Below are 57,671 nucleotides of genomic sequence, written 5' to 3' on the forward strand. Positions count from 1 at the left end.
GTGGGTGGTGGCCGACCGAGGTTATGCCAGTCACGCCTTTCGTGAGCACATCTGGAGCCGGGGTGCACGGCCCGCGATCCCGTCAAAGCGCAACGAAGCCCCCGTCGCCTGCCCGGACTGGATCTACAACAACCGCAACTTCGTCGAGCGGCTCTGGGCGCGTTTGAAAGAATGGCGTGCCATCGCAACCCGCTACGAGAAGACAGCTTCAAGCTTCATGGGCGTTCTCTCGCTCGCAGCCGCTCTGGACTGGCTCAAGAGCTAACAGGCCGTAGATGGGTTCGCGATCCCGATCCCAGCGATCTCCGCCTTCAGGCCAATCAGCTCCTCCTCCCAGCTGTCGGCCTGCCTCGCCAGCTCGTCCCGATCCAGGGTGATGCCCGCCAGTTCCATGCGGACGACCGGAACAACGGCCTCGCACAGCCGGGACAGCGACTCTCGTCCTCGGGCGAGCGGACCAATCCGGGGTAGCAGGGCGTCAGCCAGCTTCAGCGCGAACACGGCGTCCAGGGCAGCGTAGGCCACCTGCTCATCGGTCAGGCGATCGCGCCACCAGGGCGAGACCTGCGATTCCTTCGGCAGCTCGATACCGAGCGCCTCATCGACCGCAGCCTTGAGTGATGCCCGGCGGGTGCCCTCGCGACGCCTGTCTGCAACGCCACGGAGAATGAGGCCGGACATGAGGATCGTGTCGAGTAGGTTGGCGCTATCGAGCGCGATGCCATTCGCCATCAGCATCTTGGCGTCAAAGCTCAGGTTGTGGCCGACGAGCGTGCATTTCCAGATCGGGGCAAGAGCATCACTGCCCAGCGGCACCCGGCGCAGGTCAATGACGAGAGCTACTGTTCGGCCCTCAATCTCTCCAGCGACCTGGAGCAGGCGGACCTCCGCCCGGAACGGGTCGAGAGCTGCTGATGTGTCCAGGGCTGGTTGCGTTTTGGCGGAGCGGCCGTCCTTCGTGATCGCGATCGGCCGGAGCACAGGCAGGAATTCGGGCCGAGGCGCCGTTTCGACATCGAGGCCGAGAGTGTCAGCGACTGCGCACAGGCGTCCGACCTCGCGGGCAGCCTGCTGCTCGTCGTCGATGAAGATCAACTCGACGCCGAGCCGCTCCAGCAATGCGACTGAGGCCGTGCTCCCGGCAGGCAGAAGGACGGAGCGGATGCTGCCGCGCTGGGCCTCCAGCGCTGCCCTGAGATCGAGGCAGAGATCTTCCGAGCCGTGCGCGATTAGTTCGCCGTCCGCCAAACGTTCGGAGAACGTCACGCCTGCGGCTTTCGCTACTGAGAGGATCTCAATGGTAGCCGACCCCTGGGCGCCGCTCACCGGTTCGCGGGCGACGAGCGATAGCGGTGGATCGTACGAAGGCATTTGGTCAGCAAGCATCGCGCCCGAGACCACGTCAGCCACAGGCTCTATCTCGAGGCCGGGTGCAGATGCATTGCTACCGGACGCAGCGATCCCGATCGCACGCAGCTGTTCTCGAATAGACTTCCACGTCATTACTCCCACGGTTTCAAACTCCTCAGATGCGCATCATCATGCGCAATTCCCATTGGCGAATTTCATGATGAGATCTGCGAAGGGTTACAGGTGGTACGGGCGGTACTGCAGAGGGCACCACCCTCGACGGCGAGCTGTCTTGCGGGGTACAGGGTGGGACTGGGATGGGATCGCGCACTACCAAGTACTGCCGGTCCCCCGCCTGTACCGCCCTGGTGAGCCCGGCCGCACTCTGTAGTACCACCTGTACCCCGGTCCCACCCTCGTGATGAGCGGGACCGGAATGATGTACAATATTGACGATACTACTGCGGCGACTCAGCCGGCCCTGTGCCAGCCGCCTCTTCGAGGATGCGCATGTCTACGACATAGAACCGCGCTTTGGTGGATAGGCCACCTCGGAGAACACGCTCTTGCTTCTGAAGCTTGCCCTCATCGGAATGCAGTAGGCCTTCATCTCGGAGATGCCGAGCTGTTGCGTCAGGGTTAAACCCGGCGCAGACCTCCGATCGCCAGGCAGTCGTCTCAATCAGAATGCGGTCATTCTTCACGTATCCAAGAGTGTCCCGCTTATTCTCGTCGGCAGAGCTTGTATAAGCGAGCTCCTTGTCATCGTTGATCCGCAGGTGGATGAACCGCCCATGGAGATTGGCTGCGAGAATGGCGCGGATCTGCTCCACGGCGTTCACCGTCTCACCGGAAAGGTCCAGCCGACCTTTCCGTCCAGCCGCCCAGCGGGCCATGCAAGCGGCGATGCCGAGGTCCGTGTCCTCAGAGGTCCACGGAAGCAGACCAGCCTCATGAGCCATCCGCAGCGCCGCGGCGATCAGAGCGAAGCGGTTGATCACGGACCGGACTTGCCCTGTGCCGGTAGCCCGCACTGCGGCAACCTCAGGAATAGCCAGCCAGTCCTCTCGATGCAGCGCAATCCGCCTCTGGATCTCCTCCGACCCGAGGTCCACGAGGTGCTGAAGCCACGCCCGGCCTACAGCACCATGGAAGCGTGTAGTGGCAGGGTAAAACTGCTTGCCCAACTCCTCGATCTGGTCCACCGGGCAGGTCTCAAAAGCGCTCCCGGGCTGAACCTCGGCCGGAACGTCGACGAGGCGCACAGACAACCCTGCAGGCACGGTCTCTCCGCCAGCGGAGAGGAAGGCCTGCATGGTCGGCTCGCCCGTCGAGATGCCGACGACACGAAAGCTCTCCATCGGCCGCAAGCTGATGTCTTGTGTGCCACGCAGCTTCGTGCTGCCATTGGCCAGCAGGTACACAGCAGCCCGGATGACCTTGGCATTGCCCTCGCCGATCTCGTCGAACGAGCCTCCGATGTCGGAGCGCAACAAGGCATACAGCTCAAGGCCAACCGCGGTTGCAGTCCAACTCGCGCCGAACGCGTCCGCCTCGCCAGGGATCTTGGGCCTGCCCCAGACCGTTTGGCCGATGGCAGCCGCCAGCGACTTGGCGATCTTGCTCGCACCCCAGACGTGAAAAAACCCGGGTGGCTCGTTGGCCCAGTAGAGCAGTGGGCCGGCAAAGGCGGTGCCGACGCACAGGTGCACGTTCGAGTTTCCACCCAGCGGGCGGGCGATCTGGTCGATCCACTCGGCGATGGTTCCCGAGGCACTGAGACCGTGCTGTGTCTGCAGGCTGGCGGTCTGCAAGACAGGGCGCGCGCCGTCAAAGCCGGTAGGAACCAGCGTTCCGTCGGGCAGAACGAAGACCCAGGCACCATCACTCTGATGCCACCCGATCTGTGGAACGGACGTGATGCGGGCATCAACCTCCGTTGTCAGGAACTGCACGATCGCCTGACGGGCGTCTTTGCCCGGGACGGTGCCGACGCCCAGTGATGCGAGCGTGGAGACGATCTCGCTCGACTTTTCGGCCGCGATCAGGGCATGCGGGATCGCGAGCGGCTTTGACCGGCCGTCGCGGTTCGTGACGATGACATACGCACCCCAGTTTTCGCCGCGAGCATCCCTCGTGAGCGCCTCAATCTTGATCTGAGTTGTGCAGATTACATCCCACGCTGGGGTCCCGTCCGAGCCTGTCCGTCGGACGAACACGCCCTTCTCAGAAGTCCTGAAGTCGGTTCCGTAATAGTGGAACCCGCTCTCCGGACCGCCGCTCGGGCGCTGCTGACGAGCCTTCTCACTCTTTCGCCCTTTAATTATCTTTACCAAAACGGATCGCGCCAGCCCAAAGCGCTTGGCTCCATCGAGCAGCTCCAACTCAAGCTCCGCTTCACCTAGGCTGCTGACTTGATCAGCCCACGCGAAAAGCTCCTCCTTCCGCCTCGTTTCGTCGGTCCGGAAGTCGTCGGCAAAGCCGGTAAATGGGTCACCGATTGGAGCCTGATGGTGCTCAGTCACAACCTCTTCGGCCGGACCGGAAGCATCGTCTGCTTCGTTCCCCACGCTCTCATCTGGGTTCAGCTCTTCGAATGTTTGGCTCTCGTCGGCGCTGAACGACTCCGGCCGCGGACTCAGATCAGTCCCACGCAGGCCTGAAAGGTCATCCTCACCATGAGTGGTCGCAGGCATATCTGCAAATAGCGCACCGGCCTCAGGAAGGCCATCATAATTTGATGAAAAGGAAATCGAGCTATTGCTGTCCACGTTCTTTACTCCTGAATGAGGTCGTTGAAATCGTTCTTGCCGCCGGCCGGAACTTTGATTTGTACATGAAGGCCCGCAGCGAGTGCCCGGGATAGCAGCCGTTCCGCGGCCCGTAGGCCGACTTCGTCGTCGTCGGCAGCAATCCACAGACGCCGCACTTGAGGGGGCCAGCGGAACGACCGCACCCCCGAAGCGCTAAGTGCAGCGACAGTCGGAAGCCCGGTCAACTGTCGAACCGACAGCGCGGTCTCGATGCCTTCAGCAACGGCGAGTTCTGCCCCGATCTCCTGAACCGGGGCGAGCCATACACCACCATGCCTCAGCTGCCCGAGACTGATCTTGTTGGTCTCGGTCGCAGCCTTCCGCACTCTGCCGTCCGCATCCGAAGCGTGGAGGAAGGTCAGATGCACACCGGAGGCGTGCAGCGGAGCTGCGCGAGGGTCGTCGCCACCCGGCACACGCTGAACCAGCGAGATCATTGCCGGATAGAGCTGGCCGTCGCTCGGGTTTCGCTGACCGGGAAGAAAGCGGATCGACGACGGCACGGGCTCAGTGATGCCGCGACCCCGCAGGTACATCTCGGCCAGCGTCCCGGAGGCCGGAACGCTTTTGTCCCAGAGCTGCAGAGCCCTAGCGACCTTCGATGGGTCTGCCTTAGGTAGCGTCAGCAGCTCCGACGGGATGCCCGCGATGGCTGCGATGCCAGCAGCATTGCCGCAAGCGACGCAGGAGATTGCGATGCCATCGGTCTGGACTGACAGCGCGACGGTTGGCTTCCCGTAGGCGCAGCACGGGCAGTTCCCACGCAGCACACCATCACGGCCGGCCTTCAAGTTCAGACGGGTGGCGGCCTCAGCCGCCACGATCGAAGCAGGGAGGGGGCTCATTTCGCGCCCTCCTGAATGACAGCCAAGATCTCGTCAGACTTCCAAGCCGTGATCTTGGGGCCGAGCTTGATCGGCTGAGGAAACCTTTTACTGCGTACCCCAGCCCACCAAGTACTGCGAGAAACTGGAACCAGCGATAGGACTTCTGTGAGTCTCAGAAGCCGGGGGATATTGTTAGATGTACTCAATTTCTTTTTAGATCCTCTTGTTAAAAGCCGTTCTGTCCCGGCCAAGAGGTTCTACTGAGGATGATCTCAAAGATAAAAAGTCTTTATCGGCCAGCTTCAGGTCATTTTAGGTCAGACCTTGGCCGACCCCTACGGCTCGGTCCGTACAGCTTGTTCCAGGCACGCTTGCAGGTGGATTCGCTGACGGTGTCCCTGTTGCGCTCCTTCAGCCAGGCGTTGACCTTGATGTAACCGTGGCCTTTGACCCCGTTGGGCTTCTCGTCGCGCCAGAGCGCACGCATGGCCTCCATCGCGGCTTGCACCGACGACCCTCCGGCAGTCATCGTGACGGTGGGCTCTGAGTCGGGCTTTAGCCCCGTGTCCGCTGTGACCGGGCTGGGATTCGCACGAACGCAGGCAGCCAACTCTGCTGGGATTGTCAGCCCGGACTGCTCCGCCCAGTTTACAAAGGCGGTCGGGGGCGCCGGGAACACGATGTCTCCAACCTTCAGGCGCTCTCTCGTGTGGGCGTAACGCCGAGCAAAGCTAGACACTTGCAGGTGCTCCTCAACCCGCTCCCACTTGACCACTGCCGGATCTCTCCAGAGGATTAAGGCCGTCGCCTGATCCAGCGTCCAACTCGGAAATAACGCCCAGACGGCAAAATCCGCCCGCGCACCAGGACGGTTGAAGAAGCGCTGCGCCTCCTCGTTCTCTTCACGATTGATTTGCGCCTGCTGCTGGACGCGAACCTCCTCTGCTTCAATGAGCAGGTCTAAGTCGTCTTCCGGCATGCGTTCCAGCTTCGACCGGTAAGCTTCGACTTCTAGCCGCAGCTCTCGGAGGACCGCCTCGTAGTCGTCATCCGCTCCTGACACTCTAAGAGCCTCGTCCGCGCCAGGAAATTTCAGCCTGACGAGGTGCTCTATCTTCCCCAAGACATCATCGTTCATGGCTGAGCTGCCGATAGTGCCGCTTTCTGCGCTAAGCTTTTATGCCCTCGTTCAGCACGCCGGATGCAAACCGATCCGCCAGCTCGTCTACGTAGTCGGCCCACCGCTGCATCATCTGCCGCCGATCATCGAGGTACTCGGCCCGGTGATAGGCAGCACGAACCTTGTTGCGTTCCTGATGAGCGAGCTGCCGCTCAATCACGTCCGGGTCGAAGCCCATCTCATTAAGCAGGGTCGATGCCGAGGAGCGGAAGCCGTGGCCCGTAGCTCGGCCGTGATACCCTAGCCGGTACAGGGCGTAGAGCACTGTGTTTTCCGACATGGGCTTGGTGAGCTTGCGCTCGTTCGGGAACACGAGAGGCGAGCGGCCGGTCAGCGCGCGCAAGTCCGACAGCAGGGCCAGAGCCTGACGAGAGAGCGGAACGATGTGCTCGTCGCCCATCTTCATTCGCTCGGCCGGGATCCGCCAGACAGCTCCATCTATGTCGAACTCGGACCATTGGGCCTCGCGCAGCTCGCCGGTCCGCACGAACGTGTACGCCATCAGCATCAGCGCCGACCGGGTCACGGGGCTACCGTCGTAAGTCTTGATGCGGGCGATCAGCTCCCCGAACTCCTGCGCCCTCGTCACGGCGGCAAAGTTCCGAGGCTTGTGAGCCTTGAACGTACCTCGCAGCGGAGCAGCCGGATCGCTGTCCGCTCGGCCCGTGGCCACGGCGTAACGGAAAACTTGAGAGGCCCACATCCTCACCTTACGCAGAGCCGACAGGGCACCCCGCCGCTCCATCAGCAGCAGGCTCTCGCGCAAGACCGGCACGGTGATGCTGCGAATTGAGCACCCCCCGATCTGGGGGTACAGGTTCGCCGCTAGGGCGGAATGAACCGCCTCACGATAGCTCGGCGACCACTCACCCGCTCGGGCTGCGAGCCACTCCTCGGCAATGACCTGGAAGGTGTCAGCCGCTGCAGCAGCTTCGCTGCGCTGGCGCTTGCGGTCGGCGACCGGATCCCCACCATCGCGAATCAGCCGCCGAGCCTGAGCCACTTTGTCGCGCGCCTCGGCGAGGCTGATTTCCGGGTAAACCCCGACGGCGAACAGCTTCTCCTTTCCCGCCACCCGGTACTTCAGGCGCCAGTAGCGGGCACCGTTCGGGTTGACGAGCAGGAAGAGCCCAGCGCCGTCCGACAGCTTGTACGGCTTAGGTCCGGGCTTGGCCTGACGAACCTTCGTGTCGGTGAGTCGATCTCGGGCCATGGGGTAGCTGCCAGTGCGATCTGGCCATTGTACCCCCGATCAGGCCATTAGTACCCCCGCCGCTACCCCCAGGGTCGCTGGATGTCAACGCATCCAGTCGGACTGGATCGGACAAAAAATCGAGCTATCTAGCTGAAATCATTCCGCAATCTGGACGACATTGGACGGTGTCGGATTGCGATATGGCGGAGACGGAGGGATTCGAACCCTCGATACCCCTTTCGGGGTATGCTCATTTAGCAAACGAGTGCCTTCAGCCGCTCGGCCACGTCTCCACGGCACTGGCTCTAGAATTTCGCGTTGGGCGGGTCAACCCGCTTCGCCTCGGCCGGCGGGGGGATTTCGCGGGCCGGCTGGAGGGCCTTGCGGCGCTCGTAATGCTTGGCGACGCGCAAGTGGCGGGAGATGGCGTAGTTCATCGCCGTGAGGAAGCCGTAGACGCCGCGCACGAAGTGGCGGCGGCCGACATACGCCTTGAGGAAATTGCCCGGCAGCTCGACGAAGACGCGCCAGCTGGGGATGGCGACGCCGCGGGCCGCGAGGTCGTCGGCCTGCTGGTCGGAATAGCGGTTGAGCTTGTCGAGCTGGTCGCCGAGCGAGCGCACCGAGAAGTGGTGGATCACGCCCCGGAGCCGCCCGGCCTCGACGCCCGGCTGCAGCTCGACGCGGTCGTGGACCGGGGAGGGGGAGTAACGCCCGCGGTCCCGGCGATAGAGCCGCACCGGCGTCAGCGTGTAGGCCCAGGGGTGCGGGCGGCGCTCGCCGGGGAAGATCTCGGCGATGCCGACGTGCCAGGCGGGCTTCTCCGGCTCGCCGGCCGCGAACAGGGCCCGGATCCGCCCCGCCAGGTCCGGCGGCACCACCTCGTCGGCGTCGACGTTGAGGAGCCAGGCGTGCCGGCACTGCTCCTCGGCGAAGCGCTTCTGCGGCCCGTAGCCCGGCCAGTCGTTGTGGATCACCCGGGCGCCGAGCGATTCGGCCAGCGCCTGCGTGCCGTCGGTCGAGCCCGAATCCACGACCACGAGGTCGTCCGTCAGGTCGCGCACCGCCCGGATCGTGGCCCCGATCCGGTCGGCCTCGTTCTTGGCGATGATGAAGACGGAGAGGGGCAGGGAGGGCATCGGGCGGCCGGGATCGCGGGGGCCGGGCCGCTCTAGCGGCCGCCGGGCCCCGGTACAAGCGATGCCTCCGCCAGGCGCTTGCGCTGGACCTTGCCGTTCGGCGTGCGGGGCAGCGCCGGCAGGAAGCGGATCTCGCGCGGGCACTTGTAGGAGGCGAGCCGCCCGCGGCACCATTCGAGGAGAGCCGGCGCGTCGGCCCCGGCCCCGGGCGCCAGCACCACGAAGGCGCAGATCACCCGCACGTCGGCCCGCACGGCAAGCTCGGCGACGCCCACCTCCGCCACGTCCGGATGCTCGGCGAGCACGCCCTCGACCTCGTTCGGCGAGACGCGGTAGCCCATCGCGTTCATCAGGTCGTCGTTGCGGCCGTGGAACCAGAGGTAGCCGTCGGCGTCGAGGCTCGCGAGGTCGCCGCCGGCGAACCACGCGCCCCGCATCACGGCGGCCTCCTCGTCGGGGCGGTTCCAGTAGCCGAGCATCAGGCCGGGCTCGGAGCGGTGCACGGCGAGCAATCCCGTCTCGCCCGCGGGCAGGGGCTCCGGCGCGCCCTCGACGGGCAGGATCGCCACGGGGCGCCCGGGCTGCGGCTTGCCCGGCGAGCCCGGCCGCACCGGCACGGTCGGGCCGCTCGACACGTAGGTCGAGATCTCGCTCATGCCGAGCGCCTCGTAGAGCGGCTTGCCGGTCGCCCGGGTCCAGGCGTCGAGCAGGTCGAGGGGCAGCGCCTCGCCCGCCGTGCAGCCGTGGCGCAGGCTCGGCAGGTCGAGCTCGCCCGGATCCGCATATTTGAGGATCTGCCGGTAGAGGCTCGGCACCGCGGCGAACAGCGTCGCCCGGTAGTCCCTGATCAGCCGCGGCCACACGGCCGGATCGCGCGGGCCGTTGTAGAGCACCGTGCCGGCACCGACCGCCCAGGGGTCGGAGATGCCGACGCCGAGCGTGTAGGTCCAGTTCATCGTGCCGGCATGCAGCATCACGTCCGACTCGGTGAGCCCGAGCCAGTGCGCGTACATCGGGCGGCGTCCGAAGATGGCGCGGTGGGCGTGCAGCACGCCCTTCGGCCGGCTCGTCGTGCCGGAGGTGTAGATCAGGGTCGCCGGATCGTCGGCGGCGGTGTCGGCGTAGTCGGGCAGCGGCGGCCCGGCCTTCATCGCGGCGATGTCGGCCGGCGCCAGCAGGATCCGGTCGCCGAGGGCGCCGCGCTCGACCGGGCAGCCCGCGCCGGCGACGATTGCGGCCGCGCCCGAATTCTCCATCAGGAAGGCCGCCTCGGCCGGCGTCAGAAGCGGCGAGGAGGGCAGGGCCACGAGCCCGGCCGCGAGGCAGCCGAAATAGACGAGCACGTAGTCGGTCTCGTTGCCCATGCGGATCATCACGCGGTCGCCGGGCCGGAGACCGAGCCCCAGCAGCCCCGCCGCGATCGCCCGCACGGCCCGGTCCGCCTCGCCGAAGGTCAGCCGCTCCGCCTCGCCCGCGCCGCCCACCATGACGAGGGCGGTCTTGCCGGCGCGCAGGCGCGCGTTCTCGGCGAGGCAGTAGCGGGCGCCGTTGAAGCGGGCAGGGGGCTGGCGGTCGTCGGACACGGGAAGCCTTGGCAGAATCGCGGTGCGAGGCCGGTCTCCCCCGCCGAGGCCGGTCGCGTCAACCGGCGAGCCCGCGCCGCCCCGCCCCTCCCGTGCGGGAGAGGTCGAGTCCGCGAAAGCCGACCGGGTGAGGGGTTTGCCGTCTCCGGAGAGGTCGCACCCCTCACCCTGTCCCTCTCCCGCACGGGAGAGGGGACCCGCGCCCGAGCGGGAAGCGCGCCCCGAGCCCTGCACCGACGTCCTCGTGAATACCGGCGGAGACAGCGCGCCGCCCCACCTCTCCCGTGCGGGAGAGGTCGAGTCCGCGTCAGCGGACCGGGTGAGGGGTGCGACTTCTCCCGAAAGACCTGACCCCTCAACCCGACCCTCTCCCGCACGGGAGAGGGGACCCGCGCCCGAGCGGGAAGCGCCACGGGGCGGCCTCAGCTGCGCCGCTGCGCCCGGGTCTCCTGCTCCTCGAAGCCCTTCAGCACCTTGTCGAGCGTCATCGGGTAGTCGCGGAGCCGCACGCCCGTGGCGTTGTGGATCGCGTTCGCCACGGCCGCACCGGCGCCGCAGATGCCGAGCTCGCCGAGCCCCTTGCTCTTCAGCGGGTTCGCCTTGTCGTCGAGTTCGGGCAGGAAGATCGCGTCGATCGCCGGAATGTCCGCGTGGACGGGCACGTGGTACTCGGCGAGGTCGCGGTTGACGAAGGAGCCGTAGCGGCCGTCGATCACGACCTCCTCGGTCAGCGCGGCGCCGACCCCGAAGGTCATGCCCCCGATCGCCTGGGAGCGAGCGGTCTTGGCGTTGAGGATGCGCCCGCCCGTGAAGACGCCGAGCATCCGGCGAAGCCGCACCTCGCCCGTATCGGCGTCGACGCCGACCTCCGCGAAATGCGCCCCGTAGGAATATTGCGAGAAGGCCTTGGTCAGCGCGCCCGGCTTGATCTCGCCCTCGGCCTCGACGCCCGCGCCCGCGAGGTCCCGGAGCGTCTCGGAGCGGTTGCCGGAGGTGACGCGGCCCTCGGCGAAGAGCGCGCCGTCCGGCGCCATCCCGGCCCCGGCGAGGAGCTTCAGGCGCAGCGCGTCGCAGGCGACGTAGAGCGCGGAGCCGGCGCTGCCGGCGCCCCAGGAGCCGCCGGAGCCGGCGGCCTTCGGGAGGCGCGTGTCGCCGAGCTCGATCCGGATCGCCTCGACCGGCAGCCCCATCATCTCGCCCGCGATCTGCGCCAGGATCGTGTAGGTGCCGGTGCCGATATCGGTCATTGCCATGCCGACGGTGAGCGTGCCGTCGGGCTCGAGCCGCACCCGGGCGGCGGAGGGCTGGAGCGGGTTGAGGCGGGCAGCCGCCGACATGCCGAGGCCGACGCGCCAGCGCCCGTCCCGGGTCTCGCCCGGCCGGCCGCGCCTGTCCCAGCCGAATAGGCGCGCGCCCTCGCGCATGCAGGGCACGAGCTGGCGCGTCGAGAACGGCACGTGCTTCTCGGGGTCCTGCTCGGGCTCGTTGCGCACCCTGAGCTCGATCGGGTCGAGGCCGAGCCGCTCGGCAAGCTCGTCCATGGCGCACTCGAGGGCCAGCATCCCGACCGCCTCGCCCGGCGCCCGCATGGCCGAGGAGAGCGGCAGGTTGAGGCTCGCCAGCCGGTGCCGGGTGATGCGGTTCGGCGCCGCGTAGAGCGAGCGGGTGACGTTGGCGGCCGTCTCGTAGAACTGGTCGCCCGGCGTCGTGTCGGACCAGGATTCGTGCCCGATCGCGGTGAGGCGCCCGTCGGCGCCGGCCCCGAGCCGGACCCGCTGGATCGTGTCCGAGCGCCGGGTCGAGCCGTGGAACTCCTGCTGGCGCGTCAGCGCCACCTTCACGGGACGGCCGATGCTCCGCGCGGCGAGCGCCGCGAAGACTGCGTCGGCCTGGGGCTGCAGCTTCGCGCCGAAGCCGCCGCCGATGTAGCGGCTCACGAGCCGCACGTTCTCGGTCGGCAGGCCGAGCACCGAGGCGAGCGAGATCTGGCCGCGGTTCAGCATCTGGTTCGACGTGTAGAGCGTGACGCGGTCGTCCTCCCAGCCCGCGATGGTGGCGTGGGGCTCCATCATGGCGTGGGTCTGGACGGGGGTCGTGTACTCGACGTCGAGCTGTACGGGCGCGGCTGCGAAGGCGCCCTCGAAATCGCCGAGGCTCGAATCGGGCGGGCTCGCCGCCTGCTTCGGCACGACGGAATCGGGGCGCGCGGCGCGCAGGTCGTAGCGGCCCGCCTCACGGTCATAGGCCACGCGGACAAGGGCCGCCGCCGCGCGCGCCTGCTCGAAGGTCTCGGCGACCACGAAGGCGACGGGCTGGCCGAAATGCACGATCTCGGTGCCCTTGAGGACGGGGCCGACCTGCTCCTTCTTCTCGCCCTGCGGCGGCACGTTCTCGTGCGTCATCACGTGGATGACGCCCGGCGCGGCGCTAGCGGCGGCGACGTCGATCGACCGGATCCGGCCCTTGGCGATTCCCGCCTCGACGAGAAAGCCGTAGGCCGGGTTCGCCAGCTCGCGGGTCTCGTAGGCGTAGGGCGCGCGCCCCGTCACCTTCAGGCGGCCCTCGATGCGGTCGATGCCGCGCCCGAGGAGGCCGTCCGGCTTGTCGTCGAGCGGCGTGCGGCCGATCGGCTGGCTCATGTCCATGGCGGCTGTCCTGTCTCTCAGGCCCGGGTCGCGTCGGCGACGACGGCCCGCAGCGTCCGGCGCGTGAGGGGAATCTTGAAGTCGTTGGCGCCCCGGCCCCTGGCGCCGGCGAGGACCGCCTCGGCGGCGGCCTCGGCCCGGCCCGTCGAGACGAGGGCCTGCTCGGCCGTCTCGACCCGCCACGGCTTGTGGGCGAGCCCGCCGAAGGCGAGGCGGGCGGAGCCGACCCGGTCGCCGTCCCGGCCGATCACCGCGGCCACCGAGACCAGCGCGAAGGCGTAGGAGGCCCGGTCGCGCACCTTCCGGTAGATGTGCGTGCCGGGCACGGGCCTCGGCAGGGTGACCGCCGTGATCAGCTCGCCCGGCCGGAGGCTCGTCTCGACCTCGGGCGTGTCGCCGGGCAGCCGGTGGAACTCCGCGATCGGGATGGCGCGCGTCGCGCCGTCGGCGGCCACCGTCTCGACGGTGGCGTCCAGCGCGCGCAGCGCGACGTTCATGTCGGACGGGTTCGTGGCGATGCAGCTCTCGCTCGCGCCGAGCACCGCGTGGATGCGGTTGAAGCCCCCGATCGCCGCGCAGCCCGAGCCCGGCTCGCGCTTGTTGCAGGGCTTCGTCGTGTCGTAGAAGTAGAAGCAGCGGGTGCGCTGCAGCAGGTTGCCGGCGGTGGTCGCCTTGTTGCGCAGCTGGCCCGAGGCGCCGGCCAGCAGCGCCTTGGCCAGCACCGCGTAGTCCCGCCGCACCCGGGGATGGGCCGCGAGATCCGCGTTGCGCACCAGTGCGCCGACGCGCAGGCCGCCCTCGGGCGTGTCCTCGATCCCCGCCAGCGGCAGGCGGTTGACGTCGATCAGGGTCGCGGGCGTCTCGACCTGCAGCTTCATCAGGTCGAGCAGGTTCGTGCCGCCCGCGATGAAGCGGGCGTTCGGCCGCTCGGAGGCGAGGCTCGCGGCCTGCGCGATGGTCGCCGGGCGCTCGTAGGTGAAGGCTTTCATCGGATCAGCCCCTCAGAGATCGGTGCCGGCGGCGTCGCGGATCGCCGCCACGATGTTCGGGTAGGCCGAGCAGCGGCAGAGGTTGCCGCTCATGCGCTCGCGGATCTCGGCATCGGTGAGGGCGGGCGCGGCGGTGAGGTCCTCGGTGACGTGGCTCGGCCAGCCGGCCCTGACCTCGCCGAGCATGCCGGCCGCCGAGCAGATCTGGCCCGGCGTGCAGTAGCCGCACTGGAAGCCGTCATGGTGCAGGAAGGCGGCCTGGAGCGGGTGGAGCGCGTCGCCCTCGGCCAGGCCCTCGATCGTCGTGACGGCGTCGCCCTCGTGCATGGCCGCGAGCGTCAGGCAGGCATTGCTGCGCCGTCCCTCGATCAGCACCGTGCAGGCGCCGCACTGGCCGTGGTCGCAGCCCTTCTTGGTACCGGTCAGGTCGAGGTGCTCGCGCAGCGCGTCGAGGAGCGTGGTGCGGGTGTCGAGGACGAGGTCGCGCGCCTGCCCGTTCACCGTGAGGCGCACCGGCATGGTCCGGGGCGGCGGATCGCCCGGCAGCGCCGGAGGCGGGGACGCGAAGGCGGCGGAGCCGAAGCCCCAGCCGCCCGCGCAGGCCGCGGCCGCGGCGGCGCAGCCCTCCATGACGGCGCGCCGCGTCGGTTGCTGTGTCGTGTCGGTCATGCCTGTTGTCCTGTGCCGCCGGGCATCCGCCCGTCGCCTGCGGCCCCGGCCACCTCGGGTCCGCACGGCGGGAAGTGCAGGTGGCTCAACGCGTCGCGTCCGGCTTCGATCCGGCGCCGCCCCGCGCCCCTCGGCCTGCGCCGCCCGCGCGGCGGGAATGGAGGCGTCCCGGCAGACGGCGAGATCGGCGGCGCGCGCCTAACATAGATCAAGCCGATCCCTGCCCGGACGGGCTATGCCTGCGTCGTCGGAGTCGGGGAGGGGACGATGGACGATCCGCTCGTCCGGACGCCCGAGCCCTTCGTGCGCGGCGCCGACCGACGGGTGGGCACGCCGAGGGTCGAGCCCGCCCGTGGGGCAGGCACGCGGCCCTCGACACCGGGAGGCCGATGGAGGCGCGTGACGACGGGACGAGCCAAACCCGCCAAGGCGGCCGCCGCGCCGGCCTGGCCCGCCGGCGGCGGCGCGGCCGGCGCGCTGCTGCGCGACCGCGACTGGTCCCGCTCCGCGCTCGGACCCAGCCGGGACTGGCCCGATCCCGTCCGGGTCGCGGTCGACATGGTGCTCGGCGCGCCCCTGCCGGCGGCCCTGCTATGGGACCGCGACGGGCTCGTCCTCTACAACGACGCCTTCGCCGAGGCGGTCGGCGCCCGGCACCCGGCCGCCTTCGGCGCGCCGGCGGCCGAGGGCCTGCCGGAGCTGTGGCTCTCGGCCGGTGAGATCCTGCGGGAGGCCCTCGACGGCGGCGTTCCGCCGGGCCGGATGCGCGCGGGTGACGGGGCGGAGCACGTCCTGGTCCCGGTCCGCGGCGCCGACGGCGCGGCGGCGGGGCTCCTCCTCATCGCCTGCCCGGACGCGGCGCGCGGGAACGAGGCCCGTCTCGAGGCGATCCTGTCCGAGCTGCATCACCGCGTCCGCAACAGCCTCGCGGTGATCCGCTCGATCGCCCGGCGCACCGCGGAGACGAGCCGCAGCGTCGAGGATTACGCCATGCATCTCGACGGCCGCCTCAACGCCTTCGCGCGGGTCCAGGGCGCGGTCACCCGCGACCCCGGCAGCGGGGTCGACCTCGAGGGACTCGTGGCCGACGAGCTCCTCGCCTACCAGATCCGCGAGGGCAGCCGCGCCCGCATCGGCGGCCCGCCCGTGCGGCTGACGCCGAGCGCGGCCGAGACGATCGGCCTCGCGATCCACGAGCTCGCCACCAACGCGGTCGAGCACGGCGCGCTCGCGGGGGAGCGGGGCCGCGTCGCGGTGACGTGGCGAGTCGAGGGCACGGCCGAGGCGGGCCGCCTCGCCTTCACCTGGTGCGAGCGGGGCGGCCGGCGGGCGCGCCCCCCGACCAGCAAGGGTTTCGGGCTGAACCTTCTCGAGCGCACGCTCGCCTACGACTTGAAGGGCCGCTGCCTGCTCGACTTCGCGCCCGAGGGGCTGACCTGCCGGATCGAGGTGCCGCTGACGCCGCGCATCGCCGCCTGCGGGCCGCCGCCCGTCGAGCGGCCTGCCCGGCCCCCTGGCAACGGTGCCGGCGATCCGGCCTGACCGCGCCGCGGCCGGGCGTCAGGCCTCGAGCACGGAGCGGTCGGCACCGATCGCCGACAGGGTGAATTGGTCCGCCCCGATCTCGGAGGCGGTGTATCCGAGGAGCAGCGCGAGCTGGTCGCGGGCGCGCCAGACCCGGCTCTTCACCGTGCCGATGCAGCAATTCATCACCGCGGCGGCCTCCTCGTAGGTCATGTCCTCGATGGTCACGAGGATCAGCGCCTCGCGCATCGGGGCGGGCAGCCGTGCCAGCGCCGCCTGGACGTCCTGCAGGTCGAGGTGGCCGCCCTGCGCCGGCACGGTCGCGAGGCGCCGGGCGTGGTCGCCCTCGCTGTCAGCGACCTCCCGGCTGAAGCGGCGGTGCTCGCTGTAGAGGGCGTTGCGCATGATGGTGAAGAGCCAGGCGCCGAGATTGGTGCCGGGCTCGAACCGCGCGCGGCTGCGCCAGGCCCGCAGCAGCGTGTCCTGCACGAGGTCGTCCGCGGCGGTGGGATTGCGGGTGAGCGAGACCGCGAAGCTCTGCAGGCTCGGCACCGCCTGCAGCAGCCCGTCGCGGAAGGCGCGCTCGTCGCACTCGTCCCTCTCGGCGAGCGCGCCCGCGAGCCGGGCGATCAGCTCGGCGAAGCGCTCCGGCGGCGCGGCCTCGCGCAAGCTCGCGTAGGCCGCCTTCAGGCTGAGGCCGAGATGCACCCGGATGTCCGCGGGCAGGGACGGTATCGATGCGGGGACGGACGGACGGACGCGGTGACTCTCTGGCTGAGACATCGTTCCCCGATCGGCTGAGGCGGGATGCGCGGCTGCGCAGGGGTGCCGCTGAGGGTTCCTGTTCTCGCAAAGCCGCGCCGGGGCTGCCTCCACATAGGTTACGCCCGAGACGATATCGGGCGGCCAGGCGGCGCGCCGCCCGACGTGCGCGGGCGCACTGGACGGCGGGCGCGGCCGGCCCAGGTGAGAGACAACCCCCGACAGAGGCACCCCAACCGGGAAGGGCATCCTCGCCCCGGAGGGCCTTCCCGTGCCTGCCGGCACCCGCGCGCCCGCCCGCCTGCGCGCCGCGCCGCCGGCACATTCCGACCGGAGACCGAACCCATGTCCGTCCGCATCCCGAACACGCGCCTCAACGACGGCCGCTCGATGCCGCAGCTCGGCTTCGGCGTCTATCAGCTCGAGGAGGCGCGCACCCCCGACATCGTCGGCCGCGCGATCCGGGCCGGCTACCGCTCGATCGACACCGCCGCGATCTACGGCAACGAGGCCGGCGTCGGCCGGGCGATCCGCGAGGCCGGGGTGGCGCGCGACGAAATGTTCGTCACCACGAAGCTCTGGAACGACGACCAGGGTCTCGACGCCACCCGCCGCGCCTTCGACGAGAGCCTGCGCAAGCTCGGCCTCGACCGGGTCGACCTCTACCTGATCCACTGGCCCTGCCCGGAGAAGGGCCTGTTCGTCGAGACTTGGAAGGAGCTGATCCGGTTCCGCGAGGACGGGCGCGCGGGCTCGATCGGCGTCTCGAACTTCACCCCGGCCCACCTGCAGCGGCTCGTCAGCGAGACGGGAATCGTGCCTGCGGTGAACCAGATCGAGCTGCACCCGCATTTCCAGCAGGCGGCGCTCCGCCAGGCCCATGCCCGCCACGGCATCGTCACGGAATCCTGGAGCCCGCTCGGCCAGGGCAGAGAACTCGCCGACCCGGTCCTCGTCGAGATCGGGCGGGCGCACGGCCGCAGCCCCGCCCAGGTGAGCCTGCGCTGGCACGTCCAGAACGGCCTCGTGGCGATCCCCAAGACCGCGACCCCGTCCCGCATCGCCGAGAACCTCGCCGTGTTCGACTTCGAGCTCGGCCCGGACGAGATGCGGCGGATCGCCGGCCTCGACCGCCCGGACGGCCGCATCGGCCCGGACCCGGACAGGTTCGCCTAGCGGTCGGAATCTGGCGCTCGGCACCCGTCGCCAGGGGCGGCTTTCGACCGATTGTGTTGAAAAACCCCGCGGCGGGGACTGGGGCCTCTATGGCTAGTGGCTGCCGCTGGTCGCAGCCCCAAATGTTGTAGCTTCATGCTCCCAGAAGAAGGTCGAACGGCGTTTTTCAACACAATCGACCCATAGCAGGCCCTGCGGAAGTCCGCTCCTAGGCGCTTGGTGAAGCAGAGCCGTACGACTGGTAAAGAGTGGAAAGCTGCCTATCCGCTTCGGAGCGCGGCCTGCACAAAACGGACACGACCATTACCAACGGGACGGCCTCTCCTCGGATGTTTCGCCCGAGCGCATTGGAGGCCTGATGATGGCAGGCGTTCAGCAGACATCGGTGTCCGATGCCTCATTGGACCGTGATGCTCCCACGGATAAGTTCATACAATTCCGGATCATTGATCCAAGAACGCTCAACCTGCTGTTCCAGGGCCGATCACTTCGACGATATGAGGTGAACTAACGAAATTTCGGTCCCGGTGGGAAACACGATATGGACGCCACCCGAGCTTCGCCTCACCAGCCTGTTGACGGGGCTGCGGTCATGCGGCGGGCGGGATGGCGGATCGTGCCGTTCCTGGTGCTCTGCTACTTCATCGCCTACGTCGACCGGGTGAATGCCGGCTTCGCCGCCCTCACGATGAACAAGGATCTCGGCCTCTCGCAGGCGATGTTCGGCATCGGTGGCGGGCTGTTCTTCGTCGCCTATGTGCTGTTCGAGGTGCCGAGCAACATCGCGATGGAGAAGGTCGGGGCGCGCCTGTGGATCGCGCGCATCATGATCACCTGGGGCCTCGTCGGCGTGGCGATGGCCTTCGTCGTCGGGCCCTACAGCTTCTACCTGTGCCGGTTCCTGCTGGGGGCGGCCGAGGCCGGGTTCTTCCCCGGCGTCATCCTCTATCTCACCTACTGGTTCCCCAAGGCGTATCGGGCCCGGATCGTCGCCATGTTCATGGTCGCGATCCCGATTTCCAGCTTCCTCGGATCACCGATCTCGGCATCCCTGCTGCAGCTTGAGGGCGCGTCCGGGCTGCACGGCTGGCAGTGGCTCTTCATCGTCGAGGCGGTCCCGGCCGTGCTGCTCGGGATCGCCGCCCTGTTCATGCTGCCAGGCCACCCTTCGGAGGCCAAGTGGCTCGCGCCTGAGGAGCGGGCGTGGCTGCAGGATCAACTGGCGGCGGATCGCTCCGGCGCCTCTCCGGTCGCGCACCACCTGCCGCTGCACAAGGTGCTGACGAACAAATACGTCTGGGCGCTAGCGCTGATCTACTCGGGCAGCTCGGCCACCAGCAATGCTCTGTCCCTGTGGCAGCCGCAGATCCTCAAGGCGTTCGGCCTGTCCAACCTGGAAACCGGCCTCCTGAACATGATCCCGTTCGGCATCGCCTCGGTGTTCATGATCCTCTGGGGCCTGCGCGCCGACCGGACGGGTGAACGGGTGTGGAGCACTGCCCTGCCTCTGGCGGCAACCTGCCTTTGCCTGTTCGCCACCAACCTCACCAGTTCTCTCACGGTGACAATGATCCTCCTGAGCCTCGTCCTGATGGGCAACTACGCCATCAAGGGGCCGTTCTGGGCGATGGCGACCGACTGGCTCTCGGCGGGTACGGCCGCAGCCGGGATTGCGGCGATCAACACGCTCTCACATCTCGGCACCGGGATTGCCTCGTGGCTCCTCGGTGTGATCAAGGACCAGACCGGCAGCTTCCCCCTCGCCCTGCTGCCGCTCGTGTTCCTGACCGGCTCGGGCGCGATCATGACCCTGATCCTGGGTCGCGGCACACGAGCACGCGCTGCCGCGCCCACGACTGCCGCCGAATGATTGTTCCTGGCCGACGAAGGGACCACGCCGGCCACGCCGAGGCGGTTCGCCGAGCCTGCCCCGGTGAATGCCCCGACCCGGAACTCGGCCCGGCACGAGACGGCGCGGCGACGCAGACACCTGAGGCAGGGAGGTGGCCATGATCACGCGACGCATGTTCCACGGCGCCATCGCGGGGTTCGCAGCCGCAGGGGGCTCGACGCATCGCGCGCGCGCGCAGGGCACCGCCATGACGGCGATCGACTCCCACGCCCACGTCTTCAGGCGCGGACTGCCGCTGGCCGCCAGCATCCGCTACGCGCCCGACTACGACGCGACGCCGGAGGATTACCTCAAGACCTTGGAGGCCAACGGCATTTCGAACGCCGTGCTGGTTCAGCCGAGCTTCCTCGGGACCGACAACAGCTACATGCTGGACGCCCTGAAACGCTATCCCGACCGCTTCCGCGGCATCGCGGTGGTGCAGCCCGATATCGCGCCGGACGCCCTGCGCGCGCTCGCTTCGGCCGGCGTGGCCGGCATCCGCCTCAACCTGATCGGCGCGCGGAACCCGCCGTTCGACACCGAGCCGTGGCCGACGCTCCTGAAGCGCTTGGCCGAACTCGGCTGGCAGGTCGAGGTCCAGGCTGAGGCCCGCCGCTGGCCGGAGTTGCTGCCCCTCCTGCTCAAGAGCGGCGTGACGATCGTCGCAGACCATTTTGGCAAGCCCGACCCCAAGCTCGGCGTCGATGATCCGGGCTTTCAGCACCTGCTGAAGTCGGGCGCCACCGGCCGTGTCTGGGTCAAGATCTCCGGCTCCTACCGCAACGGCGCTGGGTTACCCGCCGCTGCGATGCCGCTGTTGCGCGACAGCTTCGGTCTCGATCATCTCGTCTGGGGCAGCGACTGGCCCCACACGCAGTTCGAGAAGACGACGAGCTACACGGCCGCACGTCAGGAACTGGACATGTGGTTGTCAGACGCAGGTGATCGCGAGGTCGTCTTGCTCGATGCGCCACGCAAGCTGTTTTGGATGACGCGGAGTTGAGGACATCAAGGCTCCTCACGATCAGCCATTGAGGGACGGAGTCCGTCCAATTGCCCTGTTTCGAAGTTAATATTGTCGTCTAGAATATAGCGTAGCAAACATCCGCTTCGGGCCAAAGTGTCGAGGTCCGGCTTCCACCCGTTGCGGATTCCTGGTGGGTACCAAGCGCCAGATTTCGGCGAGGAGGCCGATCTCGAACGAACCCGGTCGGAAGCCGGCAGGGCCGCCCACCTCGCCCGTGCGCGTGAGGCGGGGCGCGCCCCGGCCGCGGCCGCGGGAAAGACCGAAGGTCGACGCCGTCCGGTGATGCCGTGGCCAACCGGCTCCCGCGTTGCACCCAAAACTTCGCACCGCAAAATCGATATGCTCAGTCTCAGCATATCTGGACAGGAGCGTCCGGCGCGCCTAATTTAGACGGCACAATGCTCAAACTGAGCATAATGGAGGACGCGATGGCGGCGACCAGTCTCCCGCTCGCACGTGAGCGCTTTCTGCCCGGGACCTCGCCCGAAGGCCTGCCCCTGCCGGACATCTACGCGCGGGTGAGCCGGCACGTCCCGGCGATCGAGTGGCCGGCACTGGCGCCCGACATCGAGGCGATCCTTAGGCTCAAGCGCGAGCGCAACGCCGTCATCCTCGCCCACAATTACCAGGCCCCCGAGATCTTCCACACCGTGGCCGACATCGTGGGCGACAGCCTCGCGCTCGCCCGCGAGGCCGTGAAGGTCGACGCCGACGTGATCGTGCTGGCGGGCGTGCACTTCATGGCCGAGACGGCCAAGCTCCTGAACCCGGGCAAGACGGTGCTGATCCCCGACACCCGGGCCGGCTGCTCGCTCGCCGACTCGATCACCCCCGAGGACGTGCGGGGCTTGCGCGCCCGCTATCCCGGCGTGCCGATCGTGACCTACGTCAACACCTCGGCGGCCGTGAAGGCGGAATCCGACCTCTGCTGCACCTCCGGCAACGCCGTCGAGGTCATCAGGTCTCTGAACGCCCCGCGCGTGCTCATGATCCCGGACGAGTTCCTGGCGCAGAACGTCCAGGCGGCGCTTCCCGAGATCGAGATCCTGACCTGGGCCGGCCATTGCGAGGTGCACGAGCGCTTCACCCCGGCCGACATCCGCGACGTGCGCGAGAGCTATCCCGGCGTCACGGTGATCGCGCATCCCGAATGCCCGCCCGACGTCGTGGCCGAATCCGACTTCTCGGGCTCGACCGCGCTGATGATGAACTACGTCGTCGAGAAGCGGCCCGCGCAGGTCGTCCTCGTGACCGAATGCTCGATGGCCGACAACATCGCGGCGGCCAACCCGGACATCGAGTTCATCAAGCCCTGCAACATGTGCCCGCACATGAAGCGCATGAGCCTGTCGAACATCCGCCACGCGCTCGAGACGATGACCCACGAGGTCACCGTCGAGCCGGCGCTCGCCGACCGGGCGCGGGCGGCGGTCGAGCGGATGCTCGCGGTCAAGGCCCGATGAACGCCCTCTCGCGCAATCCCGCCGACCGCGTGGTCGTGGTCGGGGCGGGGGTGGCGGGTCTCGCCGTCGCGCTCCGCCTCGCGCCGCGCCCCGTCACCCTGGTGACGGCCGAGCCCCTCGGGTTCGGCACCGCCACGGGCTGGGCGCAGGGCGGCATCGCCGCCGCGATCGGCCCCGACGACGCGCCCGCGCTCCACGCCGCCGACACCGTGGCCGCCGGCGCCGGCCTGACCGCGCCCGATGTCGCTCGCCGCGTGGCCGCGGCCGGTCCCGGCCTGATCGACTGGCTGGTGCGGCTCGGCGTGCCCTTCGACCGCGAGCCCGGCGGCGCGCCGGCGCTCGGCCTCGAGGCCGCCCATAGCCGCCGCCGCATCGTGCGGGCGGAGGGCGACTCGACTGGCCGCGTGGTCCTCGAAGGGCTCGTGCGGGCGGCTTCGCGCGCGCCCTCGATCGAGACCGTGGTCGCCAGCGCGCGCGACCTGATGCGCGACGAGACCGGCGCCGTCGCGGGAATCGTCTGCGAGCGCGACGGCGCCCGCTTCCGCATCCCGGCCCGCGCGGTGGTGCTGGCGACGGGCGGCGTCGGAGCGCTCTACGCCTCGACCACGAACCCGCGCGGCGCCACCGGCCGCGGCCTCGCGCTCGCGGCACGGGCCGGGGCGGTGCTGCGCGACCTCGAGTTCGTGCAGTTCCACCCGACCGCCATCGCGGCCGGCGCCGACCCGATGCCGCTTGCCACCGAGGCCCTGCGCGGTGAGGGCGCCAGCCTGATCGACGGGGCCGGCAACCGGGTGATGGCCGGGATCGCCGGGGGCGACCTCGCGCCCCGCGACGTCGTCGCCCGCGCCATCTTCCAGACGCTCGCCCGCGGACAGACCGTCTACCTCGACGCGCGCGGCGCGCTCGGCGCGCGGATGCCGGCCCGCTTCCCCACCGTGGCGGCGCTCTGCGCGCGGGCGGGCATCGACCCGGCCCGCGAGGCGATTCCCGTGCGGCCGGCCGCCCATTACCATATGGGCGGGGTCCTGGTGGACGCGCACGGGGCCAGCACGGTGCCGGGCCTCTACGCCTGCGGCGAGGTCGCGTCCACGGGCCTCCACGGCGCGAACCGGCTCGCCAGCAACTCGCTCCTCGAAGCGCTCGCCTATGCCGGCTGGATCGCCGACGGCCTCGACGCGCCGCCGCCCGGGCGGACCGTGCCCGGCGACGCCGCGTTCCGCCCCTCCTCCGACCCCTGCGCCGACCCGGCCGAGATCCGCGCGATCATGGAGCGGCATGTCGGCGTGGTGCGGGACGCCGAGGGCCTCGCCGAGGCGCTGTCCCGGCTCGGCCCCCTGGCGCGGGCCGGCAGCGACGCCGCCCTTGTCGGGCTGATGATCGCCGAGGGCGCGCTCGGCCGCCGGGAGAGCCGCGGCGCCCACTGGCGCGCCGACGCGCCCTGCGCCGCGCCCGCCCGCCACACCGAGACGGACCTCGCCGCGTCGCTGCGCGCCGCCGAGCGGGCCGAGCAGGCCGAGGGAGCCCTGAGCCCATGACCCCTGAGCCCATCACCGAGACGCTTCCCCCCCTGCCGCGGCTCCTCGTGGAGCCGATCGTGCGCGCCGCCCTGCTGGAGGATCTCGGCCGGGCCGGCGACATCACCACCGACGCGATCGTGCCGGCCTCGGCCCGGCTCGAGGGCGTCATCGCCGCCCGCCAGCCCGGCGTGATCGCGGGCGCGGACGCGGCCGTGATCGCCTTCGGGCTGATCGACCCCGCAGTCTCCGTCAGCGTGGAGCGGGGCGACGGCGCCCGCGTCGCCCCCGGCGACGTCGTGATCCGCCTGTCGGGCCCCGCCCGCGCCATCCTCACGGCCGAGCGGGTCGCGCTCAACTTGCTCTGCCGGATGTCCGGCGTCGCCACCGCCACCGCCTCGCTCGTCGAGGCGGCGCGGCCGCACGGCAAGGCCCGCATCGTCTGCACCCGCAAGACCACGCCGGGCCTGCGGGGGCTGGAGAAGCACGCGGTGCGCGCCGGCGGCGGCTCGAACCACCGCTTCGGCCTCGACGACGCGGTGCTGATCAAGGACAACCACGTCGCGGTCGCGGGCGGCATCGTCCCGGCGATCGAGCGGGCGCGGGCCGCGACCGGCCACCTCGTCAGGATCGAGGTCGAGGTCGACACCCTCACGCAGCTCGAGGAGGCGCTCTCGGTCGGCGCCGACGCGGTGCTCCTCGACAACATGAGTCCCGAGCAGTTGACGAGGGCCGTCGCCCTGATCGACGGCCGCGCCGTCAGCGAGGCCTCGGGCCGGATCACCCGGGAGACGGTCGGGGCGGTCGCGGCGTCCGGCGTCGACCTGATCTCCTGCGGCTGGATCACCCACAGCGCTGCGATCATCGACCTCGGCCTCGACGCGGCCTGATCGTCTCAACCGGAAATTGAAAAAGCGCGCCCTCGTCGGACGAGGAACGCGCTTCGCAAGGTGGCCCGCGGTCTCAGGCTACGGGCTGCCTCGTGGTCTAACGGCCAGCCACCGCGGCGGCAGCCGCGTCGCGGCCGGTTTCGTATACGAAATCGCCCCGTTGTCTCGCGCGGAGCGGATGAAAACGGCCGTTTCCGGCGCCGGGCCGCGAAACGGCACGGACGTACATGGTTTGTTCCGTAATCGCCCGCCCACCTGGCGCCTCATGAACGGCGCACTTATGGCCAAGCTGCCACAGTGTTGCCATCGAAGCACGCGCTGCCCCGAACGGCGGCCCGGGCCGGATTATGGCTTGGCTTTGGGCAGCCAGCGTTTACCCCTTGGCGACGCATGGCACGGCATCGTGCCCCAGTATTCAACCGTGTTTCCACAAACCTCAGCCTGCCCACGAGAGGCTTTGATGCGTCGTTTCGCCCCCGCCCTGATCGGGCTCGCCTGCGCGGCTGCCGCGTGGGCCTCGCCAGCCTTCGCCTACGAGATCGATCCCCTGACGCGCCAGCCGCTCGACAACGCCCTCAGCGTGCGCGTGCGCCCGCAGGCCGTGGCCCTCCCGACCGCCAACGCCTCGCTCAACGCCGCCGACCCGCTGGCCGCCTCCGCAGTGCCGCAGATGTCGGCGATCGCGCGCGAGACGGTGGCCTATAACGGCCCCTATGGCGCTGGCACGATTGTGGTTTCGACGGCCGAGCGGCGTCTGTACTACGTGCTCGGCGGCGGCCAGGCTCTGCGCTACGGCGTCGGCGTCGGCCGGCCCGGCTTCACCTGGGGCGGCGTGCAGACCATCACGATGAAGCGCGAATGGCCCGATTGGCGCCCGCCCGCCCAGATGCTGCGCCGCCGGCCCGACCTGCCGCGCTACATGAAGGGCGGCCTGGAGAACCCGCTCGGCGCGCGCGCCATGTATCTCGGCGGCTCGATCTACCGCATCCACGGCTCCAACGAGCCGGAGACGATCGGCACCGCCGTCTCGTCGGGCTGTATCCGCATGACCAACGAGGACGTCGCCGACCTCTACACGCGCGCGAAGGTCGGCACGAAGGTCATCGTGCAGCGCTGATTTCCTCAACGTTGCTCGAACCTTGAGGGGCTGGCAGGAATGCCGGCCCCATTCCCTTTTCAGTGGCAGCCGCAACCGCTGCCGCAGCTTCCGCCGCCCTGGGACCCGCCCGAGGCCTTGACTCCGTCGCGGTCGAGCCCGCGCTCGTCGAGTTCCGCGAGGTAGGTCGCCCAGCGCCGATCGTAGTCCCGGCCGAGCGCATGCAGGTAATCCCAGCCGAAGATGCCGGTGTCGTGCATGTCGTCGAAGCGCAGCTTGACCGCATAGTTGCCGATCGGCTCGACAGCCAGGATCATCACGTTGCGCTTGCCGCCGATCACCTTGCGCTCGGCCGGCGAATGCCCCTGTACCTCCGCGGAAGGACTGGACACGCGCAGGTATTCGGCCGGGAGCGCGAACCGGCTTCCGTTCTCGAAGGCGACGTTCAGAACCCGCCTGTCGCCTGCCAGTCGGATCTCGACCGGCCAGCACTCCTCGTTCATCTCAAGACTCCACGACCCGTAACCCTGCACTGCGCGCAGCGAGCTTGCTCGCCGGCGCACGAGACCTCATATGCCAATGCATGCTAGGTTCGTCACGAGACGGCAGGCCAGATTTCCCGTCACAGCAGAGCCCAGAGTCCCGCATGTGGGGTCCCCGCACCGATGAGCGCGAACCGGCCCCGGCCCTCGCGCCCCTGATCGACCCGTTCCAGCGTGCGATCACCTATCTGCGCATATCCGTGACCGACCGCTGCGATCTCCGCTGCGTCTACTGCATGGCCGAGGAGATGAACTTCCTGCCGAAGCGCGATCTCCTGACCCTTGAGGAGCTCGATCGTCTCTGCGCCGTCTTCATAGGCCGCGGCGTGCGCAAGCTGCGCATCACCGGCGGCGAGCCGCTGGTGCGGCGCGACATCATGCACCTGTTCCGTCGTCTCTCGCGCCATCTCGACACCGGCGCCCTCGAGGAGCTGACGCTCACGACGAACGGCACCCAGCTCGGCCGCTTTGCCCACGAACTCGCCGATCTCGGCGTCCGCCGGATCAACGTGTCGCTCGACACCCTCGATCCCGACACGTTCCGCGCCGTGACGCGGCGGGGCGACCTGAAGGTCGTGCTCGACGGCATTGAGACGGCGCGCCGGGCCGGCCTCAAGGTCAAGATCAACGCGGTGGCGCTCAAGGGCGTCAACGAGGACGCCTTGGCCGACATGATCGCCTGGGCCCACGGCGACGGCATGGACATGACGCTGATCGAGGTGATGCCGCTCGGCGAGGTCGAGGGCGATCGCACCGACCAGTTCCTGCCGCTCTCGGTCGTGCGGGCGCGGCTCGAGACGCGCTACACCCTGACGCCGCTCCCCGACCGCACGGGCGGTCCCGCGCGCTACGTGCGCGTTGCCGAGACGGGCGGTCGCCTCGGCTTCATCACGCCGCTCACGCACAATTTCTGCGAGAGCTGCAACCGGGTGCGCCTTACCTGCACGGGCAAGCTCTACATGTGCCTCGGCCAGGAGGATGCGGCGGATCTGCGCGCGGCTCTGCGTGCCTCGCCGGACGACGCAGGCGTCACGCAAGCGATCATCGAGGCGATCTCGCGCAAGCCCAAGGGCCACGACTTCGTCATCGAGCGCGCTCGTCCGGCCGCGGTCCCCCGGCATATGAGCGTGACGGGCGGCTGAGAATCCTAATCGGTCACGATCACGCGGTTCGGCAACTCGTCCACGGCGTTCGGGTCCGGCGGAAAGTCCGGAGCGAGGATCACGCCGACCTGTTCCACGGCCCTGATCAGGCCTGCCTCGATGTCCTCACGATGCAGGGCTGCCAGCAGGTCGGCCAACGTCGCGTTCCAGTGCTCCGCTCCTATGCGGCTCAGAATGCCATCGTCGGCCACGATCTCGGCATGGCGCTCGGCCAGCGCGAGATAGATGAGGATACCCGTTCGCCGCTGGGTCCGGCTCAGCCCCCGTGACCAGAAGGCGAGCCGTGCCGCATCACGGGCCCGCATGCGCCGCAGCCGCCGCGGCACGAGGGCGAGGCGCACCGCCTCGACCAGGGTGGCGGCCATCACGCCGAGCACGACGAGGGCCTGCGCCAGGGCGATCGCTGCCGCGCTCAGATCCGTGAACCAGATCAGCGGCCAGGGCAAAACCAGGCTCGTGATCAGGGCGGCGAGAAGTGCAACAGAGCGGTAGAGGCCCGCCCGTGCGCTCACCATCACGACGATCTCGCCCGACGTGCCGGCCTCGGCCAGCCGGACGGCCTCGGCGATCCGCGCCCGCGCCTCGCCGCCCAGGATCTGGCCACGCCTACCAGTCACCGGATGCTCCTCCGCCGCCGGACGATCCGCCGCCCCCGGAGAAGCCGCCGTCTCCGCCGAACCCGCCCGACACGCCGCCGCTCCATCCGCCGGGTGATGGGCCCGGCACGATGATGAGGCCGCCACCGCGCCGGCCGGCGTAGTGGGGCCCGCGGCTCATGCGCCAGAATGCGATCAGGATGACGACGAGGATGATGAGGAAGAGGACGGCCTGAACCGGATCGGTCTCGTCCTCCCGCACCTTTGCGCGCCGATGCCACTCGTCGGCATCGCCGGAGAGGATGGAGAGCATCGCGTCGACGCCGGCATTGATCCCGCCCGCGAAATCGCCGGACTTGAAGCGCGGCGTCACGGCTGTCGTGATGATCACCTTGGAGAGAGCGTCGGTCAGAGCGCCCTCGAGACCGTAGCCGACCTCGATCCGGACCTTGCGCTCGTTGGGCGCGACGAGGAGGAGGGCACCGTTGTTCGCCGTCTTCTGGCCGAGCGCCCAGGCGCGGAACAGCCTGTTGCCGTAATCCTCGATGCTCGCGCCCTGCAGGCTCGGGATCGTGGCGACCACCACCTGATCGGAGGTCTTGTCCTCGTAGGCCTTGAGTTTCGCGTCGAGCGTCGCCCGTTCCTCCGGCCCGAGGATGCCGGCCGCGTCGACCACCCGGCCGGAGAGGGGCGGGAAGGTAAGCTCGGCCGCGATTGCCGCCTGCCGGAGGCCGGCGACGAGCAGCAGGGCCAGGACAACGGCGAAGCGGACGCCGCGACCCGTCACGGCGCTCATCGCTAGAACTTGACGTTCGGCGGGCGCTCGGCGTTCGGCGTCGCCGTGAAAGTCTCCATCGGCTTCGCGTCCGGGTACAGCCACGCGGCGATCCAGCGGCCGGGAATCGTGCGAACCTCGGTATTGTAGGCCTGGACCGCCTGAATATAGTCACGCCGCGCCACCGTGATCCGGTTCTCCGTGCCCTCAAGCTGCGACTGCAGCGCCAGGAAGTTCTGGTTCGACTTCAGGTCCGGATAACGCTCCACGGTCACGAGGAGCCGCCCGAGTGCTCCCGACAACTGATTTTGGGCGTCCTGGAATTCCTTGAACATCTGCGGGTCGCTGACCGTGGATGCATCGACCTTGACGCTCGTCGCCTTGGCGCGCGCCTCGACGACGCTCGTCAGCACGTCCTTCTCCTGCTGGGCATAGCCCTTCACGGTCTCGACGAGGTTCGGGATCAGGTCTGCGCGACGCTGATACTGGTTCTGCACCTCGCTCCAGGCGGATTTCGCCTGCTCCTGCAGGGTGGGCACCTGATTGATGGCACCGCAGCCCGACAGGCAGAAGGCGAACAGGGCTGCGACGAGCGCACCGATGAGCCGGGCCAGAACGGGCGTGCGCGGCAGCGTGCTGGCAAGTGAGCCGGTCGGCATGGGATCCCTCGTCTGGCCACGGCGGTGGCGGAGCTTGGCCTTGTCTGCCCTGCGACAGATAGGCATCCGCTCGGGCACGAAAAGGTCGGCGCGCTTTCTGATCGCGCGCCGCGCGCCATATCGGACGCAATGCTGCGCAAGACCACCGCGATCATCCGCGTCATCGATCTCGAGACGACGGGCAGCCGGCCCGGCAGCGACGGCGTGGTCGAGATCGGCTGGCAGGACGTGGAATGCGTGGACGGAGCCTGGCGCGTCGGACCTGAGCGCGGTGCCCGCTACGTCAATCCCGAGTGCCCGATCCCGGCGCGCACGCAGGCCGTCCATCACATCGCGGATGAGGACGTGGCGGGCGCTCAGGTCTGGCTCGATGTGGCGCCCGCCATCCTGAAACCGGCCGGGCATGGGCTGATCGCGCTCGCGGCTCATCGCGCGGCCTTCGAGCGCCGCTGGTGCCGCAATGCCCTGACAGGGGGACGACCCTGGATCTGCACCTACAAATCGGCTCTCCGCCTGTGGCCGGAGGAGCCGTCGCACGCCAATCAGTCGCTGCGGTATGCGCGGCGGCCGGAGGGGCTCGATCGGGATGCCGGGCTGCCCGCCCATCGCGCCGGGCCGGATGCCTACGTCACCGCCCATCTCCTGCGCGAGATGCTGCGCGAGACCGGGCCCGAGGTGCTGATGGCCTGGACGCGCGAGCCCGCCCTCCTGCCGCGCGTGACCTTCGGCGAGAACAGGGGCCGGCGCTGGAGCACGATGAGCGACGACTTTCTCGATTGGGTACTCGGCCGCGGGGGCTTCGACGCGGATATCCGCTTCACCGCACGCCGCGAGCAGGCACTGAGAGCCGGCCGCGGCAACGGGTCCACGCCGGCTCCGGAGGGCCGACTCCTGTGACGCCCGGCCATGGGCCGGGGCGGTTGACAATGGCACGCCGTCAGTGCGCTGTGCGCTCCATGGACGGAACGCCCGAAGCTGCGGCGGGCAAGCCGCGGGTCGCCATAACCTACTGCACCCAGTGCAACTGGCTTTTGCGAGCAGCCTGGATGGCACAGGAACTCCTCTCCACCTTCCGCGACGATCTGGGCGAGGTCGCCCTGATCCCTGGCACGGGCGGCGCCTTCGCGATCGAGGTGGATGGCGCGGCGGTGTGGGAGCGCAAACGGGACGGCGGCTTCCCGGACGTCAAGACGCTGAAGCAACGCGTGCGGGATCGCCTCGACCCCGCACGGGATCTCGGCCATATCGACAGGCCATGATCCGCCCTTGCCCGATGATGCGACGGACAGCGGCCCGCTCCGAGTCATGCCGTATCCAGGACTGGACTCGACCGTGAGGCAGGATTCTGACCCGGTGGGGGCGGCGCCGCAATCGGCGCGTCGTGCGCCTGTCTCTGGGATCCGGCGCCGGCTGGACAACCTCGCCCAGCGCGGCTTCTCCACGCAGGTCTATCTCATCGCCCTCGTGGTCGCGCTCATCGGTCCGGGACTTCTGTTCACCGCGATCCTGCTGATGCGCTACGCGGCCGCCGAGCGGGCGCGCTTCGAGCAGGATGCACGCGAGAACGTCCGAGGAATCGCACTTTCGATCGACCGCGACACGGCCGGGCTGGTCTCCGTACTGCAGACGCTCGCGACCTCGCCGCGGCTGAAGGACGGAGAATTCGAGGCGTTCGACGCGCAGGCACGCCTCGTGCGCGACGCGATCAACCTCGAAATCGTGCTGCGCAAGCTCGACGGTCAGCAGGTGGTGAATACGGGCCTGAAGCGCGGCGCTATGCTCCCGACCTCGACGCTGCCCTTCGATCGGGAGATTTCCGCCGGGACGCAGCGCGCGATGGTCTCGGGCCTCATCGTCGGGGCGACGCCCGAGCAGGCGACCTACGCGGTCGCCGTTCCGGTGCAGGTCGAAGGCGACGTCGCCTACATCCTGAGCTTCAACGCGCCGGTCACCCGCCTCCAATCGATCCTGGCCCGCGAGGTCGTCGAAGGTTGGATGACCGGCATATCCGACCGCGACGGGACCGTGCTCGGGCGGATCCCCGACCCAGCCGCGGTCGTCGGCCAGCCGAGGCTCGGCACGCTGCGCCAGAGCCAGACCGACACGCCCGGCGTGTGGGAAGGCAAGGACCGGCTTCGCCGGCCCGTCATCGTCGTCGAGGCTCGCTCGCGGCTCACGGGCTGGACCGTGGCGGCGAGCATCCCGCAGGCCCTCGTCGACGCGCGCCTGCGCCGCTGGATCTGGGCGTTCGGCGGTTTCGGGCTCCTCGTCCTCGCCACTTCGTCGGCGCTCGCCGTGAATCTCTGGTCTCGGGTCTCCCGGCCGCTCCGCCAGCTCGCCGCGTCTGGGCCGGCGCTCGCACGGGGCGAGGCCATCCCGCGGATCAGCTCCCCCGTCCACGAGATCCGCAGGCTGGCCGACGTGCTGGCGGATGCGTCGCTTCGCCTGCGCACCCGGGAGGAGGAGCGCGACCGTGCGCTCGCCGAGACCCGCCACGGCCTCTCGGCCCTCCGAGAGAGCGAGGCGCGGTTCCGGCACATGGCGGACTCGGCGCCCGCCCTGATCTGGATGACCGACGAGGCCGCGAATGTGAGCTTCGCCAACATGCATTTCGACCACATGTTCGGCATGCCGGCCACCGACCTCGCCGATGAAGGCTGGCGGCGGATCGTCTATCCGCCGGACCTCGAGGCCTTCTCGGCGGATTTCAACGCAGCCTTCGAGGCACGCGCTCCCTTCCGGACAGAGGTTAGGGTCGTGGACAGCGAGGGGAATGTGCGGTGGCTGCGCTGCGAGGGCGTGCCGCGCCTGAACGACGCCGGCACCTTCCTCGGGTATACGGGCTGCAACGTCGACATCACGGATGCGAAGCTGGCCGAGGAACACCTGATCCTGCTCATTCACGAGCTGAATCACCGGGTCAAGAACACGCTCGCGACGGTGCAGTCGATCGCCGGCCAATCGCTGCGCCGCCTCGAAGGCGAAGAGGCGCACGCGGCGCGCGCAGCCTTCGAGGCGCGTCTCCTCGCGCTCGCCCGCGTGCACGACGTGCTCACGCGTGAGAGCTGGGAGGGTGCCGAACTCGGCACGGTCGTGGCCGACGCCACGCGGCCCCTCGACTCCGCGGACGGACAGCGATCGCGCTTCCATGTCTCGGGGCCCGCCCTCAGGCTGCCGCCGCGGCTCGCTCTCTCGATCGCGATGGCGTTGCACGAACTCGGCACCAACGCGGTGAAGTACGGCTCGCTCTCGCGCGAGGGAGGCGCCGTGAGCATCACATGGTCGGTGCAGCGCGAAGACGAGACGCGGTTGTTCCTGCGATGGAGCGAGAACGGCGGCCCGCGCGTCACGCCGCCGACGCGCACGGGGTTCGGCTCGCGCCTGATCGAGCGCAGCCTCGCCCGTGAACTCGCCGGCGAGGTGCAGCTCCTGTTCGCGCCGACTGGGGTCGTCTGCACCATCGAGGCCCCCGTCCCGCCGCCGGGACTTCTCGAACGGCGCAGCGGCTCGACGAGCGCGCGCCAGAGCGCCGCCGTCCCGGGCTGAGGCCTCGTCGCGATCAGCCTGGGCGCCGAGAGGGCGTCAGCCGGAGGCCCGGCGCTGGACGCTCGAGCAGCACCTCGCGCCGGAAGCGCACGAGACGCGCGGGCCGGCCCGCCGTGCCGCTCGTGATGCCGTCGGTTTCCTCGACAAGCCCCTGCTGCGCCACGAGGCGGCGGAAGTTCTGCTTGTGCAGCTCGGTGCCTGCCAGCGCCTCGACGGTCCGCTGAAGCTGGAACAGCGTGAAGGTCGGCGGCATCAGCTCGAAGACGACCGGCCGGTACTTGATCTTCCCCCGCATCCGCCCGATCGCCGTCGCAAGCACGCGGCGATGATCGAAGGCCATCGGCACCCCCGTGGGATCTCCCGCCGCCGCGGAGCCGGCATTGCCCCGCGCCTCCGGGATCAAGCCGGCTTCGAACAGCAATTCGTAGCGCTCCAGCACCCGCTCGTCGTTCCACGTGCCGCCGCCGAGACCGAAGGTGAGACCGAGCCTGTCCGCACGGAGGCGGCGCAGCTTCGGATCCGGGGGATCGGCCGCCCAGGCCCGGAGCTTCGGCTCGATCGCGTCGAGGGCGCCGGGCCGGCCCGATCGGAAATCCTCGTACGGGAGAAAGCGGTACCAGTTCTGCCAGCTCGCCTCGGCCAGGCCGCCAGTGCGGACCTCGCGCGCGAGCGCGAGGTAGGCCACCGAGAGCGTGTGCACACCGGCGCCACCGCCCTCGCGGTCGCGGTCGCCGAACGTGTAGAGCTGCTCGACGTAGCCGAGGCGCTGCTGCGTCTGCCGCTCCACCCAGGCTCGGAGGCCGCGCTCGAGCGTGGCGTGCTCCGGCACCAGCGGTCCGGCCGGCAATCCTTCGCCGCGGCTGCCTGCCTGATCCGGTACATGAACCGTGAGGATGCGCGGCTCGCCGTCCGTGGCCGCGACGATGACGGCAACGAGGCCCACGGCAGAGGGGTTGGCGACCTGTGGGCCGGCACCGCTCGAACGCGCCTCCACCTCCATCATTGCAGCCGGCATCCTCCACGCGGCGGTCGGGACCCGAGACCGGTTCGGCTGCGCCGCCCCGTCCGTTCGAAGTGCCCGAAACCGTTCACGACCTGACGTTGCTTTAGCCGCACTTCGCACCTCGCCGTCAACGCAAGTGCCTCCAAACGCCGGGGATTCGAGCCGGTTCGCGATGCGTGGGCGCGCTGCAAGACCATGCCTCGACCGCGTTCGGACGCGCGGAGGACGGTTCGCCTGGGCTCACCGTCACGCCGGGACACGGCGCGGAGCCGATCGTACCTCGGACCGGCGCGGCGCCGCTCGAGACGGGCAAAGCCTTGCCAATTGCCTCGCGAGGCGCCTAACCCCGTGCGGACGGGCGCAGGGATGCGCCCGGACAAGAGGCCAAGCGATGCCCGATCTCCTGATCCTGTCCTGCGGAGCCTCGCCGTGAGCGGCGGCGCCATGCCCCATCAGGGTGCGGTCGTCCCGGTCGACCTGCGCCTCTACGGCATCCTCGACGTCGGCGTGTGCGGCAACGATGCGGGCCGCCTCGCGACCATGGCGTCGGAGGCGGTCGCCGGCGGATGCACGCTGCTCCAGTATCGCGAGAAGGCCATAGCGGACGCACGCGCCGCCCTCGTCCGGATCCGCGCGATCCACGAGGCCGTGGCCGGCCGCGTCCCGGTCCTGATCAACGACAGGGTCGATCTCGCGCTCGCCGCCGGTGCGGAGGGAGTGCATCTCGGTCAGTCCGACATGCATCCCGCCGATGCCCGGCGTCTGCTCGGCAGCGGCGCCATCATCGGCCTGACGCTGAAGACCGGACCGCACGCCGACGAGCTCTATCGCTTGCCGGTCGATTACGGCTGCATCGGCGGCGTCTTCGCCACGACGAGCAAGGACAATCCGGACCCGCCGGTCGGCCTCGACGGCTTCGCGCGTATCGCCTTCCGGGCGCGCCTCGCTCGCGGTACAGGCCTGCCCATCGGAGCCATCGCGGGCATCAGTTCGAGCAATGCGGCCGCCATCGTCGCGGCCGGCGCCGACGGCGTCGCCGTGATCTCGGCATTGTTCGGCGCGGATTCCGTCGAGGCCCGCGCCCGCGACCTGCGTGACCGCGTCGACCTCGCCCTGCGCGACCGGGGAGTCGCCTGATGACCCCGATCGCCGTCACCGTCGCGGGCTCGGATTCGGGCGGCGGCGCGGGCATTCAGGCCGACCTCAAGACCTTCTCGGCGCTCGGCGTCTACGGCGCGAGCGTGATCACGGCGCTGACCGCGCAGAACACACTCGGCGTGCAGGCCATCCACGACATCCCGCCCGCCTTCGTCGCCGCCCAGATCGAGAGCGTCTTCTCGGACCTCTCGGTGACGGCGATCAAGATCGGGATGCTGTCCCAGGCCGGTGTGATCGAGACCGTGGCCGACGCGCTCGATCGTCACGCGACCGGCGTCCCGGTCGTGCTCGACCCCGTGATGGTCGCGACGAGCGGCGACCGGCTGATCTCGGACGACGCCGTGGATGCCCTGCGCCGCCGGCTGATGCCGCGCGCTGACGTGATCACCCCGAACCTCCCGGAGGCGGCGGCGCTCCTCGGGGAGCCGGTTGCGGAGAGCGAGAACGCGGCCGTCGCCCAGGCACGCCGCCTAGTGGCGCTCGGAGCCCGGGCGGTCCTCATCAAGGGCGGGCATGCGGAAGGCAGCGAGAGCGTCGACCACCTCGTAACGCGGGACGGCCATCTCCGGCGCTTCGCGACGTCCCGCATCGCGACCCGGAATACCCACGGCACCGGCTGCACGCTGTCCTCCGCCGTTGCGGCGGGTCTGGCACGCGGCCTTCCCTTGATGAAGGCGGTCGACGAAGCCAAGCACTACATCACCGCAGCCATCGCGGCGGCCAACAGGCTGCGCATCGGACAGGGGCACGGACCCGTGCACCATTTCCACGCCTCTTGGCTGTGAGTAGCCCTTTCGCGCCCCTCACGCAGACCGACTGCATCCCTCGCGCCACCTTGCATCCGGGGCCCGATTGCGTTTGAAGTAGCGCACGATCGTTCGGATAACGGAACGAGAGGGCGGACCCGAGGTCGATGCAGGATCAGGCGGAACGGCAGGCGGAGCGGTCCGAGCGCGGGCGGACCAGGGATCTTCTGAGCGGGGCCCAGGTGCTGTCCGGCCAGCTCGGAAAGACGATCCAGCGCCTGCGGAAGGCCTACAACCTCTCGCTCTCGGAATTGGCCGAGCAGTCGGGCGTGGCCAAGTCGATCATCAGCCAGATCGAGCGCAACGAGACCAACCCGACCCTGGCGACGATCTGGCGCCTCAGCCAGGCCCTCGACGTCTCGATCGAGCGCGTCCTCGCAACCGGCGACGAGGAGCCGTTCATCGAGAAATCGTCGCGCGCCGACACGCCGATCCTCGTCTCCGAGGATGGCAGGGTGAGGCTCGCGATCATCGGCTGGATCAAGACCGTCGAGTGGCTGCAATGGTACGACGTGTCGGCCGATCCCGGCGGCGTACTCGATTCCGATCCGCATCAGCGTGGGTCGGTGGAGTCGCTCTCGGTGAGCGAGGGCGTGTTCGAGGTCGACGTCGCAGGCGCCGTCCAGCGGGCCCGCGTGGGCGAAACCCTGCGCTATCGCTGCGACCGTCCGCACACTGTCCGATGCGTGAGCGAGGGACCGGGACGTGCCACCATGGTGGTGATCATGAAGGCGGCGGTGATGGAATAGGAGCGGTCAGCGCCCCGTATTCACCCAGCGCACCAAATCTCCCAGCACATTCGCCAGCGCACCGTCGAGCCCGGCAGCGGCGTTCGCGGCATCGACCTTGGCGATCGGGACCCTTGACCGGAACACGCGCGCCGCCGCGACCCGCCCGGTGCCTTCAGCGATGAGCTTTGCCGAGATATCGACCACCGCCTCGCCGGCGCCGGCTGCGATGTCGAAGGCGCGAATCTCGCTGATCAGCTGATAATCGCTCACGATCTTGTCGCCGGGGCGACTGACCGAGCGCAGCCGGCCGGAATTCTCCAGGCTCTGGATTATCCGGGTCTGGATCAGGCGCGGCAGGCGGTCGGCCCATTGACCGCCGCCGATGAACGAGAGAGCGCCGCCCGGCTCGCGCACGATGATGCGGTCGGCCTCGAGAGGCTGGATCCCGACAGGCTCCGCCACCACGATCGAGCGCGCGGCCGCCACGGGCCGGCTGGCCGGCGGAAGCGCCGCGAGATCGAATGTCAGGGGCGCAGCGCCGCCTCCGCATCCGCCGAGGGCGGTCGCGATCAGCAGGGCGGCGAGCGCCGGGGCGGGCAAGCGGAACGGCATCGGGTAGACCTGATCGTCTCCTGTCACCGCAGCGGGCGGCCGACCGGAAACTACGGCAAAGCTAGAAAAGTGCCGTGCGGACCGACACACGGATGGGAAACGGCTGGCGATCACCGCCCACCGTTGTATTCCGGCAACGATGGCTTGCCGCCGAAGATTACCTGGGACGGGTCGCGCTCCAGGCTCTTCACGGTGCGGTTCAGCGTGTTGAGCGTGCGTTGGCCGTCGGTCGACAGGGCCTCGACCTCGCGCCGGCCGGTGCCGCTGAGGCGGTTGAAGCTCGTGGCGATGTTCGCGGTGCGCTTGTCGAGGTTCTCGGACAGCGTCCGGAAGGCCCGGCCCGCGTCGCGGACGGAGATCGCGGCCTCGCGCACTTCCGCGAAGGTGCCGCTGCCGGCTTGCCCCGAAGCCGAGCCCAGGAAGCCTTCGGCACCCCTCAGCACGCCGTCGATCCGGTCTGCCGAGACGTTGAGCTTCGCGGCGAGCGTGCGCGCGTCGTGCAGGCCGGCCTCGATATCGGGACTCGCCGCGCTGAGCGCCGCCGAGAAGCGATCCGCGTTGTCGACGACACGGTTGAGCTTCTGCCCGTCGATCGCCTGAACGAGCGCGCTGACCGATGGGCCCGCATCGGCGAGCGTCTTGGAGAAGGCCTCGACGTTGGCGAGCGTGCGGTTGATCGCGCCCTCGTTGCCCGCCACCACCTTGTCGAGGCGCTGCAGCACGTCGTCGGCGCGCTGGGCGATCTGCTTGGCCGCCGCCAGCATGTCCTGGATGTCGGAGGAATCGGCGAAAATCGTCGGCATCTGATCGCCTGAACCCGGAGCCAGCGGCGGCGCGTCGGCATTGCCGCCGCTCAGGGCGATGACCGAAACCCCGGTCAGGAGAGCCGAATCGAGCCGCGCCCGGGTGTCGGCACGCAGCGGCGTCGAGGGCGCGACGTTGACCACCGCGATGACGCGGCGCGGATCCTGGGGCAACAGGCGCACATCCGTGACCTCGCCGACCTTGATCCCGTTGAAGGTGACGCTCGACCCCTTGGCGAGGCCGCCGACGCTGCCCGAGAACACGATGCGCACGGCCTGCGAGACCTGCCGCGACGAGCCCCCCTGCAGCCATAACACGAAGCCGAAACCGGCGACGATGACCGCGAGGGTGAAGGCGCCGATCAGCGCGTAATTCGCACGCGTTTCCATCGGATCATCGATGTCCCGGATCGTCGCAAGCTGAGCGGTGCGCCAGCGCACGCGGACGCCCGCCGTCCCCCATTACCGCGCGCGGCATGACGGCCTCGTGATCACGCATGGGTATGGCCCGGTGCGCCCGAGACGGCCCGGCCGCGCTTGCCGTGGAAGTAGGAGCGGACCCAGGGGTGGTCGGAGGCGAGCATCGCCTCGATCGGCCCCTCGGCGATGATCTGCCCGTCTCCGAGCGCGGCGATGCGGTCGCAGGCCGTGTAGAGGCTGTCGAGGTCGTGCGTCACCATGAATACGGTGAGCCCAAGCGTCTCCTTGAGGGTCGAGACGAGATCGTCGAACTCGCCGGCACCGATCGGGTCGAGACCCGAGGTCGGCTCGTCGAGGAAGAGGATTTCGGGATCGAGCGCGAGCGAGCGGGCCAGCGCCGCGCGCTTGATCATGCCGCCCGACAATTCCGAGGGCAGCTTGTCGGCGGCGTCGGGCTTCAACCCGACCATCTCGATCTTCAGCCGGGCGAACTCGTCGAGCAGGCGCTCGGACAGGTTCAGGTGCTCGCGCATCGGCATCTGGATGTTCTGCTTGACGGTGAGAGCCGAGAAGAGCGCGCCCTGCTGGAACAGGACGCCCCAGCGCTGCTCGATCAGGCGGCGGCGGGCGTGGCCGAGACCGTCCATATCCTCGCCGAACACCTCGATCGTCCCAGAGCGCTTGGGCACGAGGCCGAGGATTGTCCGCGTCAGGACGGACTTGCCCTGGCCGGAGGGCCCGACGAAGCCGAGGATCTCACCGCGGCGGATGTCGAGGTTCAGGCCTTTCAGGATCGTGCGGTCGCGAAAGCCCACGACGAGATCGCGTACGCGAATGATCGCGTCGCGGCGTCCGCCGATTGGGATGCGTTCGAGCTCTGACACGTGGTTTAGAAATCGATAGCCGCGAAGAACACAGCGAAGAGTCCATCAAGCACGATGACCATGAAGATTGACTTGACGACTGAGGCGGTGACGTGGCGGCCGAGAGACTCGGCCGAGCCTTCCACCTCGAACCCCTCGATCGTCGCGATGATGCCGATGATGAGCGCCATGAACGGAGCCTTGATCAGCCCCACCGCGACATGGTGCAGCGAGATTGCAGCCTGCAGACGCGACAGGAAGCCCTCCAGGGTCATGCCGCCGTAGAGCATCGCGGTGAGACCGCCTCCGGCGAGCGCCGCCATCGAGGCGATCAGCGTCAGGATCGGCAGGCCGATCACCAGCGCCAGGATGCGGGGCACGATCAGGATCTCGATCGGGTCGAGGCCCATCACCCGCAGGGCATCGACTTCCTCGCGCATGCGCATCGAGCCGATCTCGGCCGTGAAGGCGGAGCCGGAGCGGCCGGCCACCATGATCGAGGTGAGAAGGACGCCGAGCTCGCGCAGGATCAGGAGACCGATCAGGTTGACCACGAAGGTCTGCGCGCCGAAGCGCTGGAGCTGGAAGATGCCCTGCTGCGCCACGATCCCGCCGACGAGGAACGAGATCAGCACGATGATGGGCACGCCCCGAAAGGCGACCTGCTCGATCTGGTTGACGAGAGCGGTGCCCCGGAAGGTGCTCGGCCGGCTCGCGACCCGGATACAGGCGGTCACGACCTCGCCGAGGAAGGCGAGGCCGGTGACGAGATCCGTCTTGGCGCCGACGACCCGTCGCCCGACATCCTCCAGGAAGGCCACGAGGCGGCTCCGGCGCCGGGCGGCCGGAACCTCCGCACCCTTGAGTGCCATCTCGCTCAACAGGATGCGGTGCTCGGGCGCCGCACCCGCGTAGGCAAGACGGCCGCCCCCGGCCTCGATCTCCGCCCGCGTCCGCTCAAGGACCCAGGCACCAAGCGTGTCGAGGCGCAGGACACGGCTCAGATCGACAAGGATCGGCTGTGCGCCGGCCTGCGCGGCGATCCGCGCAGCAGCCGCCTCGATGGCGGACGCCTGATCGGCGGTCCAGCGGCCGTCGAGCGAAACGCGACCGCTGCCCGCCTCCACGGTCGCGGAGGCGGTCTCTGTCGTCAGCGTGCCGTCTACGGTCCGCACGAACCGGGTCTCCTGATCGCTGCCGTTATGATCTGATCAGGGTTACTATAGTGTCTCCGCCGCGCCCGTACCAAACGGCCGCGGTTCGGCCTCGCGCGCGGCTGCCACGACGAGACCCAGGCCGGCGAGCGCGAGCGGCGCCATCAGCGCGAAGGCGAGGGGGCCGCCGAGCCGATAGGCCGCGCCGGACATCAGGGTGGCGCTCGCGGATGCCAGCGCGTTGACGGCGCTGAGAGAACCCTGCGCCCGGCCGCGAGCCCCGTCCGGCGCAAAGGCCGAGACGGCCGCCATCGCGCCGAGCTGGGTCGCCCCGAAGGTAGCGCCGTGCAGGCATTGCAGTGCCATCACGGGCAGCAGCTGATCGCCGAGCAGCCACATTCCGACCGCACGCACGAGCGCCGCGACCGCGCCGAGACTCAACAGGCGGAACGGCGTGCGCCACCGCGCGGGCGTGTTGCCGATGAGGGCGAACAGCACGATCTCCGCTCCGACGCCGATCGCCCACAGCGTTCCGACCCAGGCCGTGGCGATCCCATGCGTCGTCCAGTGGATGCTGCCGAAGGCATAGATTGCGGCGTGGCTCGACTGGATCGCAGCCGCGGCCACGATGGCGAACCAGAGCTTGCGCGGCAGCCTGACCCGACCGGACGCCGTCGCGGCGACCGTGGCCGCGCCCTCGATGCCTCGGCTCGCATGCACCACGAGGCTCGCGATCACGGCGAGGCCTGTCAGCAGAAGGGGCACGGCAAGACTTTCGCCCATCGCCCCGAGAAGGAAGCCACCTCCGAGGTTCGCGGCAAGAAAGGCGATGGACCCGGACATGCGGATGCGGGCGTAATCGAGACGCGGGTCGCGGCGAACCGCCGCGAGCGTCAGGTAATCGATGCTCGGGACGAGCGGCGCTCCCGCGACCGCGTTGAGAACGATCACGAGAGCGAGCAGGGGCCAGCCGAGGGCCGCCCCCACCGGCATGGCCGCGTAAGTCAGCGCGAGCACGAGACTGCCGGCCAGCAGGAGCGTGCGCGCGCCGACACCCCGGTCGATCAGGCTGAGGAGCGGGGCGGTGGCCACGATACGGGTCGCGATCGGCAAGGCCACGAGCAGCCCGATGACCACGGCGTCGAGCCCGAGCGCGTTCAGCCAGACCGGCATGAACGGCATGGCGATGCCGATCTCGACGAAGACCACGGCATAGAGGAGCGCGAGGCGAAGAGAGCCGGAATCGGCGATCGGGGAAAGCAGGTGAGGCAATGGGAATGCGGGTTCGGTGGATGGGGGCGCCACGTAAGCGGCCGTTAAACCCGACCTGTCAATTTGTTGGCGCCTGGATGCGCAGTGGGCTTCGTGAGCCCCAAATGCCAAGGACGTTGTTGATGTCCGGTTCCCACTCGCTGACCGCGGTCGAACCATCGGAATACGACCTCATCGAAGCGGCGATGAGCGAGAGCGCACGGGGCCGCTGGTTCCTCGGCGAGTATGCCCGCCGCAACCGCAGCGCCGACACCGACATCCTGCTCGGGGCCATCCACCGCCTCGAGAACGCGGTCACCGCCGAGCGTGGCCCGGACGGTTTAGTGCGGTTGCGCGGCGACCTGATGGAGATGGCCAACGCCATCGCGCGGACCAAGGCGGAGATCGCCGCGATCAGCGCGCCCGAGCAGGACCAGACCCGCCTCAGCGTCGCCTCCGAAGCCCTCGACGCGATCGTGCGCGCCACCGAGCGCGCGACCTCCGATATCCTGGGGGCGGCCGAGGAGGTCCAGGAGGCGGCCTGGACCCTGCGCGAGCACGGCGCCGATCCCGCGATCTGCGACGAGCTCGACCGGCGTGCCACGCAGATCTACACCGCCTGCTCGTTCCAGGACCTCACGGCACAGAGGACGGGCCGGATCGTCCACACGCTGCGCTACCTCGAGGAGCGCCTCGTCGCGATGATCGCGATCTGGGGCGACGATTCCGACGAGATTCCACCGGCGCCCGGCGAGGAAGGGGCGCGCAGTCGGCCCGCCTCGGAGTCGAAGCTCGACGACCTCTGCCAGAGCGACGTCGACCGCTTCATCGACATGGATGCATCGGTCGAGATGCCGGCTGTCCGCGCCGCGGCGGTCAGCGCCGTGCCGCTGCACGAGGATCTGGCCTTCGTGCCGGCCGCGGTGACGATCCTCGACGACGGCCCGGCAGCGCGCATCGCCGTCCCGGTCGAGACGATCGTGGACGAGGCGTTCGAGGCGGACATCGGTTTCGCCGAGGCCGACCTGGAGTTTGGCCTCGCTTCCGCAAAAGCCGAGCCGATCACGGCCGAGGAGATCGCAGAAGCGATGGTTCTCACGGTGAGCGCCGCGACGTTCGACGCCGAAACGGCCGAGGATGAGCTCGACGGGTCGAAACAGGCCGGGACAGAGGCCGACAAAACGTCCGCCGCGACGGCCGCGTCCGCCGACAAGGCAATCGATTTCGCCGACCTCGATGCCCTGAGCATCGAGGAGAAACTCGCCCTCTTCTCCTGAACCGACCCGCGGCCGGACCATCGGTCGCGTGCGTCGACGATACCGGATGCTATAGAGCGGCGCGCGAACCTGTCCGCGCCGGCCGCCTTGGAGCACGATGCCTCGCGTGGTGGATCACACGAGGAAGTCCATGGTCCTCCACCTGATCAAGCTGAGCGTCGGTCCCGCATCGATCGACGACCTCGAGGCGCATCAAGCCTGGCAGCGGGCCGAGGCCGTGCGGGCCGGGCGCGACCCGGCCCCGTTCCACACGACGCGCATGCTGCCGAAGCGCCACGCCGAGATCGTGGGACGCGGCTCGATCTACTGGGTGATCAAGGGCACGCTGTCCTGCCGCCAAGCCGTCACGGCGATCGAGCCGTTCACGGCCTCGGACGGGGTGGGCCGCTGCCGGATCGTTCTCGACGCGCGCCTGGTGCCGGTGGCGCCGCGCTCCTACCGCCCTTTCCAGGGCTGGCGCTACCTCCAGGCGAAGGATGCCCCGCACGATCTCGATCGGAGCGCTGCCGGCGACCTTGCCGAGATGCCGGAGACACTCCGCCGGGAGCTCGTCAGCCTCGGCTTGCTCTGAGCGGCTCGCGGGCCCGCGAGCCGTTCCCCTCAGGACGGCACGCCGCGAATGAGTTCGGGATCGGGCGCAGGCTCACGCATCGACGCTCGCGCAGCACGCCGCGCCTCGAGGGGCGCGGCGTGCCCGTCACTCACGCGCCTTCGAAGCGGCCGCTCGCGTGGGCCAGCATGGTGTAGACCTTGCCCGTCTCGGAGGTGAGATAGGCATCGGCCCGCTTCGAGTCGGTGTCGTTCTTGGAGACGTCGCCGAGGAGCCGCTCGAACTCGTTCACGTAGCGGTCGACCGTGCGGCGGAAATCGCCTTCCCCGCGGTAGCGGCGCTGGATCTCCTCGAAGGTCTGCCGCCCCTGTGTCGTGTAGATCCGCGGGGTGAACAAGTTCGGCTCGCCGCGCCGGTAGCGCTCCCAGAGGTCGACCGCGACACGGTGCTCGATCATTCGGCCGATATCGGTCGAGATCGTGTCCAGGGTCGTGCGGCTGCGCTCGCTACCCCCCTTGGCGGCCACGGCCTGAACGTCCTGCGCCGGCGACACGTCGTCGTCGATCGATGCCCGCGTGAGCAGGTCCGAGAGCCAGCCGCGCTTGTCGCCGCCCTGTGCCGGCCGCGGCTGCGTGGCCGGACGCTGGGCCGGCGGCTCGATGCGCACCGGAGCCGGACGGGCAGGGGCCGCCTGCGGCGAGACGGAGGCCGGCGTCGCCGCCTTTGCCGGTGCGGCCGTGGCGGGCCGCGTTGCCGGCGTGGACAGGCGGCCCGCCTCCGCGACCCGGCGCTGTTCCGCCGGCTGCGGCTGTGCCACGTCGACCGTGCGGTTGGAGCGGGAGACCAGGGCCGACAGCTCGTTCAGCGCCTTGATCTGGTCCGAGACGACCCGGCGCATCTCACTGGTCGCGTCCTGCGTGTCGCGCGGGATCTCCAGGACGCCGCGCTGAAGGTCGGCTCGGGTTGCTTCGAGCTCGCTGCGGATCGTGCCTGCCATCTCGCGCATGCCGGAGGCCGACTCGCCGAACTTCGCCTGAGCCTCCTCGAACACCGTCCGCATCTGCAACGCGGCGGCCTCGATCGCGGCGCGCACCTCCTCGGCGGTGCGCTGGCTCTCGGCACCCGCGCCGCTGCGCAGTCGCTCGAACTCGCCAGAGACGGCCGCGCTCGCCTGCTTGGCGCTCTGAGACAGGCTGGCGGCGACGCTCCGCGCACGCTCCTCGGCAGTCCGGAGCGTGTCCTCGATCATCTGGCCGAACCGCGCCGACTGAGCATCGAGATCCGCCGAGCGCGCCTCGATGCCCGCGAGCGCCGCGGTCACGGCGGCCTCGCGGCCAGACAGCGCCTCCGACAGGCGGCCCTCGACTGTCTCGAGCGAGCCAGCCGCCCCGCTGAGGACCCGCACATGCTCCCCGGCCCGATCGGCGAGCGCGCGGCCGTGGCCGTCGAGCGCCGCGGCGAGGTCGCGCGCTTCCCGCAGCGCGCCCTGCGCGACGTCCTGCAGCTTCTCGACCTGCGCCGAGACGCCCTCGCTGGCGCGGCTCGTCTCGGTGGCAATCGCGGTGAGGGCGGCCTCGATCTGCGTCACCCGCCCTGCAAGCCCGGTCTCGATCGCGCCGAGGTTCTCGCCCGTCCCCGCGATGAGGTCCTTGAGGGCATCGTTCGCCGCCTCGACGCGGGCGAGCACGCCGTTGAGGTCCCGGCGCAGCCGGTCGTTCGTCTCGGACAGGCCCGCGATCGTGCGGGCGGCGCCGTCGTCGATGACCGATCGAAGCATGCGTGCCGACTCGCTTGATTGCGCGACGAGCTCCTCGGTCCGTTGGCGGAGGGCCTCGATCAGGGGAGCCCCGGTCTCGGCGAGTGCCCGCTCGATGGTCTGGCCACGCTCGGCCAGCGCTTCGGCGAGCTGCTGTGCCGGGCCGTCGATCACGGAGCGCAGGCGCTCGATGTTGCTGCCCATCGATTCCGCGACGGCCTGGCCGCGCCCTTCCACGGTTTCGACCAGGGCGCCGCCGCGCTCCTCGATGGCGCGGATGATGCGCTCCGCGCTCTCGGCGAGGCGCCGGGCGAGCGCTTCTCCGCGGGAATCCACGAGCGTGCCGAGCGCATTGGCCCGGCGCTCGAAGCCCGAGGCCATCTGCTCGTTGCGCTCGTCGATGAGAGCGGCCACCGCGGCATTGCGCTCGTCGAGGGCAGCCGCGAGGGCGGCGGTGTGTGCCTCGGCCAGGGCGGCATGGCTCCGCGCGCGCTCGTCGAGGGCCGCGACCATGCCGGCCGTGCGCTCGTCCACCATGGCCGCGTAGGCGTCGTGGCGATCGTCGAAGGCCGTGGCCAGCGCGTCACCGCGTGCGGCGACGAGGGTCGCGAAGGTCTTCATGCGGCTGTCGATGCGAGACGTGAAGGCCTCGCTGTGCGCGTCGACGCCTCGGGTCAGCGCCGCCCCCTTCTCATCGAGCGTGCTGGCCAGGGCAGCCGTGCGCGCCTCGACGAGCGCGTCCAGGGCCTGCAGGCGCTCGTCGAAGGCGCGCGCCAGGGCCTCCAGGCGACCCTCGACTTGGCCGGTGAGGGCCGTCGCGCGGGTATCGACCAGGCGGTCGAGGACGCCGACCACCTCGTCGAAGAGAGCCCGCAGGCCCTCCGTCCGGGTATCGACGGTCGTGGCCAGTTGATGGCCCCGGCCGTCGACGACGCGGTCGAGCTCGCCGAGCCGCTCATCGAACACCGTGACGAGAGCCCGTGTGCGGGTTTCGACCTGCCCGGTCAGCGCGGCGGCCCGGGTCTCGATCAGACGGCCGAACGCACCGGCAACCTCGTCGAACAATGCGCGCAGATCTTGCGCGCGGGTGTCCACCGCCGCCGCGAAGTCGACGGAGCGCCCGTCGACCAGGCTGTTGAGGGCATCCAGGCGCTCGTCGAACAGGCTGCCGATCGTCCGCGTGTGCACGTCGAGCGTGCCCGCGGCGTTGCCGAGCGTCGCCTCGATGGTCTCGATCAGCTCGCGGCCGCGGTCGTTGAGCGCGTCCTGCAGCGGACCCATGCGCCCGTCGAGATTGGCGCTGAGCGTCTTCGCGTGGTTGTCGAGGAGCGCACGGATCTCGCTGGTGCGATCGTCGAGGAGCCCGTGTACCGTGCGCACACCCTCGTCGAGGAGCGCGCTGATGTCCTGGGTGCGGTTGTCGAAGGTGCGCCCGAGGCGGCCCTCGCCGTCGCCGAGCATCCGGTCCGCCTCCGCGATGGTCTCACGCAGCTTCGCCAACACGCCCTCGCCGCGCTGGTCGAGCAACTCGCCGAGCGAGGCACCGCCGCGGTCGAACAGGCGACCGAGTTCCGTGATGCGCCCGCCGATCGCGCCGAACACCATGCGGCCCTTCTCGTCGAGCTCCGTCGCCATCGCGGCCGTGCGCTCGTCGACGAGGCGGCCGAGCGTATCGGCGCGTTCCCCGAAGGCCAGACGGATCGCCTCGACATGCCCCGTCAGCGCGGTATCGGCCGAGCGGGTCTGCTGCTCGATGGCCTCGACGATGGCGCGCGTGCGCTCGGCGAGCGTCGCGTCGATGTCGGTGGTCCGGCCCTCGATCAGGCCGACCAGTTCGCGGGTACGGTTCGCGAGATCGTCGTCCACCGCGCGCGTGCGGCTCTCGATCAGGCGGACCGCCTCGGAGGCCTGGGCCCCGAACGTCTCGTCGATCAGGCGGCTGCGCTCCTCGAGGGCCGATCCGATCGCCTCGAGGCGTGCCAGCACGCCGGTATCGAAGCGGCCCGCGCCCTCATCGAGGCGCCGGGCGAGTTCCTGTGTCTGGCGGTCGAGCTGCGCGGCAATCTCGGTGCTGCGCGCGCCGAGGGCGTCACCGAGGCTTGCCGAGCGGGCGGCGATATCCTGCGCCATGCCCTCGGCTCGTGCATCGAGCGCCTCGACGAGGTCGCGTCCACCCTCCGCCATGATGCGGGCCATCTCGCCGGTGCGGACGATGAGAGCTTCGTTGAGAGCTGTGGCCCGGGTGCCGAGGTGGCCGTCGATGTGGGTGACGAGATTCGCGAAGGTCTCGCCGATCTCGTTCGAGCGCTTGGTGGTGCGGTCCTCCAGCGCGCCGAGATGAGTCTCGACCACCTCGCGGGCCTCGCGGGCGCGTTCGGCGATGCTCTCGGCCACGGCCTTGCCCTGCACCGTGATGACGCGGTCCATCTCCTCGAGGCGCTCGGTCACGACCTCGCTCAGGGCCGTGGTATCGCGGGAGATGCGGTCGGCCAGGATGTCGCCGCGCGCGATCGTCTCCTGCAGAGCGGCGAGACGGTTGCCGAGCACGTCGTCCATCGCCTTGGCGCGGCTCTCGGCCGTCTCGGCGAAGGTCGCCCCGGTCTGGTTGAGGGCGTCGGCGACGCGGGCGCCCTGGCTCGCCACGGCGAGCACGATGTCGCGGCCCGTGGTCGCGAGGCGCGTCTGTGCTTCCTCGGCATGGTTGGCGAGCAGGTCGGTCATGCCGCGGCCATGCGTGCCGAAGGCGGCCTCGACATCGGCGACGCGGGCTGCCAATTCGGTTCCGACACCCTGCGCGGCGCGGACAAGGGTGCCGGTCGCCTCGTCGGCACGCTGGGCGAGTTCGTCCTGGAGCTCGCGCACGGCCCGGCGCAGGGCCTCGACGGAGGCTTCGACGCGGCCGCCCATCTCCCCGTGCAGTCCATCCGCCATCTCACGGAACTGAGCGATCAGGCTGTTGGTGCGGGCTTCCAGGGCGCCCGCGCTGTTCTCCGAGACATCCCTCAGAGCCGTGGTCGCCTCCGCAAAGCGGGCGACGATCTCAGAGGTGCGCTGGGCGGCGTCGCCGGTCGCGCTATCCGAGGCGCGACGGAGGAGATCGGCCGCTTCCGCGGTCCGTTCGGCCAGTTCGCTCGCGGTGGCGGCGAGGCGGCGCTCGAAGATCTGCACGGCCTCGACGGTGCGGGCCTCCAGCTCGCCGGTGGCGCCGGCCGCGGAGCGGCGCAGGGCCTGCGCCGCCTCGGCGCTGCTCGCGCCCACGGCGACCGTGGTCTCCTCGGCGCTGCGCCGGAAGATGTCGGACGCCTCCGCGGTGCGCGATCCGATTTCGGCCCCGAGCGTTTCGACGGAACGATGCAGGGTGGCGATCGCCTCGCCCGCGCCGGCCTCGAATGAGCGGCCGAGTCCCGCAAAGGCGCTCTGCAGCGTCGCGGTGGCCTCCTCGGTGCGCTGTGCCACAAGGCCGCCGATCCGCTCGCCGGTGGCGCTGAGGGTGGATTCGAGGTTGCCTCCCTGCACGGTGATCGTCTCGTGCAGGCGCGCGGCCACCGCCTCGATCCGATCGCTCAGGTCGCTGCCGCGGCTGCCGACCGTGTCAGCGATGCGCTCGGCGGAGCCGACGAGCTCGTCGCGCACTTGGCCCGCACGCGCGGTGAAGCTCTCGATGACGCCGCTTGCGGTGAGCGCGAGCCCCGCCTGGGTCTCGCGACCGCGCGCCTCGATCATCTCGGCGACGCCTGTACCCGCTGCCTCGATCTCCGACCGGAGGCTCGCCCCTCGGTCGGCGATGTCGTTGGTCAGCGTCGCACCGGTCGCCGCGAAGTGATCGCGCAATCCGTCGCCGATGGCCGCGAACCGCGCGGTGATCTCACCCCCGGTGTTCGTGAACTGTTCCGTCAAGGCGTTGCCGCGGGACAGGAAGGCGTTCTCCAGCCCGCTCGCCGAGCGCTCGAAGCTCTCGCGCACGTCGTTGCCCTGGCGGTTGAGCGCCTCGATCACGCCCGTTCCGGTCTCCGCCAGGGTCCTGGCCACCGCGCCGGCATTGTCGGCAAGCGTGGCGGTCAGGAGGCCGCCGGTGCGCTCGAAGGCGCGCGTGACCTCGTCAGCTCGGGTTTCCAGCGATTGCGTCAGGGCGTTCCCGACCTCCGCGAGGCTGCCGCGCATGCCCTCGCTGGTGCTCACGATACGCTGGATCAGGTCGTCGCCGCGACCCGACATCACCTCGACCACGCGGTCGCCGGCCGCGCCGAGGGCGGCCGTGATGGCATCCCCGCGGTTTCCGAGCGCGCTGGTCACGCGGTCGCCCGCGCCGGTCATCGCGGTGACGATGCGCTCCGCGGCTCCGTCCAGTTCCTGGCTCAGGCTCTGATGCGACCCGGTGATCGCGCCGCGGACGCGCTCGGCATTGGCGACGATCGACTCGCGCTGCGCCACCAATTCGTCGACGAGGGAGCGGATGCGAATCTCGTTGTCCGAGTAGGCCCGCTCAAGTGTCGCGATCTCGCCGCGCACGAGGGTCTCCAGCTCGCCGGCGCGCGCCAGGGCACGCTCGACGCCGTCGCCGACAGCGGCGACCTCGCGGCGGACCGTCTGCGACATCGTCAGCACCGCGTCGGTGGAGAAGCTCTCGGGCTCGGCCAAACGAACGGCCACCTCGCCGACGGCGCGAGCGACGAGACGCATCTCCTGGGCCCGCACCGCCAGCATCGCGGTGATCAGGAACAGCATGATCGGGCCCGCGATCGCGGCTGCGCCCACGGTCGCCTGGATCGCCGTGAGACCGAGCAGGAAGCCCTTGAGATCGCCACTCGACTGTGACCAGGCGAGGGCGATCAGGCTGTTCAGCCACACGAAGGCAGCCAGGGCAGCGAACAGGTAGGGCTTGCGAGAAGGCCGCACCCGCAGTGTCTGCTGCAGGATGCCGATGTTGCGGCGGTCGTCGTTCGCGACGAGGGACCGGTCGGGCGGCAGCAGCCCCCCTTCGCGGTGAGGGCGATGGCGGTCCGGCGGCGGCACGTCGGAAGCGAGAGGTTCGTCGATGTCGAGGCGCGGCATCTGGCGCCCGGCCGGCTCGTTCAGCGGGTCGTTGTCGCCGACGTCGGGCAGGCGCGGCTCGGAACGTTTCTCGACTTCACTCGGCGTCAGGATGTCGAGGCTGAGCGCCTGCTCGATCGCGGACAAGGCCGCCTCCGCCGGATCCTTCAGCTTCTTTTCCGTGGCCATGCAACGCCTCGTCACGCGCAGTCCCGCACGGCCGGCCGCGTCCGGCAGAGGAGACAGAAATTCCCGTTTACCAAGGAAGTTTAGACCTCGCCGCCTGCCCCGGATACCCGAGGCTTGGAGCGCGCCCAAAAAACCTTAACGGAATGGTTACCAAGCCGCAGGCTGGATCGATGCCGCCGCCTTATCGCATGACGGGGCAAGACTTAAACGGTTGCCAACGCGCCCGTCGCGGCTGTGGATAGCAGGTAGCGCGGAGAACACGCCAGGGTGAGCCCCATCATTGACCGAGCCCATCTCGCCGAGGCAGCCTTCGGAGACGCCGAGCTGGCCGACGAGTGTCTCGCCCTTTTCGCGGAACAATGCAGGACGCTGCTGCCCGGTATCACGGATTCCGGGCGCGATACATCCGCGCGCGCGGACATGGCCCACACCCTGAAGGGCTCTGCGCTCGGCGTCGGCGCGACCGAGGTCGCTCGGGCGAGCGCGACGATCGAGGACGGGCTGCGCTCCAGCCGCGTGCCGGCAGATGCACTCACCTTCCTTGAGCGAGCGGTCGCTGCTGCGCTGAAGGAAATCCAGGGCGGGCGGTCGTAGAGCGGGTTCTGGCGAGCTCGTCCCAAGCTCGGCCGGCCCGGCGCCCTGCGGCAAAAGCGGGCCGGGCACGGACGAGCGGGAACAGGGGCGGCCCCTCGGCGTCAGGCCAAGAATCCGCCGCGATGTCGCATGCGCGCTTGCATTCCGGGGCTGGCCCCTCCAAGCAGGCGCGCGCCGCGCAACTGATCCTCACCCGTTGTACGAGCCCGGAGCCAGCGATGCCGAAGATCACCTACGTCGACCACGCCGGCACGGCCAGAACGGTCGAGGGCGCCGTCGGGGCGACCGTGATGGAGACGGCCCTGCGCAACAACGTCCCGGGCATCGATGCCGAGTGCGGGGGCGCCTGCGCCTGCGCGACCTGCCACGTTTACGTCGACAATCAATGGGCAGGCGTGGTCGGGCCAGCCGTCGACATGGAGCAGGACATGCTCGATTTCGCGACCGATGTGCGCACGAATTCCCGGCTCTGCTGCCAGATCCGCATCACGCCGGAACTGGACGGGCTCACAGTCACCACTCCGGCGCGCCAGGGCTGACGATCAGCGGACGAGGGCGCGCATCGACTCGTCCAGCCCCTCCAGGGTGAGCGGAAACATCCGGCCACCGAGGATTTGGCGCACCATCGCGATCGACTGGGTGTAGCCCCAGTGCTCCCGCTGCACTGGGTTGAGCCAGACGGCCTTCGGAAAGTGATCGAGGATCCGCTGCAGCCAAGCGGCGCCGGGCTCCTCGTTCCAGTGCTCCACCGATCCGCCGGGCATCGCGATCTCGTAAGGGCTCATCGAGGCGTCGCCGACGAACACCACGCGATAGTCGGATGGATAAGTGCGGATCACATCGAGGAGCGGCGTCCGCCCGTCGTGCCGCCGACGGTTCTCGGTCCAGACAGCCTCGTATGGGCAGTTGTGGAAGTAGAAGTGCGCGAAGTGCTTGAACTCGGATCGCGCCGCCGAGAACAGCTCCTCGGCCTGTTCCACGTGCCAGTCCATCGAGCCGCCGACGTCTAGGAAGAGCAGTACCTTCACGGCATTACGTCGCTCGGGCCGTAGCCTGACGTCGAGGTAGCCCTGGCGCGCGCTCTCGCGGATGGTGCCGTCGAGGTCGAGTTCCTCGGCCGCCCCCGTCCTCGCGAAGCGCCGAAGCCGCCGGAGCGCCAGACGCAGGTTGCGCGTGCCGAGCTCGACCCCATCGTCGAGATCACGGAACTCGCGCTTGTCCCAGACCTTCACGGCACGGAAGTTCCGGTTGCCGTCCTGCCCGATCCGGATGCCCTCGGGATTATAACCGTAGGCGCCGAAGGGGGACGTGCCGCCCGTGCCGATCCACTTCGAACCGCCCTGATGGCGCTCGCGCTGCTCCGCGAGGCGCTGCTTCAGGGTCTCGAACAGCTTATCCCAGCCGAGGGCCTTCAGCTCGGCCTTCTCGGCCTCGCTCAGGTGCTTCTCGGCAAGCTTGCGCAGCCACTCCTCGGGAAGCCCCGTCGGCTCGAGAGCACCGCCCAAGGTCTCGACACCTTTGAACACCGTGCCGAAGACACGATCGAAGCGATCAAGGTTGCGCTCGTCCTTCACGAGGGTGGAGCGGGATAGCCAGTAGAACTCCTCGACCCGCTTCTCGGCGAGGTTCCGATCCAGGGCATCGAGGAGCGTGAGGTACTCGCGCAGGGTGACCGGCACCTTGGCCTCGCGCAGCGCGGTGAAGAACTGGAGCAGCATCGCGCGACAACGCGTCAAGCGGGCGGCGAGGTCAAGCGGGAGCCGACCCCGCGATACAATCGCCGGGCCGACCGCGATTGCGGCTCCAGCATGTGGGCCTGCGGTCGCGCCCCGGACGGCCTCAAACGCATGCCGGCGGTCGTCATACAACCAAAAGTCGAGAACTCGCAAAAGCTGGGCATAAGCCCCGAATCCTGTTGATATCCCGCCCGAAAGCCATCGCCGAACCGACTGGACTGTCATCGAAATCAAGCATGGCAGGCACACATGTTCGAAGGATCAGAAATTACGCCGTCCGGCTAAGGTCAGGAGACCCGTCATGGCCGTCGTCTTGCGCTCCCTGAGCGACTTCAAGCGCTTCCTGGCAAAGCCCGGCGCAACCATTCAGATTGTCCAGAACACGTTTATGGATCGTCAACCGGCCTCCGCCCGCGTGGCTTACCAGGCCAAGGGCATGTACGAGCCGCGCACCGTGCAGGCCCTGTCCCGGAAGGCGGCGGTGTTCTCCGTGAAGGGACATCCGACGACGGTTTGGCTCTACTGGGACAAGGGCGTGCGGCGATGGCGCTTCTCGGGCGACACCGTCACCGTTCCACTCGACACCGCCCTCGGTCCGCCCGACGAGATCGTCTATCGCTGCAGCTACGCCGTCGGCTTCGAGCCGAAGGAGCGTCGGGTCGGAAGCCGGGCATCCTCGACCCCGAGGCGCACTCGGCAACAGGACGGGGAGCACGTGGCCACGTGTCTGTGAGCGCTGCTCAGGCCCGCTTTCCGACCGGCACCGCATCGTCCTTCGGCTGGGCGTCGCGCAGATCGACTGTCTTGCCGACTGTCCTCCTGGCGTGAAACGTCGGGCGCGTCTCGGTCTCCTTCCGCTTGAGCATGATCCGGTACTCATCCCGGCGCTCGTGGATCGAGGCGATCACGAGACCCATCGGCACCCCGACATCGACCAGAACCGCCTCCGACAGTTGAAGGGAGGCCTCGATCGTTTCAGGCACGGCGTCATCGACGCCCAGATCGTATAAGGCGGTGGCGTGGCGGGCGTCACGCGCTCGCGCGACGATCGTGAGATCGCGGCGCTCGGCACGGGCGGTCTCCACGACAGCCTCCACGGCCTGCGGATTGTCGAGAGTCACGACGAGCGCGCGCGCCGTCGCGATATCGCAGCGGCGCAGCAACTCGGCGTTGGCCGAGTCGCCGAAATAGACCGGATTGCCGAGACGCCGCTGCTCGGCGACCCGTCCCGCATCGGAATCCAGGGCGATGTAGGGTATCTTGTGGCGTGCCAGCATCTCGCCTACCAAGCGCCCGACGCGGCCGTAGCCGGCGATGATCACCCGGTTCTGCTGCTTGTCCGGCGGTGGCTCGGCGCGGGCACGCCCGAGATTCACGTTCGAGATGCGCCGTCCGGCGCGTCGCCCGAGGAAGGCGAGGGCAGGAATTGCCACCATCGTCACCGTTGTGACGATGAGGGCGGCGCCCCCGACGGGCTCCGGCACGAGACCGACCGCCACGGCGCCGCCGATCAGCACGAACGCGAACTCGCCGCCGGGCCCAAGCAGGAGTGCTGCTTCGAAAGCGACGGGACGGGCGATCTTCATGACGGGGGCAGCCAGGAGCACCATCGTGCCCTTGATCAGGACGAGCGCCAGCGCCAGCCCGAGGATCGTCCCGGGGGTCGCGACGAGCTGAGCCGGATCGAGGTTCATGCCGACGGAGACGAAGAACACGCCGAGCAGCAGTCCCTTGAACGGGTCGATCGTCGCCTCGATGGCGCGCCGATACTCGGTCTCTGCGAGGAGCAGGCCGGCCACGAAAGCCCCGAGCGTCATCGACAGGCCGCTCGCGGCGGCCGTGAGCGCGGTCGCGACGATGACGAGGAGGCAGGCCGCCATGAACAGCTCGGGCGATTTCGTGCGCGCCACGAGCTGGAACAGCGGGCGCAGGGCGAGGCGCCCCGCCACCACGATGATCACGAGCGCCACGGCCGCCTGCCCGAGGGCCAGGGCCAGGGCAGCACCGACGTTGGAGCCGTCGCTGCGCCCGAGGACGGCGATCGCGAACAGGATCGGCGCCACGGCCAGGTCCTGAAACAGAAGCACCGCGAAGCTCGCCCGGCCGGCCGGCGTGTTGAGGCGCTTCTGCTCCGCCAGCACCGGCAGAACCACCGCGGTCGACGACAGGGCGAGCGCCAGACCGACGATGATGGCGGCGGCAAGCGGCACGCGCAGGCCGTACAGGATGGTGCCGATGACGAGAGCCGAGGACAGGACCTGGATCGAACCGAGGCCGAAGACGAGCCGGCGCAAGGTCCGCAGACGTTCCCAGGAGAGCTCGACGCCGATCATGAACATCAGGAAGATCACACCGAACTCGGCGAGGTGCGTGATCTCGGTGCGGTTGCCGATCGTGAAATGCGACACCCAGTGGTGATTGTCGGCGAGCCGTCCGAGCCCGAACGGCCCGAGCAGCGCGCCCGCCCCGATGAAGCCGAGCACGGGGCTGAGCCGCAGCCGGTGGAACAGCGGAACCACGATCCCCGCCGTGACGAGGAACAGGATCGCTTCCTTGTAGGAGCCGGCGTGGACCTCGGGCATCGGTTGTGCGCTCAAACCCTTTCGTGCCGGCTGACATCGATGCCCGACGACAGGATCGGCCACGGGATCATGTTGTGCCGGGACGTCGCGAGCAACCGGAATTGATCGGCGTGCTCAGCCGGTACCTTGCCATTTCACGCGCGACCGCCCGCGGCAACACGCTTTGTGCCGTGCGCGAGAGGAATTGCGGCGCGGACCGAGGCATTCCGGCCACGACCGTACGCTTCGCCGTGGATAGTCGTGACGCGGCGCAAAATCGGCACAATGCCCGCATAAGCGAGGCGGTTAACGAAGTGTTACGCTCAAGCCTTCGTGGCGTAACGGGAACTGAGAGCACGATGCGGAACACGCCCCCGAGCCGAGAAGCCCAGCGCGAGCGTCGCGCCTGGATCCTCGAATCCGACAAGTGGACGCATGAACGCCACGTCGAGAAGGGCTACCGAATCAAGTGGGGCTATGTCGGCATCGCCTATCTGGTCGAGGCCATGGTCATCGGCGCCTCGCTCGCGGGTGCGTGGCTCTTCGCGGGCGTCTACAGCGACGGGGACAGCCACAGCTTCTACTTCATGCTGCTGGCGCCTCTCGTCTACGCCGCCGTCGAGCTCTGCCGCGTGCCGCTCGGCATCCTGGCAAGGACACAGCGTTCCTATTTCGTCCGCGCCCTCGCGATTGTCGGCATCATCTTCGCGGCGGGCGTGACCACGAAGTCAGTCTCGCAGCTCGGCGAGATGATGTTCCACCCCCGGCTGATGGAGGCGGCCAGGACCAAGACCACCCTGAAGGACGCGCAGGCCGACCGTGAGAGCCTCGACACGCGCATCGCCGCGGCCGATGCGCGTGTGTCCCAATACACCACGGAACTGGAGCAGATCGAGAAGCGATCGTCCGACAACGCGGCCCAGCTCGCCGGCCTGCCGGCGCAGCGCTGCGAGAAGGTTTTCGGCACGAACAGCAAGGGCGTGCGCTATCAGAACCTGAAATGCGTCACCGACCCACGGACGGCGACGCTCTCGGTGAGCGTCGCCAAGGCATCGACCGACCGTGCCAGCGTGACGAAGCAGCTGGAGCAGGCCCGCGAGGCGCGCGCCGCGCTCGATCCCGGCGCCGTCGACCGGCGCGTCGCCGATGCCGAGCAGAAATACCGTCAGGCGGTGAACCGCTCGCAGCTCCATTCCTTCACGGCCATGGTCTACGGCGTCGATCCGATCGAGGTGACGGACGCCCAGGTTCACGCCTTCCTGCGCATCTTCGTATTCGTGCCGGCCCTCTGCGCCGCCTTCGCCTCGACGATCCTGGCGCTCTGCGCAGTCTCGGTGCGCAAGACCTTCATGGACGAGGACGAGTTCGGCGCCGCCGTGCACCCCGAGGCATCCACCTATATGCTGGCGCCGTTCGCGGAGGGCATCGTGCGCGAGGTCAATACCTCGCTCCAGAAATCGGTGCGCGACGCGGTCGCGTCCGGGGCCGCGATTCCCCTGGAGCAGCGGCGGCCAAATCCGGCCCAAGCTCCGAGCGCGGCCGGTAGCGCGGGAGCGGGTGCATGAGCTATCTCGCCCCCGGTTCACCCGAGAACGTCGCGCTCGCGCAGCACGTCAACGGGCGTCTTCGAGCGGAGTCGCGGATCATCGCAGCCCGCGCCTTCCTGTTCCGCGCGATCGGGGCAGGGACATTCGTGGCCCTGGCCGGCATCGGCGCCGGTGCTGCCGCCTATGGCTACGCCTACATGAACCAGTACGAATCCGCCGCGGAGCGGATCGCGAGCGCTATGCAGGCGGCGCTCTCCGACGTCACGCTGAAGACCAAGGGCGAGGTCACGCTCACCGACAACACCCTGAAGCTCGAGGGTCTGCCCAAGGGCAACGCCGTGCCGACGCCGACGCAGACGCAGCTCGGCCAGGACGCGGCGCCGGCCTCGAAGGCCCCGGTGAACACCACCTTCACGGTATTCAAGCAGGTGCCCTACCTCGACGGCCAGATCGTGTCCGGCTGGAACTTCCGGGCGAACGAGGAGAAGCCCTTCCAGCAATATTGCTATTTCTCGCGGCGATCGAACGAGCCGAAGGGCCAGGTTGAGATCAAGATCGACTTGGCGATGGACGGCAAGGTTCTGGCGCAGCCTGCGAAATCCGACGTCAACC

The 57,671-nt window shown here is 69.4% G+C and carries 48 protein-coding genes and 1 tRNA gene (1 of these 49 running past the window's edge); 23 read left to right on the forward strand and 26 right to left on the reverse strand.

Features of this window, described 5'->3' with window-relative positions:
* Nucleotides 1-265: transposase (locus WDW90_RS00005; protein WP_336485188.1), on the forward strand; the 265-nt coding region annotated here is incomplete at its 5' end.
* On the opposite strand, the gene WDW90_RS00010 is transcribed toward WDW90_RS00005, so the two are convergent.
* The 12 genes from WDW90_RS00010 to WDW90_RS00065 form a co-directional block, all read right to left on the reverse strand.
* Entirely contained in the window at nt 262-1,410 is a 1,149-nt protein-coding gene (locus tag WDW90_RS00010) for a hypothetical protein (protein WP_336485190.1), read from the reverse strand. The genes WDW90_RS00005 and WDW90_RS00010 overlap by 4 nt on opposite strands.
* Before the next feature lie 398 nt (nt 1,411-1,808).
* Nucleotides 1,809-4,121 carry a DUF927 domain-containing protein gene (locus tag WDW90_RS00015; RefSeq protein ID WP_336485192.1) on the reverse strand — a complete coding sequence of 771 codons (2,313 nt, stop codon included), beginning with the start codon at nt 4,119-4,121 and terminating at the stop codon, nt 1,809-1,811.
* Between the two features lie 5 nt (nt 4,122-4,126).
* A complete protein-coding gene (locus tag WDW90_RS00020; RefSeq protein ID WP_336485193.1) occupies nt 4,127-5,008 on the reverse strand; it encodes a toprim domain-containing protein in 882 nt (293 codons plus the stop codon).
* Entirely contained in the window at nt 5,005-5,241 is a 237-nt protein-coding gene (locus WDW90_RS00025; RefSeq protein WP_336485194.1) for a helix-turn-helix transcriptional regulator, read from the reverse strand. The genes WDW90_RS00020 and WDW90_RS00025 overlap by 4 nt, the downstream gene beginning before the upstream one ends.
* 56 nt (nt 5,242-5,297) lie before the next feature.
* Nucleotides 5,298-6,128: a hypothetical protein gene (locus WDW90_RS00030; protein ID WP_336485196.1), complete on the reverse strand. Its 831-nt coding sequence runs from the start codon at nt 6,126-6,128 to the stop codon at nt 5,298-5,300.
* A gap of 31 nt (nt 6,129-6,159) precedes the next feature.
* Entirely contained in the window at nt 6,160-7,383 is a 1,224-nt protein-coding gene (locus WDW90_RS00035; RefSeq protein WP_336485198.1) for a tyrosine-type recombinase/integrase, read from the reverse strand.
* Between the two features lie 183 nt (nt 7,384-7,566).
* Nucleotides 7,567-7,658, reverse strand: a tRNA-Ser gene (locus tag WDW90_RS00040).
* A gap of 12 nt (nt 7,659-7,670) precedes the next feature.
* On the reverse strand, nt 7,671-8,504 hold the full coding sequence (locus tag WDW90_RS00045; RefSeq protein WP_336485199.1) for a glycosyltransferase family 2 protein: 834 nt from the start codon (nt 8,502-8,504) through the stop codon (nt 7,671-7,673).
* A gap of 32 nt (nt 8,505-8,536) precedes the next feature.
* Entirely contained in the window at nt 8,537-10,087 is a 1,551-nt protein-coding gene (locus WDW90_RS00050; protein WP_336485200.1) for a class I adenylate-forming enzyme family protein, read from the reverse strand.
* Between the two features lie 422 nt (nt 10,088-10,509).
* The gene (locus WDW90_RS00055; protein ID WP_336485201.1) at nt 10,510-12,732 is read right to left on the reverse strand and encodes a molybdopterin cofactor-binding domain-containing protein; all 2,223 of its coding nucleotides are present in this window, start codon (nt 12,730-12,732) and stop codon (nt 10,510-10,512) included.
* A gap of 17 nt (nt 12,733-12,749) precedes the next feature.
* Nucleotides 12,750-13,721, reverse strand: a complete 972-nt coding sequence (locus WDW90_RS00060; protein ID WP_336485202.1) for an FAD binding domain-containing protein — start codon at nt 13,719-13,721, stop codon at nt 12,750-12,752.
* 12 nt (nt 13,722-13,733) lie between these two features.
* Nucleotides 13,734-14,390 (reverse strand): 2Fe-2S iron-sulfur cluster-binding protein, encoded by a 657-nt coding sequence (locus WDW90_RS00065; RefSeq protein ID WP_336485203.1) that lies wholly within the window; start codon nt 14,388-14,390, stop codon nt 13,734-13,736.
* Nucleotides 14,391-14,657: 267 nt separating this feature from the next.
* Here WDW90_RS00065 and WDW90_RS00070 point away from each other — a divergent pair, with 267 nt between their 5' ends.
* A complete protein-coding gene (locus WDW90_RS00070) occupies nt 14,658-15,932 on the forward strand; it encodes a sensor histidine kinase (RefSeq protein WP_336485204.1) in 1,275 nt (424 codons plus the stop codon).
* Between the two features lie 18 nt (nt 15,933-15,950).
* Here the strand turns inward: WDW90_RS00070 and WDW90_RS00075 are convergent, their stop codons facing one another.
* Entirely contained in the window at nt 15,951-16,697 is a 747-nt protein-coding gene (locus tag WDW90_RS00075; protein ID WP_336485205.1) for a sigma-70 family RNA polymerase sigma factor, read from the reverse strand.
* Nucleotides 16,698-17,021: 324 nt separating this feature from the next.
* On the opposite strand from WDW90_RS00075, the gene WDW90_RS00080 reads away from it, so the two are divergent.
* The 7 genes from WDW90_RS00080 to WDW90_RS00110 all read left to right on the forward strand — a co-directional run bounded on the left by WDW90_RS00080 (nt 17,022) and on the right by WDW90_RS00110 (nt 25,757).
* The gene (locus WDW90_RS00080) at nt 17,022-17,852 is read left to right on the forward strand and encodes an aldo/keto reductase (RefSeq protein ID WP_336485206.1); all 831 of its coding nucleotides are present in this window, start codon (nt 17,022-17,024) and stop codon (nt 17,850-17,852) included.
* A 541-nt stretch (nt 17,853-18,393) separates the two neighbouring features.
* Entirely contained in the window at nt 18,394-19,722 is a 1,329-nt protein-coding gene (locus WDW90_RS00085) for an MFS transporter (protein ID WP_336485207.1), read from the forward strand.
* A gap of 139 nt (nt 19,723-19,861) precedes the next feature.
* Nucleotides 19,862-20,749 carry an amidohydrolase family protein gene (locus WDW90_RS00090; RefSeq protein WP_336485209.1) on the forward strand — a complete coding sequence of 296 codons (888 nt, stop codon included), beginning with the start codon at nt 19,862-19,864 and terminating at the stop codon, nt 20,747-20,749.
* 452 nt (nt 20,750-21,201) lie between these two features.
* The gene (nadA, locus tag WDW90_RS00095) at nt 21,202-22,236 is read left to right on the forward strand and encodes a quinolinate synthase NadA (protein ID WP_431310945.1); all 1,035 of its coding nucleotides are present in this window, start codon (nt 21,202-21,204) and stop codon (nt 22,234-22,236) included.
* A complete protein-coding gene (locus tag WDW90_RS00100) occupies nt 22,233-23,771 on the forward strand; it encodes an L-aspartate oxidase (protein ID WP_336485212.1) in 1,539 nt (512 codons plus the stop codon). Before nadA ends, WDW90_RS00100 begins: the two co-directional genes overlap by 4 nt.
* Nucleotides 23,768-24,640 (forward strand): carboxylating nicotinate-nucleotide diphosphorylase, encoded by an 873-nt coding sequence (nadC, locus tag WDW90_RS00105; RefSeq protein ID WP_336485213.1) that lies wholly within the window; start codon nt 23,768-23,770, stop codon nt 24,638-24,640. Before WDW90_RS00100 ends, nadC begins: the two co-directional genes overlap by 4 nt.
* 460 nt (nt 24,641-25,100) lie before the next feature.
* Nucleotides 25,101-25,757 (forward strand): L,D-transpeptidase, encoded by a 657-nt coding sequence (locus WDW90_RS00110; protein WP_336485214.1) that lies wholly within the window; start codon nt 25,101-25,103, stop codon nt 25,755-25,757.
* Between the two features lie 59 nt (nt 25,758-25,816).
* On the opposite strand, the gene WDW90_RS00115 is transcribed toward WDW90_RS00110, so the two are convergent.
* Nucleotides 25,817-26,239, reverse strand: a complete 423-nt coding sequence (locus WDW90_RS00115) for a gamma-butyrobetaine hydroxylase family protein (RefSeq protein ID WP_336485215.1) — start codon at nt 26,237-26,239, stop codon at nt 25,817-25,819.
* A gap of 143 nt (nt 26,240-26,382) precedes the next feature.
* On the opposite strand from WDW90_RS00115, the gene moaA reads away from it, so the two are divergent.
* Nucleotides 26,383-27,420 carry a GTP 3',8-cyclase MoaA gene (gene moaA / locus WDW90_RS00120; RefSeq protein WP_336485216.1) on the forward strand — a complete coding sequence of 346 codons (1,038 nt, stop codon included), beginning with the start codon at nt 26,383-26,385 and terminating at the stop codon, nt 27,418-27,420.
* 5 nt (nt 27,421-27,425) lie between these two features.
* Here moaA and WDW90_RS00125 read toward each other — a convergent pair whose 3' ends face one another.
* Genes WDW90_RS00125 through WDW90_RS00135 form a run of 3 tightly spaced genes read right to left on the reverse strand, consistent with a single transcriptional unit; the run spans nt 27,426 to nt 29,471 of the window.
* Complete coding sequence (locus WDW90_RS00125) at nt 27,426-28,058, reverse strand: TPM domain-containing protein (protein ID WP_336485218.1); 633 nt, start codon at nt 28,056-28,058, stop codon at nt 27,426-27,428.
* Nucleotides 28,048-28,833 carry a TPM domain-containing protein gene (locus tag WDW90_RS00130; RefSeq protein ID WP_336485220.1) on the reverse strand — a complete coding sequence of 262 codons (786 nt, stop codon included), beginning with the start codon at nt 28,831-28,833 and terminating at the stop codon, nt 28,048-28,050. Before WDW90_RS00130 ends, WDW90_RS00125 begins: the two co-directional genes overlap by 11 nt.
* A 2-nt stretch (nt 28,834-28,835) precedes the next feature.
* Entirely contained in the window at nt 28,836-29,471 is a 636-nt protein-coding gene (locus tag WDW90_RS00135) for a LemA family protein (protein ID WP_336485222.1), read from the reverse strand.
* Nucleotides 29,472-29,600: 129 nt separating this feature from the next.
* Here WDW90_RS00135 and WDW90_RS00140 point away from each other — a divergent pair, with 129 nt between their 5' ends.
* The 3 genes from WDW90_RS00140 (at nt 29,601) to WDW90_RS00150 (ending at nt 33,017) form a co-directional block, all read left to right on the forward strand.
* The gene (locus tag WDW90_RS00140) at nt 29,601-30,368 is read left to right on the forward strand and encodes a 3'-5' exonuclease (protein ID WP_336485223.1); all 768 of its coding nucleotides are present in this window, start codon (nt 29,601-29,603) and stop codon (nt 30,366-30,368) included.
* A 59-nt stretch (nt 30,369-30,427) separates the two neighbouring features.
* Complete coding sequence (locus WDW90_RS00145; protein ID WP_336485224.1) at nt 30,428-30,730, forward strand: Rdx family protein; 303 nt, start codon at nt 30,428-30,430, stop codon at nt 30,728-30,730.
* Nucleotides 30,731-30,869: 139 nt separating this feature from the next.
* Nucleotides 30,870-33,017, forward strand: coding sequence for a sensor histidine kinase (locus WDW90_RS00150; protein WP_431310946.1), 2,148 nt, complete (start codon nt 30,870-30,872; stop codon nt 33,015-33,017).
* Between the two features lie 13 nt (nt 33,018-33,030).
* Here WDW90_RS00150 and WDW90_RS00155 read toward each other — a convergent pair whose 3' ends face one another.
* The gene (locus WDW90_RS00155; protein WP_431310947.1) at nt 33,031-34,017 is read right to left on the reverse strand and encodes an NUDIX hydrolase; all 987 of its coding nucleotides are present in this window, start codon (nt 34,015-34,017) and stop codon (nt 33,031-33,033) included.
* Between the two features lie 447 nt (nt 34,018-34,464).
* On the opposite strand from WDW90_RS00155, the gene thiE reads away from it, so the two are divergent.
* The 3 genes from thiE (at nt 34,465) to WDW90_RS00170 (ending at nt 36,733) form a co-directional block, all read left to right on the forward strand.
* Complete coding sequence (gene thiE / locus WDW90_RS00160; RefSeq protein ID WP_336485491.1) at nt 34,465-35,157, forward strand: thiamine phosphate synthase; 693 nt, start codon at nt 34,465-34,467, stop codon at nt 35,155-35,157.
* The gene (gene thiD / locus WDW90_RS00165; protein WP_336485226.1) at nt 35,157-35,963 is read left to right on the forward strand and encodes a bifunctional hydroxymethylpyrimidine kinase/phosphomethylpyrimidine kinase; all 807 of its coding nucleotides are present in this window, start codon (nt 35,157-35,159) and stop codon (nt 35,961-35,963) included. The genes thiE and thiD overlap by 1 nt, the downstream gene beginning before the upstream one ends.
* A gap of 128 nt (nt 35,964-36,091) precedes the next feature.
* Nucleotides 36,092-36,733, forward strand: a complete 642-nt coding sequence (locus tag WDW90_RS00170) for a helix-turn-helix domain-containing protein (protein WP_336485227.1) — start codon at nt 36,092-36,094, stop codon at nt 36,731-36,733.
* A 6-nt stretch (nt 36,734-36,739) separates the two neighbouring features.
* Here WDW90_RS00170 and WDW90_RS00175 read toward each other — a convergent pair whose 3' ends face one another.
* The 5 genes from WDW90_RS00175 to WDW90_RS00195 all read right to left on the reverse strand — a co-directional run bounded on the left by WDW90_RS00175 (nt 36,740) and on the right by WDW90_RS00195 (nt 41,839).
* The gene (locus WDW90_RS00175) at nt 36,740-37,327 is read right to left on the reverse strand and encodes an ABC-type transport auxiliary lipoprotein family protein (protein WP_336485228.1); all 588 of its coding nucleotides are present in this window, start codon (nt 37,325-37,327) and stop codon (nt 36,740-36,742) included.
* Between the two features lie 110 nt (nt 37,328-37,437).
* The gene (locus tag WDW90_RS00180) at nt 37,438-38,520 is read right to left on the reverse strand and encodes an MlaD family protein (protein WP_336485229.1); all 1,083 of its coding nucleotides are present in this window, start codon (nt 38,518-38,520) and stop codon (nt 37,438-37,440) included.
* Nucleotides 38,521-38,621: 101 nt separating this feature from the next.
* Complete coding sequence (locus WDW90_RS00185; protein ID WP_336485230.1) at nt 38,622-39,434, reverse strand: ABC transporter ATP-binding protein; 813 nt, start codon at nt 39,432-39,434, stop codon at nt 38,622-38,624.
* Between the two features lie 5 nt (nt 39,435-39,439).
* The gene (locus WDW90_RS00190; protein ID WP_336485231.1) at nt 39,440-40,588 is read right to left on the reverse strand and encodes an ABC transporter permease; all 1,149 of its coding nucleotides are present in this window, start codon (nt 40,586-40,588) and stop codon (nt 39,440-39,442) included.
* 45 nt (nt 40,589-40,633) lie between these two features.
* The gene (locus WDW90_RS00195; RefSeq protein WP_336485232.1) at nt 40,634-41,839 is read right to left on the reverse strand and encodes an MFS transporter; all 1,206 of its coding nucleotides are present in this window, start codon (nt 41,837-41,839) and stop codon (nt 40,634-40,636) included.
* 122 nt (nt 41,840-41,961) lie between these two features.
* Here WDW90_RS00195 and WDW90_RS00200 point away from each other — a divergent pair, with 122 nt between their 5' ends.
* Together WDW90_RS00200 and WDW90_RS00205 are read left to right on the forward strand one after the other, a co-directional pair.
* Nucleotides 41,962-43,095, forward strand: coding sequence for a hypothetical protein (locus WDW90_RS00200; protein WP_336485233.1), 1,134 nt, complete (start codon nt 41,962-41,964; stop codon nt 43,093-43,095).
* Between the two features lie 130 nt (nt 43,096-43,225).
* Entirely contained in the window at nt 43,226-43,666 is a 441-nt protein-coding gene (locus tag WDW90_RS00205) for a DUF1489 family protein (protein ID WP_336485234.1), read from the forward strand.
* Between the two features lie 130 nt (nt 43,667-43,796).
* Here WDW90_RS00205 and WDW90_RS00210 read toward each other — a convergent pair whose 3' ends face one another.
* The gene (locus tag WDW90_RS00210; protein ID WP_336485235.1) at nt 43,797-50,621 is read right to left on the reverse strand and encodes an apolipoprotein A-IV repeat region-like domain-containing protein; all 6,825 of its coding nucleotides are present in this window, start codon (nt 50,619-50,621) and stop codon (nt 43,797-43,799) included.
* 267 nt (nt 50,622-50,888) lie between these two features.
* Between WDW90_RS00210 and WDW90_RS00215 the strand changes: the two genes are divergently transcribed.
* Together WDW90_RS00215 and WDW90_RS00220 are read left to right on the forward strand one after the other, a co-directional pair.
* On the forward strand, nt 50,889-51,215 hold the full coding sequence (locus tag WDW90_RS00215) for an Hpt domain-containing protein (protein ID WP_336485236.1): 327 nt from the start codon (nt 50,889-50,891) through the stop codon (nt 51,213-51,215).
* 218 nt (nt 51,216-51,433) lie between these two features.
* Nucleotides 51,434-51,754, forward strand: a complete 321-nt coding sequence (locus WDW90_RS00220) for a 2Fe-2S iron-sulfur cluster-binding protein (protein WP_336485237.1) — start codon at nt 51,434-51,436, stop codon at nt 51,752-51,754.
* Nucleotides 51,755-51,757: 3 nt separating this feature from the next.
* Here the strand turns inward: WDW90_RS00220 and WDW90_RS00225 are convergent, their stop codons facing one another.
* A complete protein-coding gene (locus WDW90_RS00225) occupies nt 51,758-52,933 on the reverse strand; it encodes a vWA domain-containing protein (protein ID WP_336485238.1) in 1,176 nt (391 codons plus the stop codon).
* A 319-nt stretch (nt 52,934-53,252) separates the two neighbouring features.
* Here WDW90_RS00225 and WDW90_RS00230 point away from each other — a divergent pair, with 319 nt between their 5' ends.
* Nucleotides 53,253-53,684 carry a hypothetical protein gene (locus WDW90_RS00230; protein WP_336485239.1) on the forward strand — a complete coding sequence of 144 codons (432 nt, stop codon included), beginning with the start codon at nt 53,253-53,255 and terminating at the stop codon, nt 53,682-53,684.
* A 7-nt stretch (nt 53,685-53,691) separates the two neighbouring features.
* Here the strand turns inward: WDW90_RS00230 and WDW90_RS00235 are convergent, their stop codons facing one another.
* Entirely contained in the window at nt 53,692-55,533 is a 1,842-nt protein-coding gene (locus WDW90_RS00235) for a cation:proton antiporter domain-containing protein (RefSeq protein WP_336485240.1), read from the reverse strand.
* A gap of 338 nt (nt 55,534-55,871) precedes the next feature.
* On the opposite strand from WDW90_RS00235, the gene WDW90_RS00240 reads away from it, so the two are divergent.
* Together WDW90_RS00240 and WDW90_RS00245 are read left to right on the forward strand one after the other, a co-directional pair.
* A complete protein-coding gene (locus WDW90_RS00240) occupies nt 55,872-57,077 on the forward strand; it encodes an ATPase (protein ID WP_336485241.1) in 1,206 nt (401 codons plus the stop codon).
* Nucleotides 57,074-57,671, forward strand: partial view of a hypothetical protein gene (locus WDW90_RS00245; RefSeq protein ID WP_336485242.1) — the 5' portion only. 50 nt of this gene lie beyond the right edge of the window; only the first 598 of its 648 coding nucleotides appear in the window; its start codon is at nt 57,074-57,076; the stop codon falls past the right edge of the window. Before WDW90_RS00240 ends, WDW90_RS00245 begins: the two co-directional genes overlap by 4 nt.

This window comes from Methylobacterium nigriterrae, from assembly GCF_037106235.1.
In the GTDB taxonomy this organism is placed as follows: Bacteria; Pseudomonadota; Alphaproteobacteria; order Rhizobiales; family Beijerinckiaceae; genus Methylobacterium; species Methylobacterium nigriterrae.

Coding starts and splice junctions, on each gene's coding strand:
- WDW90_RS00100 (WP_336485212.1), top strand. CDS start 22,233: ATGAACGCCCTCTCGCGCAATCCCGCCGACCGCGTGGTCGTGGTCGGG.
- WDW90_RS00180 (WP_336485229.1), bottom strand. CDS start 38,520: ATGGAAACGCGTGCGAATTACGCGCTGATCGGCGCCTTCACCCTCGCG.
- moaA (WP_336485216.1), top strand. CDS start 26,383: ATGTGGGGTCCCCGCACCGATGAGCGCGAACCGGCCCCGGCCCTCGCG.
- nadC (WP_336485213.1), top strand. CDS start 23,768: ATGACCCCTGAGCCCATCACCGAGACGCTTCCCCCCCTGCCGCGGCTC.
- nadA (WP_431310945.1), top strand. CDS start 21,202: ATGGCGGCGACCAGTCTCCCGCTCGCACGTGAGCGCTTTCTGCCCGGG.
- WDW90_RS00045 (WP_336485199.1), bottom strand. CDS start 8,504: ATGCCCTCCCTGCCCCTCTCCGTCTTCATCATCGCCAAGAACGAGGCC.
- WDW90_RS00200 (WP_336485233.1), top strand. CDS start 41,962: ATGTCCGGTTCCCACTCGCTGACCGCGGTCGAACCATCGGAATACGAC.
- WDW90_RS00065 (WP_336485203.1), bottom strand. CDS start 14,390: ATGACCGACACGACACAGCAACCGACGCGGCGCGCCGTCATGGAGGGC.
- WDW90_RS00035 (WP_336485198.1), bottom strand. CDS start 7,383: ATGGCCCGAGATCGACTCACCGACACGAAGGTTCGTCAGGCCAAGCCC.
- WDW90_RS00205 (WP_336485234.1), top strand. CDS start 43,226: ATGGTCCTCCACCTGATCAAGCTGAGCGTCGGTCCCGCATCGATCGAC.
- WDW90_RS00060 (WP_336485202.1), bottom strand. CDS start 13,721: ATGAAAGCCTTCACCTACGAGCGCCCGGCGACCATCGCGCAGGCCGCG.
- WDW90_RS00085 (WP_336485207.1), top strand. CDS start 18,394: ATGGACGCCACCCGAGCTTCGCCTCACCAGCCTGTTGACGGGGCTGCG.
- WDW90_RS00140 (WP_336485223.1), top strand. CDS start 29,601: ATGCTGCGCAAGACCACCGCGATCATCCGCGTCATCGATCTCGAGACG.
- WDW90_RS00020 (WP_336485193.1), bottom strand. CDS start 5,008: ATGAGCCCCCTCCCTGCTTCGATCGTGGCGGCTGAGGCCGCCACCCGT.
- WDW90_RS00030 (WP_336485196.1), bottom strand. CDS start 6,128: ATGAACGATGATGTCTTGGGGAAGATAGAGCACCTCGTCAGGCTGAAA.
- WDW90_RS00175 (WP_336485228.1), bottom strand. CDS start 37,327: ATGCCGTTCCGCTTGCCCGCCCCGGCGCTCGCCGCCCTGCTGATCGCG.
- WDW90_RS00115 (WP_336485215.1), bottom strand. CDS start 26,239: ATGAACGAGGAGTGCTGGCCGGTCGAGATCCGACTGGCAGGCGACAGG.
- WDW90_RS00170 (WP_336485227.1), top strand. CDS start 36,092: ATGCAGGATCAGGCGGAACGGCAGGCGGAGCGGTCCGAGCGCGGGCGG.
- WDW90_RS00090 (WP_336485209.1), top strand. CDS start 19,862: ATGATCACGCGACGCATGTTCCACGGCGCCATCGCGGGGTTCGCAGCC.
- WDW90_RS00240 (WP_336485241.1), top strand. CDS start 55,872: ATGCGGAACACGCCCCCGAGCCGAGAAGCCCAGCGCGAGCGTCGCGCC.
- WDW90_RS00235 (WP_336485240.1), bottom strand. CDS start 55,533: ATGCCCGAGGTCCACGCCGGCTCCTACAAGGAAGCGATCCTGTTCCTC.
- WDW90_RS00135 (WP_336485222.1), bottom strand. CDS start 29,471: ATGCCGACCGGCTCACTTGCCAGCACGCTGCCGCGCACGCCCGTTCTG.
- WDW90_RS00080 (WP_336485206.1), top strand. CDS start 17,022: ATGTCCGTCCGCATCCCGAACACGCGCCTCAACGACGGCCGCTCGATG.
- thiD (WP_336485226.1), top strand. CDS start 35,157: ATGACCCCGATCGCCGTCACCGTCGCGGGCTCGGATTCGGGCGGCGGC.
- WDW90_RS00110 (WP_336485214.1), top strand. CDS start 25,101: ATGCGTCGTTTCGCCCCCGCCCTGATCGGGCTCGCCTGCGCGGCTGCC.
- WDW90_RS00075 (WP_336485205.1), bottom strand. CDS start 16,697: ATGTCTCAGCCAGAGAGTCACCGCGTCCGTCCGTCCGTCCCCGCATCG.
- WDW90_RS00145 (WP_336485224.1), top strand. CDS start 30,428: ATGGACGGAACGCCCGAAGCTGCGGCGGGCAAGCCGCGGGTCGCCATA.
- WDW90_RS00055 (WP_336485201.1), bottom strand. CDS start 12,732: ATGGACATGAGCCAGCCGATCGGCCGCACGCCGCTCGACGACAAGCCG.
- WDW90_RS00220 (WP_336485237.1), top strand. CDS start 51,434: ATGCCGAAGATCACCTACGTCGACCACGCCGGCACGGCCAGAACGGTC.
- thiE (WP_336485491.1), top strand. CDS start 34,465: ATGCCCCATCAGGGTGCGGTCGTCCCGGTCGACCTGCGCCTCTACGGC.
- WDW90_RS00130 (WP_336485220.1), bottom strand. CDS start 28,833: ATGAGCGCCGTGACGGGTCGCGGCGTCCGCTTCGCCGTTGTCCTGGCC.
- WDW90_RS00225 (WP_336485238.1), bottom strand. CDS start 52,933: ATGCTGCTCCAGTTCTTCACCGCGCTGCGCGAGGCCAAGGTGCCGGTC.
- WDW90_RS00070 (WP_336485204.1), top strand. CDS start 14,658: ATGGACGATCCGCTCGTCCGGACGCCCGAGCCCTTCGTGCGCGGCGCC.
- WDW90_RS00210 (WP_336485235.1), bottom strand. CDS start 50,621: ATGGCCACGGAAAAGAAGCTGAAGGATCCGGCGGAGGCGGCCTTGTCC.
- WDW90_RS00155 (WP_431310947.1), bottom strand. CDS start 34,017: ATGGAGGTGGAGGCGCGTTCGAGCGGTGCCGGCCCACAGGTCGCCAAC.
- WDW90_RS00230 (WP_336485239.1), top strand. CDS start 53,253: ATGGCCGTCGTCTTGCGCTCCCTGAGCGACTTCAAGCGCTTCCTGGCA.